This is a genomic window from Thermopolyspora flexuosa (genome assembly GCF_006716785.1).
GTDB lineage: Bacteria > Actinomycetota > Actinomycetes > Streptosporangiales > Streptosporangiaceae > Thermopolyspora > Thermopolyspora flexuosa.
In genome coordinates, this window is record NZ_VFPQ01000001.1 from 2124138 (window position 1) to 2181808 (window position 57671).

The window sequence follows — 57671 nt, forward strand, 5'->3', positions numbered from 1 at the left end:
CGCGCTCGGCGTCGCCGTCGCGGCGCGCGAGGGCGTCGGCGTGTCCGCGGTCGCCGTCATGGCGTTCGGCGCCGGGGAGTCGCCTGGCTCGGTGGCGGCCTTGACGAGCCCGATGCCGACGACGAGGGCCGCCATCCCGATGGCCACGCCGTACAGCCAGAGGTCGCGCCGGGAACGAGGAGGGCTCTGCTCCCGCTGGGGGAGCAGCGTCCGGGGCCGGTCCGGGAGCCGGGTGACGTGGCCGGCGGGGACGAGCGTCGTCTCCGTCCGCCGCTCGGGGACACCCTCGGAGCGCGGCGTGCCGGACGTCCGTGCGGCCGGGGATCCGGGCCGTTCGGGGTCGGCCGCCGCCTAGGCGGCCGCGGCCAGGAACACGAGCAGCGCCTGCACATAGTCCTCGGCCGTCGGTTCGGCATCGTCGTCGCGGTACCGGCCCGAGTTCTCGCCGGACCCTGCGGCAGGCGTGGTCTTCTCGGCCGAGGCGGGAGCTCCCCCCGGTGCGCCGTGCTCGGCGAGGCCGGGAGGGGCAAGGTACTCGGTGGCGAGCCAGGGCCGGGCGGCCTCGGGGTCCGCCGCCAGCACCCGGACGGTGCTCACCCCCTGCATCTCCTGCAGCAGCCTGATCTCCCGGGCGAACCGGGCGCGGAACCGGCCGTCCCGGGCCAGGTCGGGGTGGATCATCTTGACGGCCACCGGGCGGCCGGAACGGTCCACCCCTGCGAACACCGTTCCCACCCCGTCGGAGCCGAGCCTGCCCACCAGCCGGTACGGGCCCACCTCTACGGGGTCGTCAGGGGTCAGGGGCTGCAGTACACGAGGTCCCGGATCGACCGCGTGCGGAGAGTCCTTCGGAGCATCACTTCCGGCTTCGCCGAGCAACGGGACTCCTTCACACGAAGATCGATATCGCGGCGAACATACGCAGATCACGTCACGGGACGGCCTCTGACGGACGGCTTGTCCGTTTCAGGTGGATCGGTGGCCAGGGCGAGGCCATGCCGCTCGTCGCCGTCGTTGCCGGTCGCCGCCTGACCGGCACCGCCCGCCCGCCGGACCCGGGCTCGCGTGGCGGTCGTGCGCAAGCTTGCGGCGGGCTGTCTCCCTACCAGGGTGGCGCCCGCCACCCCGAGCGCCCGCGGATGTCCTCCCGGCCGCCCGGTGCGGGTGCGCGGCACCGAGCGGAGCCCTCCCCGAAGAACGGGGAGAGGCCGGCCGGTGGGGAGTCACCGCACTCGCGTTCCAGGGTGCGGCCCTCGTGCTTCCGCAGGCCGCGTCGGCACTAGCCGAAGCAGTCCTGGTTCTTGAGCATGATGCCGAACTCGATGACCTTGCCCTTCTCGACGCCGAAGGTGTAGAGGGCCTTCTTGTTGCCCGGCACCCTGGCCGTGTACATGCCGTAGAAGTTCTTCTTGACGCCCGGGTAGGCCGCCTTCAGCTGCGCGAAGGTGGAGCCGACCTTGATGCCCTCCGGGGTCCTCATGTTCTTCCGGGCGTAGATGGCGGCCACCCCCAGCCGCGGCGAGATCCAGACGCCCACCTGGTTCTTGGGGCTCCGGAACTTCTTCAGGTCCCAGCCGGAACAGCCACCGCCACCCGGGAACTTCAGCACCAGCGCGCCGGTCGCCCTGGCCTTCTTGGCGCTCATGCCGAGCTTGACGGCACCGTACCCGTACGGCCCCAGCGTCGGCTTCGCCTGGGCCGACGCCACCGTGGCGCCGGAGACCACCAGCGAGGCGGCGAGGACCGAAGTCCCGATCATTTTTTTCACCATGGCCCAATAGCATGGCGTAACCGATCGCAGATGCGATCACGTACCCCCGGGTAATCGGCGCTAGCTGCGCCATTTCGCATGCCGCTCCGCCAAGCCCTGGCGTTCTTTCCCGCGCCCCACAGGGCCGGACTACGGCTGGGGCCTGCTCGTCCTGTACGCCGCCACCGGGCGCCTGGCCTTCGGAAAGGGGCGGCCGGAGGTCATCGCCATGCGCGTGCTTACCGATGAGCCCGACGTCGACGGAGTCCCGGACCCCCTCAAGGACCTCGTCGTCAAGACGCTGGCCAAGAACCCGGAGGAGCGCCCCGACGCGGCCGGCCTCCTCGAATCCCTCAGACGGATCTGGCAGCCGGACGCCGAGGTATCCGCGAGCGTCGAGGAGGAGGTCACCAGGCTTCTCGACCGAACCTGGGTCATGCCCGCGCCGGAGGAGGCGGAGTGGGTCGTCCCGCCGCGGCGGCGTCGCTGGAGGGACTTCGGCGTGGCGGCCGCCGTGACGGTGGTGGCGGCCGGGTTGATCGCCACGACCGCCGTGGTCGTCTCCGGGCGGTCGGCGGACGGCGTGGCGGCACACAGGACGCCGTCCCCGGCCTCACCCTCCGGTGCTGCCACCCAGAGTCCGACGCCCACGGGCGACAGGCCGACCGCGGCACAGGGGGATTCCACGGGTACGGCGTCACCTGCTGGCACGGCGTCCGCGTCCCCGAGGCCCACGCGCACTGGGCGTAGGGTGACGATGGTCAGGGGGTACTCCTTCATCCTTCCGGATGACTGGATGTATTACCCTGACAACACACACAACATCGAGGGCATGTGTCTGCGGCCCAAGGACAAAAGGAACGACGAGTACTGGTACTGCCACCAGTTCGGCATGTCGATTCACCCTTGGGTGGACGGTGGCGATCCCGATTTCAGGCCGGAGGAGGTCGAGCCGGACGGCGTCACCGCCCGCTACGGTCCCGAAGGCGCATGTGGCGAGATCGGTGAGCCCGTGCGGCCGTCACGATTCCTCAAGACCGGTCTCCACCGTATAGGAAATCGCAGAGCCTATTACTGGAAGGCTCGAAGTTACTGCCGAGACGGCACAACGGTCGAGGCCGAAATGCTGATCCTCCCGGTGACCGGACTCACCATTTCCATCGACGAGATGCCGGCCAAGCGGAGAGCGCAGGTGGAGGAAATTCTCAAATCTTTCAGATTCCCCAGCTGAGCGATCTTCAGTGCACGAACGGTTGACCAGCGGCGTCTGAGCGTGGTGCTTTCCGCGCCCGGCCAGGAACATCAATCCGACGAGCCCCGATCGTTCCACGAGACGGCCACGCCGTCTGCCGGGATCAGTCGCTGATCGCCGGGCCGGCAGCGGGCGCAGCGGCGTTGCAGCTCTGCCTGGGTGCATGGGAGGCGAAGCCGTCAACCGGTCGAACTTCACGGTGGCGCTTGCAAGCCGGTGTCTACCCGCAGTGTTGCGGTGCGGTGATGCCCGGGGCATGCCGGGCGTCTCGAGTCTGTGGGAGGGCTTGGCGAGGGCGCCGTTGCGCAACGCCTCCAAGGCCGAGGCCGAGATAACCCCGCCTGACAGAGGGCTAAGGGACACGCTGTTGCCCGCGTGCTCAGGCGGGCAGACGCGGGCAACACACGGGAACGTTCCCGGCTTCGGCCGGGTAGCAGTCGAAACGTCAACGACAGTCGAGTCGGATCGCTCCTATGCGTGACGCTTGATGCTCTTGAGGAAGGCGCGCCACTCGTCTCGGGTGAAGGTGAGGACGGGGCCGTCCGGGTTCTTGCTGTCGCGGACCGCCACGATGCCGGGGAGGTTGGTGGCGACTTCGGCGCAGTCACCCATGTTGCCGTCGCTGTGCGTGCTCTTGCGCCAACTGGTGCCTGGCGGATTGATCATGGTGGGTGTCTCGGTCGGTGAGGGCGTTCCCCATTGGTGGGAGGAAGGCAGAGCACCTGGTGGTAAGGCCGGTCTACTTGCCTAACGGGCTGGGGTCCGCTGGGGAAATCTCGTTGCCTACGCGCGATTCTTGATCTTGTTGAGGAAGGCGCGCCACTCGTCTCGGGTGAAGGTGAGGATGGGGCCGTCCGGGTTCTTGCTGTCGCGGACGGCGACCATGCCGGGGAGGTTGGTGGCGACCTCTACGCACTCTCCGCCATTGCCGCCGCTGTACGTGCTCTTACGCCAATCGGCTCTGTGTTTGCTGATCATGGTGAATGTCTCCGTCGGCGCGGGAAGTCCTGTAGTGGAACGACGGGAAACATCTGGTGACGAGAGCTGATCGTGCTTCCCCAGAGGGCTAGAGTCCGCTGCGGAAGTTTCCAAGCCGGATCGGTAGCTTGAGCCTAAGCGTGACTCTTGATTTTGCTGAGGAAGGCGCGCCACTCGGCTTGGGTGAAGGTGAGGACGGGGCCGTCCGGGTTCTTGCTGTCGCGGACCGCCACGATTCCGGGAATGTTGGTGGCAACCTCCACGCACTCGCCCATGTTTCCGCCGCTGTGCGTGCTCTTACGCCATGCAGCCTTGCTCAGGTCCATTGCTCACACGCCTTCCTGATCATTGCGAGCGACGTTGGTTGTGGGACGGCAAGCACCCGGATGGCGTCGAAGCGACTCGTCAGCTCCTCGACCCCATCCGGGTCGGTGATCACCTCGCCGCGCCAAGCGGATTCGAGATAGACCACGTCTGGTTGGCCTCTGAAGCTCGTAACAACTATAGGTCCGGTAAGGCCGGCGTGCATATGCATGGTGAGTGGGACCAGTTGGATTGACGTGCGTTCTCGGGTTTCCACCAGATCCAGGAGATATTCCAGTTGTGCTCGCATCACGTGAGGCCCTCCAATAGGACGAAGGAGGGTCGCCTCATCGAGAATCACCAAGAGCTCAGGTGGGTCCTCCCGGAACAGGACGTCTTTGCGTCTCATGCGGCTGGCCACCGCTTCTTCCACCTGGTCGGCCGTCCATCGCGGGTTGCTCGTCCGAATCAGAGCGCGTGCATAGTCGGGTGTCTGTACGAGGCCGGGAATGAGGAGCGGCGCCCAGAACCTGATCGTCCTCGCCTGGCGCTCGAGCTCCATATACGGCCGGAACCATGTGGGATGGGCGTCCTCCGCGATGAGGTCCCATAGGGGAGTGAGAGTGTCAGTTCCGAACACCTTGTCGCATACGACGGCAAACTCCCGACTCGGAGGGCGTCTCGCAGTCTCGACGTGTCCGATGTACGAGGCCGAGTAGGAGGTCCTCCTGCCCAGCTCCCGCTGTGTCATCCCTGCCGCAACGCGCAGTCTCCGCAGTTCCGCACCCCAGTAGGCGAGCATGCTGCTGGCGGGGTTGAGCGGACGAGGAGCAGGCATGAGGACTTCCTTTCGACCGCGCTACGCGAGCTGTAGGACGCTACACAGACCGCGCTTTTGACTATCGAATAAGAGTAGTTACCAAAGCATTACGCATCGTAGTCGCCATCCGTCATCCTCGCTGCGGAAACGAGGTGCTCGCAGCGTCGAGGCGTATCACTCGAAGGGTGTGGATGGATGGCCGATCAGACGGAGTGGCAATTCACAAAATTGGTCCGATTTGTCGGAGAGCTGCGGAAGCTCGAGCGGGCCACGCTTGCGAACCTTCCGCTGCGCGCGGAACCAGTCCTGCGCCGGCGCAGCGCGTGCGGACTCGGCGGAATCGTCACCGTCCAGCAACGAAGCCGGCGGATCTACACTTCGGATCAGAGGTCAAGGTGGCTGGTGGCTGCCTGTGACAGAGGCTCGGCCGGGCTCATCGTGGCGGAGAACCGGTGACCGCCCCGGGGATGATCGCCCAAGCCGAGTTCCCCGGTAAGGGCGAGTCGGTCGCCGAGGCTCGCAGATTCGTCCGCCGCACGCTCCTCGCCCGATACGGAGCCGTGATCGAGGACGCCGTACTGCTCACCAGCGAGCTGGTCGGCAACGCGATCTGTCACTCGGACTCGGGCCGCCTCCCCGACGGCACCGTGACGGTCTCGCTGTCCGAACCCGCCGACGGCGTGCTCCGCGTCGAGGTCGGCGATGCCGGATCGCCGGGGAGCGAGCCCCGCGCCCGGCTCGACGTGGATCAGGACAGCGAGGGCGGGCGCGGCCTCTACCTGGTCGAACTGCTCGCCGACAAGTGGGGTTCGCACCTCCGGGGCGGCGGCCGTGTGGTCTGGTTCGAGATCGGCTGTCCGTCCGGTGCCGGGTACGGAACATGATCCTTTGGGTACGGCCCGCCCGGCACCGATGGCCCGGCGGGCTCTACCCATGTCAGCGGCCGTCTGCGGGTCTCGTCCTGCGGTCGCAGGCGGCGCACGCGTAACGGAGATCCGGCGCGCCGAGCCGTCCCTGCTCGTAGCGGATGAGCATGCGCTCGCAGCGCCCGCACCGGTCGCCACGCTGGCCGCTGCCGGGAGCGCCGCCGGGACCCGTGCCCGGCCGGCGTCGCTGGGCACGCCGTACCGCGTCGGCGAACGCCCGGTGCTCGGTACGCAGCACCAGGCCGGGATCCGGACCGCACAGCGAACCCGCCGCCGACCAGACCACGTCGCCGATCACGGCACCCGACTCGAGGATCGGCAGGCAGGGGCGGACGTTGACACCCTTGTTGTGGGCGTACCGGGCCGGATCGGGGAGGTGGCCGTCCGCCTCCGGCTCCACCCAGATCGTCACGGCCTCCGACTCCGGCTTGCCGCCGTGGACCGACAGCAGCGCGGGGACGAGGTCGGCGAGGGAGTAGGTGAGGACACCGGGCAGCCACATCTCGACCGTGTCGGCCCGCTCGATGTCGGCTCGCAGCAGTTCCACCAGGTCCTCGGGCTCGACGCGTTCGGTGACGGTGGAGAGGGCGAGCGCTCGGTCCCAGGGCAGGCGTTCGGCCCGGTCGAGGAGGTGGGCGAAGAACGTCCACACCGGGGTGCGGGCGGCGCCGATCCGGTGGAGCCGGTCGAGGGCGCCGACGATCAGCAGGTGGTCGCGGGCGCGGCTCGCGGCCACGTTGAGCAGGCGGGCGCCCTCGCTGCCCGTGTCGCCCTCGGTGAACCACATGTGCAGCGGTGTCACCCCGCGCCCGGTGTCGACGGTGTCGTACACGACGATGTCCCGCTCGTCACCCTGGAAACGGTGCACCGTGGACGCCGCCCACTGCTCCATGCGCTTCTCCGGCAGCAGTGACTCCAGCAGGCGCGCCTGCGGGGCGAACGGGGTGATCATCGCGAGGTCGTGGGCGTCGGCGACCGCCTCGGCGGTGAGCGCGGCGATCAGCTGCGCGTGCATGAGGTTGTACCGGGAGACCATGCCCTGCCGTCGCGCGGTGCGGGCGCGCATGCCGGAGGTGTCGACGACGACCAGGTTCGAGGCGGCCCACGGGGCGCGGCTCCTGACCGGCCGGTCCGCCACGGCGGGCGCGGTCTGCAGCGGGCTCTCCGGATAGAAGGCGGTGCTGACGATGTCGCCGATCTGGCGCCGCATCCGGTACTGCTCGGTGAGCGCGGCGAGGCGCGCGGGCGGGCGACGCTCGGCGACGGCGGTGGTGACGCCGGCCTTCTCGAACGGGCTGCGATGGAGCCACTCCTGGGCCGCCGGGGTCTGGGCGACGACGACCGGAGGCAACTGGCGGAAGTCGCCCGCGATGATGGTGTGCCCCTGCCCGGCGCCGGCGACCAGCATCGCCAGGGCGGCCGTGGTCATGCTCGCCTCGTCGAGGACGACCACGTCGAACGTGATCCCTTTGAGGACCTCGAGGACGAGCTGGTGGGCGGTGGCGGCCACGACGGTGGCCTTGCGGCAGACGTGCCGACGTACCTCGAGCAGCTTGCGGCCGAGCGCGCCGTCGAGGGCCTGAAGCTCGGCGATCTCGGTCTCGAGGCGGAGCCGCAGCGACTCCTCCCGTTCGGTGAGCCGTCCGTGCCTGCGCTGCTTCAGCTCCTCCAGTACGGCGCGCCGGTCGCGGAGGCGCTCGTTCACCTCCACCCGGTGCCGGGCGAGCGGGGCGCCCTGTTCGGCCGCGATCTCGTCGACGAGGATGCGGCCCTCGGGCCTGTCGATCAGCGCGGGGTCCGAGGGCTGTCCCACGCGTACCAGCGCGCCCGAGCCCAGGTGGGGCGCCCGCTTCAGCACCGCCTTGATCGCCACGTCGAGGGCGGCGTTCGTCGGCGCGGCGAGCAGCACGCGTCGCCCCTGCTCGCACAGCTTCGCCACCAGCGCCGAGATCGTCGTCGTCTTTCCGGTGCCCGGCGGGCCCCAGAGCCAGGTGAGCCCGGGCGCGAGGCCGAGTTCGACGGCGTTCCGCTGCCCGGCGTTGAGACCGGCGGCCTCGTGTTCGGCCAGCCTGACCCGTGCCGCCGGACCGCCGTCCCGGCACGGGGTGACCACGGCGAGGGCGGCCTCCGCGTTGAAGCCGGGACCGCCGTGGGCGAGTTCGCCGAGCCGCTCGCTCTGCGCGGTGAGGAGCCAGGAAAGGTCGAGGCGGAGGGTCGCCTCGGGGACGACGGCGGCGCCGTGGGGCAGGGAAAGGGTGACCACGTTGCCGAAGACCGAGACCACCTCGACGGGGATCTGCACGTCGTCGACGATGAGGAGGGCGGTCGTCCCTTCGGCCACGCCCAGCTCGCCCTCGACCTCGTACCGCACGAGCTTGCGCTGGCTCCCGGCGGTGCTCACCTCCTCGCCGGAGGAGAGCGGCATGTCGCTCTGGGTACGGCGGTTCGCGACCTCCTTGAGCTCGTCGCGGAACGCGCGGGCGGCAGCCGCGGCCACCTCCGCCCAGCCGTCGGGCACCGGCCCGACCGGCGCCACGGGCTCGGACAGCGGGAGACCGTGGCGGACGGCGAGCCGCTGTACCTCGGCGTCGGCCTGCTCCTCGGCGGAACGGTCCACAGGGCTGATGGCCGGCCGTCTCTGCTGGGATGTTCCGCCATTCGCCTGAGGATCTGCGCCGATCGGCGCCGCCCACCCTCGGGGCATCCACATGTCGTCCTCGAGGTCGGCGATGCCGTGGAGGCGGCAGGTCTCCCATACCACGCCCTCGTCGGCGCGGAACCCGGCCTGCTGTAGGGCGGTGAGCAGGGCGTCCCGTGAGATCGGCCCGTTCGCCAGTGCCTTCTGGATGACGTCGACAAGTCGTGGCCTGCGCGATGCCGCCATGGAGAACTCCAGCCGGAACGGTCGCGGAAGCGAGCGGCTCGCGCTCGACCGCTGCCTGACGGGCGGCTGCCTTACAGGGAGTCGGCTGCCACAGCGACGCGAGCGCGGTCACTGGTCCGACTCGCCGCATAAGTCGGTATCCGCACGACCGGTAGGAGGTGCGGATGCAGCTGCGGCGAGCATAGCGAAGAGTGCAAGATGAGACAATTGTGAACTCCTGCCACACAGGTGATGTATGCCGGAATAGGGCGTGAATATGCTCAGTGGTCCGCTAGTGCGCTTTGTGGTCGAGGTGGACGGGATGGGATGTCTCTGCGGTGGTGCCCGATGTTGCCGTCCGCCGACGGCGGAGGGCGTCCGGGGATGTTGATACGGCTAGCGTGTGAATTAACTGCACAAATGATTGACCGCTAGACAGCGTGCACCGAAATAGCGTAAGGTCCCCCGCAGCGCTGACGTTTCGCGTGCCGTGCGCGCGCTCGCGTCAGCGCCCGAAGGGCTGTCCTTGCACCGGTCCACTGTGCCCTCTGACGGCCGACCCAGGCAACGCCGTCCGGGGGCAAGCGGCTGTGACGGATGGGGTGAACTCGTGCCGAGTGCGACATCGGATAAGCCGGATATCGGCAACCTGGTGGTAGTTCGCGGCCAGCGCTGGGTGGTCGGCGACGTCGATCCCGCCGAAGGCAACACCATCGTCACGCTGCAGAGCGTGGAGGACGGCCGGTACGGCGAGTCGCTCACCGTGGTGTGGGAGATCGAGCCGGGCCGCGAGGTGCTCCCCAGCGGCTCGCTGCCCGAGGTCACCCCGAACGGGTTCGACCGGCCGGAACGGCTCGCCGCGTTCCTCGACGCCATCCGCTGGTCGGCGGTCGCCTCGGCGGACGTGCGGACCCTCCAGGCCCCGTTCCGCTCCGGCGTCGCCGTCGAGGACTACCAGCTCGAACCGGTCGCCCGCGCCGTCGACTCGCCGCGCGTCAACCTGCTGCTCGCCGACGACGTCGGCCTCGGCAAGACGATCGAGGCGGGCCTCGTCGCCCTCGAGCTCATGCTGCGCCAGCGCGGCCGCCGCATCATGATCGTCTGCCCGGCCGGGCTGACGATCAAGTGGAAGGACGAGATGGCCGAGAAGTTCGGCCTCGACTTCACCATCATCGACACCGACCGCTGCGCCAAGGTCCGCCGCGCGTACGGCAGCGCCGCCAACCCGTTCGAGATCTACCCGCTGACCATCGTCAGCCTGCCGTGGCTGCGCGGCCAGAAGGCCCAGCGGCTGCTCGCCGAGGTCCTCCCGCCCGACGGCCCGACGTACCCGCGTACCTTCGACCTGCTCATCCTCGACGAGGCCCACCACATCGCCCCGGCCGCGCCCAAGCAGGCGTACGCGGTCGACTCCCAGCAGACCAAGCTGATCCGCCGGCTGGCCCCGCACTTCACCCACCGGCTTTTCCTGTCGGCGACCCCGCACAACGGCTACAACGAGTCGTTCACCGCCCTGCTGGAGATCCTCGACGACCAGCGGTTCGCCCGCGGCGTGCAGCCGTCGCGCAGCGCGGTGAGCGAGACGGTGGTCCGCCGCCTCAAGACCCAGATCCTCGAGAACGGCCGGCCCAAGTTCCCCAAGCGGGTCGCCAAGGAGATCCCGGTCGAGTACCCGCCGGACGAGCGCGAGGTGCACGACCTGCTCAAGCAGTTCGCCGCGCTGCGCCGCAAGCGCCTCACCAAGGCCCGCGGGCGCAAGGCCGCCGACCTCGTCACGCTGCTGCTGAAGAAGCGGCTGTTCTCCAGCCCCGCCGCGTTCGCACGCACCGTCGACGTCTACCTCGGCACGATCGAGCAGAAGGTCGAGAACTTTACCGACAGCGACGACGTCCCCGAGTGGCTGGAGGACTTCGTCGACGACGTCGCCGACTACGACGACGAGGGCATGGCGAACGCCGAGGACGACGCGGTCGTCCAGGCCCACCCGCTGCAGGGCGGCGCCACGCCCGAGGAGGCGGAGCTGCTCAAGCGGATGTGGGAGTGGGCCGAGCGGCGCAAGGTACGGCCCGACGCGAAGGCCGCCGAGCTCATCACGTACCTCAAGGCGGTCTGCCTGCCGGACGGCAAGAACTGGACAAACGAGCGGGTGGTGGTCTTCACCGAGTACAAGGACACCCTCGACTGGCTGGAGACCCTGCTCCGCCAGGAGGGCCTCGGCGGCGACCGCGTGGCCACCATGCACGGCGGCAAGAGCGCCGACGAGCGCGAGCAGGTACGGCTCGCCTTCCAGAAGGCCCCCGACGAGCACCCGGTGCGCATCCTGCTCGCCACCGACGCCGCCGGCGAGGGCATCGACCTGCAGCGGTACTGCCACCGGCTGGTCAACTACGACATCCCGTTCAACCCGAACAAGCTGGAGCAGCGCATCGGCCGCATCGACCGGTACGGCCAGCGGCAGACCCCCGAGGTGCGGCACTTCGTCGGCGTGTTCAAGGGGGAGCACGTCGACACCTACGAGGCCGACCTGGAGTTCCTCGCCCGCGTGGCGCGGAAGGTCGCCCAGCAGGAGAAGGACCTCGGCCCGGTGAACGCGGTCATCTCCGAGCGCGTGCAGCGGCGCATGCTCGGCGAGAACGTGTCGATCGACAACGTCGAGGCCGAGACGCCCGAGGAGAACCTGCCGCTCGAGCACGACGTGCCCGAGCAGGTGCGCCGGCTCCGGGAACGGATCGACAGGACCGTCGACGAGCTCGGCATCACGCCCGCGAACGTCAAGCGGGTGGTCGACACCGCGCTCGAGCTGGCCCGGCAGCAGCCGCTGCGGCCGTACGTGGACGAGCGCCACCACGCCGAGGGCCTGTGGGAGGTCCCGGTGCTCACCGGGTCGTGGGAGCGCGGCACCGAAGGGCTGCTGGAGAAGTTCAACCCCGACAAGAACGAGACACCGCGCCGCAGGCCCATCACCTTCGACCCGGCGGCGACCAAGGACCCCGAGGGCCGGGTCCGGGACGATGTGGTGCTCGCCCACCTCAACCACCCGCTGGTCGCCATGTCCACCGGGCTGCTGCGCGCCGCGGTGTCGAACAAGGAGATCGGCCTCAACCGGGTCACCGCGGTGGTCAGCGACCACCCCAAGCTGGAGACCACGCTCGTCGGCGCGTACTCCCGGTTCGTCCTCGTCGGCGGCGACGGCGTCCTGCTGCACGAGGAGGTCCTGTACGCCGGCGGCTGGCTGCGCGAACGGCACCCCGGCTTCGCCCGCGTCGAGACCCTCGGCACACTCCGCGACATCCTCGGCCACGCTCTCTCCGGGTGCGTCCCCGCCTCGCCGCGCGTGCAGACCTGGCTCGCCGAGGACGCCTGGCCGCGCGCCCGCAAGGGCCTGCTCGACGCCGTCAACGCACGCGCCGCCGAACGGCAGGACTCGCTGATGAGCCTGCTGGAGAAGCGGAAGGAGGCGGAGCGGAAGCGGATCCGCTCCAACATCGAGGAGTTCCGGCGCACCCTGGAGGCCAAGCTCGCCGAGGACACCGAGGACGACGGCGCCCTCATCAAGCGGTCCGAGCTCAAGGACCCGCGCGAGCTCGCCCAGTACCAGCGGGACCGCCAGTCCTGGCAGGACCGCCTCGACCGGCTCGAATCCGATCTCGAGCGTGAGCTCGAGGTGATCGAACGACGCTACAGCGACCCGCGGCCGCACCTGTTCCCGGTGGCGCTCATCTTCGTCGTGCCCCGGCACGAGGCGGCGTACCGATGATCCAGCGGCAGACAGGACGAAGGGTAGGGGCAGTGAAGCACCGCAAGCCGCACGACACCGGCCGCGAGCACCTCGACTGGCTCGCCCTGGTCGACGTCTCCGGCCCGTTCCTCAGCCTTCCTGTGCTGCGCAAGACCTGGCCCGCGCTCGACGGGCTCACCAAGGAGCAGCGCTCCCGGCTGCGCGCCGAGCACGGTGCCTGGCAGCGCGGCGGCGACGTCGGCGACTGGATCAGGTACGTCCTGCGCGACCTGCTCGGCTGGGGCGACGCCCTGCACACCGACGGGCTCGACATCTTCAAGGTGGACGTGCCCGAGCACGACACGACCCTCGTCCCCGGCTTCGTGCTCGTCGAGCCGGGCAAGGCCGTCGCGCCCGAGGCCACCCGGCTCATCGGCCTGGTCTGCGAGGGCGACCCGGTCCGCCGGGTGAAGGGCTCCGAATGGTCCGCCACCCCGGCCGACCGCGTGGCCCACCTGTGCCGCAGCCACAACGTGCCGCTCGGCCTCGCCACCGACGGCCGCCGCTGGGCCCTGGTCTGGGCACCGCGCGGCGGCGTCACCACCACCGCGGTGTTCGACGCCATCACCTGGAACGAGGCCGCCGACCTCACCGTGGTGCGCGCCTTCGTATCGCTGCTGCGCCGCGAACGCTTCTTCGCGGTCACCGACGACCAGACCCTGCCCGCGCTGCTGGAGGCGAGCAAGGACAACCAGGAGCTCATCACCGAACGGCTCGGCGTGCAGGTCCGCCAGGCCGTGGAACTGCTCGTCGCCGCCATCGGCCGCGCCGAGGCCGCCGAGATCGAACGCGACGGCCGCGGGTTGCCCAAGGACGTCAAGCCGGAGGACGTCTACCGGGGCGCGGTCGCCGTGATGATGCGGATCGTGTTCCTGCTGTTCGCCGAGGAGCGCAACCTGCTGCCCGCCGACAACGACCTCTATGTACAGGCGTACTCGGCGAGCCGGCTGTGCGAGGAGCTGGAGGCGCGGGCGAACGCCGGCAGCGAGAACGAACTGGAGAACACCTACGAGGCGTGGCACCGCCTGCTCGCCCTCTTCAACGCCGTGTACTACGGCATCGACCACCCGCGCCTGAAGATGCACGCCCACGGCGGCTCGCTCTTCGACCCGGAGGCGCACCCCTGGCTGCCGCTGTCGATCGACGACCGGACCGTGCTGCACATGCTCCGCGCGGTGCAGTACGTGTGGATGAGCGCGGGCCGGCAGCGCACCAACCGCAGCCTCAACGTCCCCGACTTCGAGAGCCGGGACACGGCGAAGAAGGGCGAGCGCCGCAAGCTCAGCTTCCGCTCCCTCGACGTCGAGCAGATCGGCTACGTGTACGAGGGCCTGCTCGCCTTCGAGGCCAAGCGCGCCGATGACGTCGTGGTCGGCCTGGTCGGCACCGAGGGCCTAGAGGAGGAGGTGTACCTCAGCGAGCTGGAAGAGCTCGCTGGCCCGGACCTCGCAGCCAGGCTGGCAGAGAAGTACGGCGAATCCGGCATCGGCAGCCCCTCCGCCTTGGAGAAGGCCCTCGCGCCGATGGACCCGGCCGAGACCGAGAAGGCCCGCGGCAAGCTGCTCGCTGTCACCAAGGGTGACGCGGACCTCGCCGACCGGCTGCTGCCGTTCTATTGCATTATCCGGGCCGACCTGCGCGGCCTTCCCATGGTCATCCTTCCTGGCGCGCTGTATGTCACCGAGTCGCGGCTGCGGAAGAACACCGGCACTCACTACACGCCGCGGAAGCTTGCCGAAGAGGTCGCCACAGGCGCATTGGAACCGCTCGTCTATAAGATCGGCCCGCTACAGACAGCCGACCGCTCCAAATGGGTGCCGAAATCCTCGAAGGAAATACTAGAACTGAAGGTGGCGGACATCGCCATGGGCTCGGCCGCCTTCCTCGTCGCCGCTGCCCGATACCTAGGTGACCGCCTTATCGAGGCTTGGTCACGCGAGGGCAACGAGGCCGCCACCGTTTCCCTTAGGAACAGGTTGGAACAGACCACTGATTCCGACGCGGACCCCGTGCTAATCGAGGCGAGAAGAAAGGTCATCGAAAACTGTCTTTATGGCGCCGACATCAACCCGATGGCTGTCGAGATGGCCAAGCTCTCCCTTTGGCTCGTCTCGATGGACCCGAACCGGCCCTTCACCTTCCTGGACGACCGTCTGGTCGCTGGCGATTCCCTGCTCGGTATCACCTCGATCGAGCAGCTGGAGTACATGCACCTCGACCCCAGGCGCGGGCGCAAGCTCTACGAGGGCGCGGCGTTGGACTTCACCAAGGACGTCAGATCGCTGCTTGCTCAGGCAGCGACTCGCCGTCGGTCACTTATTGAAATCGGAGGGGACGGCGATTCGCTGACGGTACAGGCCAAGAAGCGAAGTGTACTCGGGCAAATCGAGGTGGACACCGCACAGGCACGACTGTTCGCCGACCTCCTCGTGGGAGCTTCGCTGGCCCATGCGGTCGAGCAGGCCCGGTTGAGGCGTGAGTACCCCGTTCCCGGGCCGCAGCGGCGGGCGAAGGCACGTGGCTTCGATGCTGCTTCGCTTAAGGCGTCCGCATTGGTCAGCGCAGTGGTACGGCGAGAGCCCGGAAGCTTGGTCAAGGAACGCGAGCAGCGCAACGAGTGGCTGGCGACCGATCGTGTTCCAGGTACCTTCGACCGACAGCCGATTCACTGGCCGCTAGTGTTCCCAGAGGTCTTCGACCAGGGCCAAAAACAGCGCGCAAATGGTCCCGGCTTCGATGCAATCATCGGCAATCCACCATTCTTGGGTGGCTCGAAGATAAGCGGGGTCAACGGGTCGGCGTATCGTGATTACCTTGTATCCGCTGTTGCCGAAGGGAAAAAGGGTAATGCTGACCTTGTCGCATATTTCCTGCTTCGTGCCTATTCTATGTTGAATTCCGGAGGGCAGGTCGGGATTATTGCGACTAATACTCTTGCGCAAGGTGATACCCGCGAAGTAGGGCTCGAGCGACTTGTCGCTAAAGGGGCGACAATAAGAAAAGCCATTAAGAGTAGGCCATGGCCTTCTGCGAGCGCCACCCTTGAATATTGTGCGGTCTGGCTCAGTAGACGCAGCCTGGGGGAAGATGCGGAACGAGTCTTGGATGACGTCGTTGTCTCGCAGATCATGCCTGATCTTGATGCTGGATCATGGATCATGAGAGCTCCTAAGCGACTGAGCTCCAGTGCGGGTATTGCTATTTATGGGACATATGTTCTGGGGCTTGGTTTCACGATGGAGCCTGCACAGGCCAGAGCCCTCCTCGAGGAGGATGAGCGGAATCGGGAGGTGCTTTTCCCTTATCTCAATGGGCAAGACTTGAACTCGCGACCCGATTGCTCCGCCAGTCGATGGATCGTAAACTTTTGGGATTGGCCTGAGTCGAAGGCGCAGTCCTACGATTCTTGTTACAATCATGTTTTGCGCTTGGTCAGGCCTGAGCGGATGAAGAATAGTGATCGTCAGGTGCGAGAGCGCTGGTGGCAATATAAGCGCCCGACAATCGATCTATATCGTGCGATCGCTAACTTCAAAAGGGTCATCGTCATCGCTCGAGTTAGCAGCGTCGTGATGCCGGTAATGGTGCCTACCGGGCAGGTTTTTAGTGAAACGGTTGTCGTGTTCGCCACCGATGACACGGCGATGTTGGCCTTGCTGTCGAGCGCACCGCACTACTGGTGGGTCCTGACCCGTTCGTCAACTCTGGAAACGCGCGTTCGCTACACGCCGTCGGACGTGTTTGAGACTCTGCCGTTGCCCGAGCTGACCGATGAGATGCGCGAGCTTGGGAAGCGGCTAGACACTTTTCGACGCGACCTCATGTCGTCTCGGAAAGCCGGTCTAACCACGACCTACAACATGGTCAACGACCCTCGGAACGTCGATGACGACATCGCGGAGCTGCGGCGTATCCACATGGCGATCGATGAGGCTGTCTGCCGTGCGTATGGCTGGGACGACTTGATTCCCGAGCTTGACCACGGCCACTATCCGGTGGGCCGGGAGATGCGGTTCACCGTGGGGCCCTACGCCCAGCGGGAGATGGTGGACCTGCTGCTGGAGCTCAACCATAAGAGGTACGAGGAGGAAGTGGAACAAGGGCTTCACGACAAGCATGGAAAGTGGGTGGTGCACCCAAAAGAGGGGATGCAGCCCGCTGTGTCTGATGAGCAGCAACTGCTGTGGTGAGCGAACACGCCCTGGCATGGCGACGAAAGATGGTGGCGTACGTGTGACCGGCCACGTCGATACGGAGCCGGTCCGGTGCAGTGGGCGTTAGGAGAAGGGAGCAGCTGGCTCGATGATCAACGAGCAGGATGACCTGCTCCCGGAGCTGGGAAATCGGCAGCAGGCGTTGGAACTGACAGTGCAGAAGACGACGACTCCCGAGGACAGGCGGCGGGCGCTCATCCAGAGCCTGGGCCTGCCACAGGATTTCGAGGAGGCCACCTCCTACCAGGTACGGGATGAATTCGAGGAGATCGTCCGTCGTGACCTGCTAGGACCTTGGGGTGGCGATCTGGAGCAGTTCCCGCCTAGGGCGATGGGGCCCCGGGAACGGTACCTGGTCGGCATGCTCGGCCCGAAGCACACCCCGAAGCCGTCCCTCGAGGCGGCTGCGGATATGCCGGACACCGAGTCCGGGGTGTCCGGGGATGGCCATGAGGACGAGCTGGGCGAGGTGATGACGCCACAGAACCTCGGTCGGATCTGGGCCTCCTCGATGGGGCTGGCGTTCGCGGTCAAGGCCGACGTGCACGCGGTCGCCGTCACGGCCTCTTGGGGCCGCTACACCAAGGCCCGTGTGGAGCGGGACGACGGCAAGACGGTGAGCGTCTGGGCTCGCGAGCCGGTCCGCGTGGACAAGGAGATCCGGCTCGATGGCGAGCCCTCGTACCGCGTCTCGCTTACCGGCGGCGACAACGGCGTCCTGCTCGCAGTGGCCGTACGTCCGCAGCAGGACGGCCGGCGGGTGGTCGAGCTCACGCTGATCAACGCGCAGCCCGAGCCGGAGACCAACCCGGACACCGCCTGGCTGTTCCAGTCCGAGCTCGTCGTTCGCGCTCTCGACGGCAATAGCGCGATCTTCCTGCCGATCGACGACCCGCTCGACGACACCGAGTGGGAGGGCGTCGATCTCGAGGAGAAGCACCTACGGCTGCTGTACCGCAACGAGCGCCGCTACGCCAACGGCCGCAACGTCGCCGTCCACGCCTCGGTGCGCGAGGGCGAGCGCCTCGCCCACGAACTGCGCACCACCTGGATCCCCGTCTACGAGGTGCCCGCCACCGTGGCCGCGAGCGAAGGGCTCGCCGGCGTCGAGCTGTCCATGGACGTCCTCGCCGAGGCCACCCCGGAGCGGCTGAAGGCCGGGCTCGCCCCGCTCGCCGACGGGTACGCGGCCTGGCTCGACCGGCAGCGTGACCGCATCCCCGAGCTGCCCGTCCCGCTGCGCGACACCGCGGAGAAGGCCGTGCACGCCGCCCGCGAGGTGGCCGAACGCATCCGTGCGGGCATCACCCTGCTCACCGACCCGGCCCAGCCCCGCCACGAGGAGGCCCTGCGGGCGTTCCGGTTCGCCAACCGGGCGATGGCCCTGCAACGGAAGCACACCACCGCGGCGCGGCTGCGCGAGGAGTACGGCTGGGACTACCGCCTGGCCATCGACAAGGTGGAGAAGCAGGGCCCGAAGGCCGCGTCGTGGCGGCCGTTCCAGCTCGCGTTCGTGCTGCTCAACCTTCCGGCGCTCACCCACCCGGGACACCCGGAGCGCGCCCCGGATCGTTCCGGCCTGGTGGACCTGCTGTTCTTCCCCACCGGTGGCGGCAAGACCGAGGCGTACCTCGGCCTCACCGCGTACACCCTCGCCATCCGCCGCCTCCAGGGCGTGATCGGCGACGGCGCCGACAGGCGCGACGGTCGGGCCGGTGTCGCCGTGCTCATGCGCTACACGCTGCGGCTGCTCACCGCCCAGCAGTTCCAGCGGGCCGCCGCGCTCATCTGCGCCGCCGAGGTGCTGCGCCGCGAGGACCCGGAGACCTGGGGGCGCGAGCCGTTCCGCATCGGCCTGTGGGTCGGCGGCGGCATGTCGCCCAACTGGTTCGAGGAGGCCTACGAGCAGATCAAGGAGGCCCGGGAGGCGGGCGACGGCAAGCGCACCAACGTGCTGCAGACGCTGAGCTGCCCGTGGTGCGGCGAACGCCTGCAGGGCCACCAGAATCTCCACCCCGACGAGGACCTCCGCCGGGTCTTCCTCTACTGCCCGCGCGGCGAGGGGGACGACCCCTGCCCGTTCTCGAAGCGCGGCGAGGAGGCGACGCTGCGCCCGTGGCTGGAGAGGATCGCCGCCGAGGCGGCCCCGTCCGCCCGCAGCGACGCGGAGCGCGCCGAGCTGATCGCGTCCCGGACGCGGGCGCTGCTCGCGGTGAGCCGCGAAGGGCTGCCGATCCTCACCGTCGACGAGGAGATCTACCGGTACGCGCCCGGCCTGGTGATCGCCACCGTGGACAAGCTGGCCCAGCTCCCCTGGAAGGGGTTCGCCGGCATCCTGTTCGGCCGGGTCACCCGGCGCTGCCCCCGCCACGGCTACCGGCACGACGATCTCGACGAGCACACCGGCTGCGCCGAACGGCACCATGCCAAGGGCGACCTCGAGGCGGTGAAGTACAGCGAGCCCGTGGTCCGGCTCCGCCCGCCGGACCTCATCATCCAGGACGAGCTCCACCTCATCTCCGGCGCGCTCGGCACCACGGTCGGCCTCTTCGAGGCGGCGGTCGCCGAGCTGTGCACCTGGCGGCTTCCCGACGGCACCGAGACCGGACCGAAGATCGTCGCGTCGACGGCGACGACCAAGCAGGCCGCACAGCAGGTGCTCGGCGTGTTCGGTAAAAACCTCGCGGTCTTCCCGCCGCAGGTGATCGACGTCGGCGACACGTTCTTCTCCCGGCAGGTCCCGGTCTCCCCGGAACACCCCGGCCGCCGCTACCTGGGGCTGTGCGCGCACGGCGTGCGGCTCAAGTCGGCCGAGATCCGGCTCGCCGAGATCCTGCTGCTCGCCGGGCAGACGCTGTTCGACAAGTACGGCGAGCCCGCCGACCCGTACATGACGGTGGTCGGCTACTTCAACGCGACCCGCGAGCTCGCCGGCATGCGCCGGTACGTCGACGACGACGTGACCACCCGGGTGCGCAGCCACGGCACCCGCAAGGGCCTGTCGAACCGGATCACCTCCGACTCAGGCATGCTGAACGTGCAGGAGCTCACCTCGCGGATCTCCTCCGGCGACATCAGCGACGTGCTGCGGCGGCTTGAGCATGGATTCGACCCCGACCTCGACACCACGCCGCGCCGTAAGCAGATCGCCGCCGAGTGGGCCGACGTCTACAAGGTGAAGGACGCCAGTAAGCGCCGCAAGGCGCATCCGCTCGCCGAGCGATGGCGCGCCCGCCTCCAGGACAACGCGGTACCCGTCGACGTCGCGCTCGCCACCTCGATGCTCCAGGTCGGCGTCGACGTGCCCCGCTTCGGCCTGATGATGGTCGTCGGCCAGCCGAAGAACACCGCCGAGTACATCCAGGCGTCGTCGCGGGTCGGCCGCGACCCCAGGCGGCCCGGCCTGGTGGTCACCCTCTACAACTGGTCCCGGCCCCGCGACCTGGCGCACTACGAGGACTTCGAGCACTACCACGCCACCTTCTACCGGCAGGTCGAGGCGCTGTCGGTCACCCCGTTCACCCGGCGGGCGCTCGACCGCGGCGCGACCGCCACGTACGTGGCGGCGGTGCGCAACGCGTACGAGGAGTTCTCCCGCAACGTCGACGCCCACGACGTGCCGCTCGACGACGACCGGGTGAAGCGGATCGAGGATCGGTTCCTCGACCGGGCCCAGGCGATCGGCGAGGAGCGGGCCAGGGGCTACCTGGAGGAGCGCCTCAAGGTCATCCGGGATCTGTGGAGCGAGAAGAGGACCGGTTCCACCCGGCTCGGCTACCGCGACGGCACCTTCAAGAAGCAGCCCCTGGTGGGCCTGCTCCACCCGGCCGGCGACGGCAAGTGGGGCGACCTCACCGTCGGCCAGTCGATGCGCGAGACCGAGAACGAGATCAACCTGCTGCTCCCCGGCGGCGGCCAGATCTTCACCCCGCTGTACGGCGCGCCGTCGTGGACGATGTCCCCGTTGGACGCCACGTCCGCCTCGCCGGACGTCCCCGAGGGTGACGAGCTGGGCGAGTCCGCGCTGAACAGGAGGCGCTAACGATGGCGAGCGAGAAATACCGCACCCGCGTCGGCTCGGTACGGCCCAGCCACCTCATGTTCACCAGCGGGGTGGGGGCGCTCGTCGACCTGCCGAACTTCTCCGTGCTCGTCAAGGGCCTGGACGAGTGGCGGTACGACGGGGCGCACGGCTGGGAGCCGCTCGTCGAGCCGCGCCTGCTCGCCGCCGTGCAGTCCCTCCCGTACCGCAAGGGGGAGCCGGAGTACCTCGACTTCCGGCAGGTGAAGGAGCTGCGGCCCGCGCCGTGGCTCGCCGGGCTCGACCAGAACCCGGCCGGGCCGGCGTCCCGGGTCGGCGTGCCCACCCTGCCGTTCCCGAGCTGGATGCGCTGCACCGCCTGCAACCTGCTCGCCCCGATCGACTCGAAGGTCTTCGGCTTCGAGAACGACAAGCCGCGCAAGCCGCACGAGGCCCGGTTCTTCCACGAGAACTGCGGCCGCAAGCGCAAGGGGCGCAAGCCGCTCGCCGTCGCCGCCCGCTTCGTGCTCGCCTGCACGGCCGGGCACCTCGACGACTTCCCGTACGTCGAGTTCGTGCACCGCGGCCAGCCGTGCCCCAAGGTGAGCCACCCCACGCTGGAGATGAACGACCGCGGTGGCAACCTCGGCGCGAACGTCGCGATCAAGTGCATGAACTGCGAGGCCCAGCGCAACATCCGCGAGTGGATGGGGGACCGGAACCTGGTGCGGCTGCCCCGCTGCCGGGGGCGGCACCCCCACCTGTCGTGGTTCGCCGAGGGCGGCTGCGACCGGCAGCTGTACGTGCTCGTCGTCGGCGCCTCGAACCAGTGGTTCCCGCAGACGCTGTCCGCGCTCGCCGTACCGCAGAGCGGGGCGCGGGCGGTGGAGGCGACGGTCGAGAAACACTGGAAGGCGCTGGAGCCCTTGCCGAAGTCGATGTACCCGTGGGCGCGGGAGAACGTCGGCGCCTTCCGTGAGCTCGCCAAGTGGAGCGACGACGAGATCTGGGAGGCGGTCGAGCGGCTCAAGGCGCGGCGCGAGGGCGGCACGGACGCCTCCTCCGGCGGCTACCCCGACCTGCGGACCCCCGAATGGGAGGCGTTCACCGGCCATCCGCTGCCCGAGGAGAACGACGACTTCGCCGTCCGCCGGCTCACCGAGATCCCGGCCGCGCTGCGCGGCATCTACGCCGACGTGGTGCAGGCCGAGCGGCTGCGCGAGGTGCGCACGCTGATCGGGTTCACCCGGCTGGACGCGCCCGACCCCGACGACCCGGATCTGGTCACCCGGGCGCCGGTCACCCGGGGCAGCCCGCAGTGGCTGCCCGCCACCGAGGTGCGCGGCGAGGGCATCTTCCTGCGGCTGCCGGAGGACCTGCTTCGCGAATGGGAGGACCGGGTCGCCGAGTCGGTCGCGGTGCGCGAGCACCGCGAGGCGTACATCCGGTTCCGCAAGCACCGCTTCTCCACCCGCATCCAAGGCCCGTTCGACCCCGAACGCGGCTGGCCCGGGCCGAGGTACTACGCCCTGCACACCCTGTCGCACCTGCTGATCCGCACCATCGCGCTGGAGTGCGGGTACAGCTCGGCGAGCCTGACGGAGCGCATCTACGCGGGCACCCCGGACGATCCGCGCAGCGGCATCCTCATCTACACGGCGGTCCCCGACGCCGAGGGCACCCTGGGCGGGCTCGTCTCGCTCGCCGAGCCCGACCGGCTCGTCGAGATCACCCGCAGGGCGCTGCGGGACGCCCGGCACTGCTCCTCCGACCCGCTGTGCGCGGAACGGCTGCCGCAGGCGCCGGAGGACTTCCTCCACGGGGCCGCCTGCCACGTGTGCCTGTTCGTCTCGGAGACCACGTGCGAGCGCGGCAACCGGTACCTCGACCGGCGGTTCATCGTGCCGATCGGAGACGAGCCGAAGCTCGCGCTCTTCCCCGAGCTGCCGTGAGACGACGCCGGGACGTGGAGGAGGCGGTCGCCGCCGCGGTCGCGCCCCTCGACCCGGGGGACCTGCTGGTGCTCGCCGACCGCATCGAGCAGGGCTGGCCGCGTGAGGGGATCCTCGCCGCGGTGCCGCGGCCCGGGTTCGGCCGGGCCGCGGCGGCCGTGCTCGACGCCGTGCCCGCCGGTACGGTGTCGTCGGCCGAGCTCGCCGCCTACCTGCGCGGGATCGCCGCGGGGCGGGCCCAGGCCGCCGACCCGGTGCGGGTGGAGATGGTGTGGAGCGGGCCGCGGACCCTGGAGGTGCCCGTTCGGGCCACCGCGAGCGCGCTCGTCGAGCTCGTCGGCGAGGCGTCCCGGGAGCTGACGCTGATGACGTACGCGGCCGTGCCGTACCGGCCGCTGCTCGACGCGCTCGCGGCGGCGGTCGGCCGGGGCGTCACCGTGCGGGTGGTGGTCGAGACGCTGCAGGGGGCCGGGTCTGCGCTCGCCGGGGCCGAGCCCGCGGCCGCGTTCGCCGAGGTCACCGGCATCGAGCTGTGGCACTGGCCGGCCGGGCGGCGGGCCGGGAGCGGCAACGGGGCGGACGGGGACGGCGGGGCGCGGATGCACGCCAAGCTCGCCGTCGCCGACGCGCGGGCGCTGTGGGTGTCGAGCGCCAACCTCACCCCGGCGGGGGTCTCCCGGAACATCGAGGCCGGAGTGATCGTACGCGGCGGCACCGCGCCGCTCCGGGCCGCCGAGCACATCGACCGGCTGCGCGCCACCGGAGTGCTGCAGCGGCTGCGCTAGCCGTGCGGAGGGATCAGGCGGAGGACACGTGATGACAGGGGAGGCCAGGGTCGCCGCGGCCGACATCGCCCGGCTCGCCGGCGTGGGGCGGACCGCGGTCAGCAACTGGCGCCGCCGGTTCCCGGACTTCCCGCGGCCGGTCGGCGGCACGCCGTCCAACCCGCTGTTCTCCATGGCCGAGGTCGAGGCGTGGCTGCGCGGCCAGGGGAAACCGGTCCACCTGCCCGAGGACGAGCGGGTGTGGCACCGGATCCGGAACGCCGCGGGCGACGCCGACCCGCTCGGCCTCGTCGCGGCCCTCGCCGCCGCGCTCGTCGCGGTCGGCCACCGCAGGCTTCAGCAGGCAGGTGACGCCGAGCTCCGCGACGCACTGCCACCGGACCTCGCCGACACCCCGCTGCCCCTGCTGCGCGCCGTCGGCGAGCTCGCGGCCGATCGCGGCGATGCCGCCACCGTCGAGTTCCTCTGCCGCAGGTACGCGGAGGCCCAACCGCGCCGCCCGCAGAGCGTCGAGCCCGAGGTCGCCCCGGTGATGGCCGAGCTGCTCGGGCCGTGCCGTACCGTGCTGGACCCGCTGTGCGGATTCGGCCCGCTGCTGCTCGCCGCCGCGCCCCGCGCCGAACGGCTGCTCGGCCAGGAACGCGACCCGGCGCTCGCCCGCCTGGCCGCCGCCCGCCTCGCCGCCGCCAGGGCGGGCGAGCACGACGTACGGCCCGGCGACGCGCTCACCCGGGACGCGTTCCGCGGGGCCGAGGCGGACGGCGTGCTCTGCATCCCGCCGTTCGGCGAACGCGCCTGGGGGCACGACGAGCTCACCAACGACCCGCGCTGGCTGCACGGCCTGCCGCCGCGCGGCGAGCCCGAGCTCGCCTGGGTACAGCACTGCCTCGCCCACCTGCGGCCCGGCGGGCACGCCGTCGTCCTCATGCCCGCGGCGGCCGCGTCCCGCCGCTCCGGGCGGCGCATCCGGTCCCGGCTGCTGCGCACCGGCACCCTGCGCGGCGTGATCGCGCTGCCGCCCGGCGCCGCCCCGCACTCGGCGGCGGCACCCCACCTGTGGGTGCTGCGCCGTCCCGGGGCCGACGACGAGGTGCCGCCACGGGTACTGCTCGCCGCCTGCGCCCTCGACCAGGTCGTGCCCACCTGGCGGTCGTTCCTGCACGAGGAGGCGCCGACCGGCGCGGCCCGGGCCGTACCGGTGGTCGAGCTGCTCGACGACGAGGTCGATCTCACCCCGGCGCGGCACCTGCCCGCACCGCCCCCGCCCCCGGCCCCGGTGGCGGACCTGGAGCGGGCCCGCGCCGAGCTCGCCGCCCTCGGCGCCGGCATCGCCGAGCTGCTACCCACCGTAAGCGCCCGGACCCGCGAGCTGACCATGACCACCCTCGGCGAGCTCGCCCGCGCCGGGGCCGTCCGGCTGGAGCAGACCCCGATGCGGATGCGGGCCGACGCGGGCGACCGGCCGGTGCTCACCGCCAAAGACGTCGTGGTGGGCCGCGGCCCCACCGGCACCGGTACGGCCGAGCCTGGTGCCGTGGTCGCCCGTGCCGGGGACATCGTGATCCCGGTGATCGCCCGGGGCGTCACCGCACGGGTGGTGGAGGAGGAGGTGCTGCTCGGCCCGCACCTGTACCTCGTGCGCGCCGACCCAAGGGCCTTCGACCCGTACTTCCTCGCCGGGTTCCTGCGCCTGACCGCGCCGCCCGGCTCGGCCCTGTCCTCCCGCGGCCAGCGGGTCGACCTGCGGCGGGCCCGGGTACCGCGGCTGCCCATCGCCGACCAGCGCCGGTACGGCGAGGCGTTCCGGCGGCTGGAGGAGTTCGAGGCGGCGCTGGCCCGGCTGTCGGCCGACGGCCACGGTCTGGCGGAACGAATCCGTGACGGAATCGTTCTTGGCGAACTGCAACCGGGGCCATGATCATAGAGGGTTCTGTAAAGAGCGCCTGTTGTCTGGGGGAGAGTGGGTCACTGCCGTGACGAGGCGGACAACGATTGCCGGTCGGTATGAACTGGATCCCACGTCGCGGCGGCGGGGCGGCATGGGCGAGGTGTGGTTCGGCTACGACAAACGCCTGGACCGTCCCATCGCCATCAAGTTCATCCGGATCGACCGGTTGTCCGACGGCCGGGCCGACGACGAACTGACCCGCCGCTTCGTCCGGGAATCACGGATCACCGCCCGGATGAACCATCCGGGCGTCCCCGTCGTCTACGACTGCGGCACGCACGAGGACAAGCTGTATCTCGTCATGCAGCAGATCGAGGGGTGCTCGGTCTCCGATCTCATCGCCGAGGTGGAGCCCCTCCCGGTGCCCTGGGCGGCCGCCATCGCCGCGCAGGTGTGCAGCGTGCTCGCCGCCGCGCACGCCAACTCGCTCGTGCACCGCGACCTCAAGCCGTCCAACCTCATGATCTGCCCCGACGGCTCGGTGAAGGTGCTCGACTTCGGCGTGGCCGCCGCGCTCACGCCCGACGCGACCAAGATCACCGCGACCGGCACGGCGATCGGCACCCCCGAGTACATGGCGCCCGAGCAGGCGCTCAGCGGCACCACCAGCCCGCAGAGCGACCTGTACTCGCTCGGTGTCGTGCTCGACGAGATGCTCACCGGCCGCAACCAGTTCTCCGCCCCGACCCCGCTCGCGTCCATGCGCCGGCACCTCGACGCGCCACCGACCCCGCCGCGCAAGCGCCGCCCGGACGTGCCCGAGGAGCTGGAACGGCTCGTGCTGTGGCTGCTGGAGAAGACCCCGGACCGGCGTCCGCCCGACGCCGCCACCGTCTACGACCATCTCGTCGGCTTCTGCCGCGAGCTGCCGCCGCTGCCCGGCTTCGTCGACCAGTCCCGGCGCAGCCCGGCACGCATGTACACCTCTGTGCTGCCGCCGCTCGCCGCGTCGGGGAGGTCCGCTGTCGAGACGCCGCCGCCTCCGCGGCCGGTGCCGCCGCGGAGCCGTACCGCCGAGCCCACCACCCCCACCCCCTCGATCGGCCGTACCGACATCGAGCTGGCGATGCAGGAGGCCAAGGATCTCAAGGGGGAGGCCCGGTTCAGCCAGGCGGCGGAGGTGCTGGCCCGGGTCGTCGAGCCCGCCACCCGGGCCTTCGGCGCGCACGACGCCGGCGTGATCGACCTGCGGATCGAGTACGCCGACGTGCTCTTCCTCGGCGGCGACTACCGCCGGGCCGCCCCCGAGTTCCGGCGGCTCGCCGAGGACCTCGCCGAGCGCGAAGGGCCCGACGACAGCCTCGTGCTGCGGTTCCGCCTCATGGAGGCCAACTGCCACGCCGCGGCCGGCGAGACCTCCCTCGCCCTCACCCAGCTCACCGGCCTGCTGGAGGACGAGAAGCGGTACGGCGTCGACGAGGACCGCATCCTCGAGCTGCGGCGGCAGATCGGGCTGCTGCAGCTCGGCTCCGGCGACCGCGCCGGCGCCGCCCGCACCTTCCGCGAGCTGCTGCCCGACCTGGAACGGCGGAGCGGCCCGGACAACCCCAACCTGCACCGGGTGAAGGAGATCCTCGACGGGCTGGAGGGTGAGGGCTGACGTGGCCAGGCTCGGAATCCACCGGGAGTTCCTGCGCGAGTTCGCCAGGCTGGAACGCTCCGTGCAGGACCGTGTGATCGACGTCTTCACCAAGTTCGAGCACCACACCCACGCCGGGCTCCACCTGGAGAAGCTCAACAACCCGCGTGATCCCCGGTTCCGCACGATCCGGATCGACAAGTTCTGGCGCGGCGTCGTGCTCGCCCCCGACAGCGGTGACTTCTACACGCTGCTGCGGGTCCTGCCGCACGACGACGCGTACGACTGGGCCCAGCGGCACCGCGTCACGGTGAACCCCGTCACCGGGCGCATCGAGCTCCGGGACGTGGTGGCGATCGACGAGGCCCTGCCACGGCTCGTCGAGACCGCTGATAAGGCGCCCCGGCGGCTGTTCGACGACATCAGCGACGCCGACCTGAAGCGGCTCGGCATCGACGAGCAGACCCTTGCCCTCGCCCGCGTCCTCACCGACGTCGCCCAGCTCGAGGCCGCGCAGGCGTTCCTGCCGCAGAACCAGTGGGATGCGCTGTACGGCCTCGCCGCCGGACTCACTCCGGAGGAGGTGTGGGCGGAGCTCGGGGTGGCCGAGGCGACCGAGCCGTACGACACCGAGGACATCGCCGCGGCCGTGGCCCGCACTCCCGAGCGGGTCGTGCTTGTGGACGGGCCGGAGGAGCTCATGGAGATCTTCCGGCACCCGTTCGCGCTGTGGCGTATATACCTGCATCCGACCCAGCACCGGATCGCGCACGCCACCTACTCCGGGGCGGCGCGGGTCACCGGCGGGCCCGGGACGGGCAAGACGGTCGTCGCCCTGCACCGTGCCCACCAGCTCGCCGTCCGCGGCGCCGGGCCGGTGCTGGTGACCACGTTCACCTCGACGCTGTCCGCCTCCCTCGAGGCCGGGCTCAAGCTGCTGGCCGACTCCGCCGAGGTGCTCGACCGCATCCAGGTGCGGCACGTCGACCAGCTCTCGTACCAGATCTTCGCCGAACGGCACGGCCGGCCCGCCATCCTGCGGGACGCCGAGGAGAAGGCGATCTGGCGGCGCATCATCCGGCACCTCGGCCTGCCGTTCACCGAGACCTTCCTCGCCGAGGAGTGGCGGCACGTCATCCTCGCCCAGCAGATCGGCAGCGCCGCCGAGTACCTGGAGGCGAAGCGCGCGGGCCGCGGCCGCCGCCTCGGCACCCGGCAGAAGGCCCAGCTCTGGCAGGCCGTGTGGGAGTTCCAGGAGGAACTCAAGCGGCGGCGGCTGTGGACCCACGAGACCATCTGCGTCGAGGCCACCCGGCTGCTGAACGAGCGCGCGGACAAGCCGTACCGGCACATCGTGGTCGACGAGGCCCAGGACCTCCACCCGGTGCAGTGGCGGCTGCTGCGCGCCGCGGTCGCGGAAGGGCCCGACGACCTGTTCATCGCCGGCGACACCCACCAGCGCATCTACAACAACCGCGTCTCGCTGCGCGACGTCGGCGTACGGGTCGCCGGGCGGTCCACCCGGCTCACCATCAACTACCGGACCACCGCCGAGATCCTCGCCTGGAGCCTCGGCATGCTGCAGGGCGAGCCGATCGACGACATGGACGGCGGCCTCGACACGGTCGCCGGGTACCGGTCCGAGGTGCACGGGCCGCCGCCGCGGCTAGTCGGCTTCGCCGTGCAGAAGGACGAGCTCGACGCGCTGTGCCGCAAGGTGCGCGAGTGGCTCGACGCGGGCGTCGCCCCCGAGGAGATCGGCGTCGCGGCCCGGTCGAACATGCTCGCCGACGCGGCCGTGGCCGCGCTCAAGGCCGCCGGGATCCCGGCCGGGTCGCTGGCGCGGTCCTCCGACGCCGACCGGGTGGTCCGGGCCGGGACCATGCACCGGATGAAGGGCCTGGAGTTCCGATGCGTGGCCGTCGTCGGGGTCGGCGAGCACCAGGTGCCCGCTCCGAACGCGGTCACCCCGGCCGAGGAGGACGAGCTCACCCACACCCAAGATCTGCAGCGGGAACGGTGCCTGCTGTTCGTGGCGTGCACCCGCGCCCGCGAGGAGCTGTACGTGTCCTGGCACGGACGGCCGAGCCCGTTCATTTCCGGCGTTCTCGGCTGACCGCCGGTGAAATGCCGGGTGCCGTGCGTAGATTAAGCGGTCGGAGCGTGACCGCCATTCCCCGGGGAGCACAAGGTGTCGACTCTTTCGGTTCTCCTCAACCAAATCGATAACGGAACGGTCCTGCTTCCCGAGTTCCAGCGCGGATACGTGTGGAACCGGGACCAGGTTCGCGGGCTGATGCGCTCGCTGTACCGGGACTATCCGGTGGGCGGGCTGCTGCTGTGGGAGACGGTGCCCACCGATACCTCGGTCCGCGGCGGTTCCGCGGACGGCGGCGTCCGCCTGTTGCTGCTCGACGGCCAGCAGCGCATCACCTCGCTGTACGGGGTGATCCGCGGGCGCCCGCCCGCGTTCTTCGAGGGGGACAAATCGGCGTTCACCGGTCTGCGGTTCAACGTCGAGGACGAGTCCTTCGAGTTCTACACCCCCACCAAGATGCGGGACGACGTCCGCTGGGTCGACGTGACCCGGCTGTTCACCGAGGGACTGCCGCCCTTCATCAAGGAATTCAGCGAACACTTTCCGGACAAGCTCCCGGTCTATCTGGACCGTCTCAACCGGCTGCGCAACATCCTCAACCGGGAATTCCACGAGGAGAAGATCGCAGGCCCGGACAAGGACGTCGACGTCGTCGTCGACATCTTCAACCGGGTGAACTCCGGCGGCACCGCGCTGTCGAAGGGTGACCTCGCGCTGGCGAAGATCTGCGCCCAGTGGCCGCCCGCCCGCCAGACGATGCGCGACCACCTGGCCCGGTGGAAGGAGGCCGGGTTCAACTTCTCGCTCGACTGGCTGCTGCGCAACATCACGGCGGTGGCCACCGGCCGCGCCGTGTTCACCGCCCTCGATTCCGTCTCGGCCGAGGCCTTCGAGACCGCGCTGAACCAGGCGGTCGGCTACATCGATTACACGCTCGACACGGTGTCCGCGCGCCTGGGCCTCGACCACGACCAGGTCCTCATGGGCCGCTACGCGTTCCCGGTCATCTCCCGCCTGCTCCACCTCACCCCCGGCGGGCGGTTCACCGACGCCGCGCAGCGGGACCGCGTGCTCTTCTGGTACGTGCACTCGGCGCTGTGGGGCCGCTTCGCCGGTTCGACCGAGACCCAGCTCGCCAAGGACTACGAGACCGCGGAGCGGGCGGGCATCGACGGGCTCATCGCCGCCCTGCAGCGGTGGCGCGGCGGCAACCTGGAGATCAATCCGCACGACTTCGAGGGCTCCACCCGGGGCTCGCGGTTCTACCCGCTGCTCTACATGCTCACCCGGGTCACCGGCGCCCGCGATCTCGGGACCGGCCTGCGGCTCGGTGTCACCCGGTCGGGCGGCCAGGCCCCGCTCGAGATGCGCCACATCTTCCCCAAGCAGCTGCTGTACCGGGCCGGCTTCGACCGGGGCCAGGTCAACGCGGTGGCGAACTTCTGCTTCCTCACCCAGGACGGCGACCGGGACAACTTCGCCCTGTTCGAGGACATCGGCCAGAAGGTCGGCCGGCGGCCGCTCCAGGAGTACCTCGCCGAGGCCGAGAGGATGCATCCCGGCGTCCTCGCCTCGCAGTGGATCCCCGACGACCCCGACCTGTGGCGGCCCGAGCGGTACCTCGACTTCCTCGCCGCCCGGCGCGAGCTGCTTGCCAAGGCCGCCCAGGAGTTCCTCACCGGGCTGCGCGACGGCGTCGCCGCGGCCGAGGCGCCCTCGCTCGAGCGCGTCGTGGTCATCGCGGACGAGCAGGACGACGTGCGCGCCGCCCAGATCAAGGCGATGGTGGAGGAGCTGACCCGCCTCGGCTACGCCGAGCCCCAGCTCGACAGCGAGATCGCCGACCCGGTCACCGGCCGGGCGCTCGCGGTCGCCGAGGCGTTCTGGCCCCACGGGCTCCAGCCCGGCCAGGGCAAGCCGGTGGTACTCGAGCTCGACCCGGAGGCGGCCGACCTGCCCAGGCTCGAGGAGCTCGGGTACGAGGTCTTCACCTCGGTCGACGCCCTGCTCGGCTACGCGGAGCGACGCAACAGGAGCGCCGCCGGGGAGACGCCGGCCGAGACGAGGGCGGCCGCCGAGGAGCCGGAGGAGCCCGTCACCGCGGCGGGGTCGTCCGAGGCCGAGTTCGAGAAGGCGATGTGGGAGATCTACACGCGGGCCAAGGACGAGGTGAACTACCACGCCACCTACTTCCGCAGCATGCTTTCCGAGTACGGCGCCGTCGCCACCGCGCGCAAGCTGCTCTCCGCCCCGGCGGTCTCCGACGGCTTCGCCGCCCTGTGGGAACGCGGCCGCCTCGACCTCACCGTCGAGGCCCTGGTCATCCAGGAACGGTTCGCCGACCTGTTCAGCCCGAAGGAGATCGACGTGGCCCGGTACCGGTTGGAGCAGTTCGGGTACGTGTGATCCGAATCTGCCGGTAAGACGCGCAATTTGTTCCGGGCGCCCGTGTGCATTCCGGTCGGAACGGTTACGGATTTTCGGTCAGAGCCCTTGCTTGCGACGTCACGGTCCCTGGCGGGCGTTGGATCGAGGTTGCCTCGCCCGCCAGGGGCTCCTTTTGTGCGGGGAGAACGAAATCCACCGTTGTCGACGGTCGGGCCACCTGAATTGGCTAAGGTTGATCGTGTGGTGCACGAATCATGCCCGGGTCGGAGGCCTTGTACGCCCTGGCAAAGAGGATCGTGGGATCACCGGGGCCACCTGTCGTCACGACTGTTGTTAATTGATTTTGCGTGTATTACGTGCGGTTAGGAGTACTTGAGGTGTCAACGGCCGGTGCAGTGACCGCATGAGACTTCGTCGGCATCTGGCGCTTCTGTTACAGGTTCTGCTGGTCCTGGTGGCGAGCCTGCTGGGCATCGTCACCAACTACGCCACCGAAGCCGAGGACGCACCGGCCTGGCTCAACGTGCTGCAGCAGGTCGCGGCACCCGGCATCGGCGTGCTCATTGTCCTGCTGGTCGTCGGGCACGTGGCGGCCTACCGGCTGGAAAGCCCGCCCCCGCCTCGGCGCTCATGGGACGCGGCACGGCCCCCGTATCCCGGGCTCGACGCCTACACCGAGGACGAGGCCGCGGTGTTCTTCGGCCGCGAGGCACAGATAGCCGATCTGCTGCGTCGGCTGAGCACGTCCACCTCCCGGCCCGCGGACCGGTTCGTCTCCCTGGTCGGCTCCTCCGGGAGCGGCAAGTCCTCGCTCGTACAGGCCGGCGTGGTGCCGCGGCTGCGTGCCCGCCGCTGGGTGATCCTGCCGGCGATGACGCCGGGCACAAACCCGTTAGGCGCCCTGGCCCGGGTTTTGTCGCAGGCGGGCGCCGGCCCGGACGAGGCGGCGATCTCCCGGCGGCTACGCAAATCACCCGACATGCTGCCGGCGCTGCTCAACGAGATCCGTGCCAAGACGGGGCAACGGTTCCGGCGCATGCTGCTCGTCGTCGACCAGTTCGAGGAGCTCGTCACCTTGGCCGGTGAACGCGACCGGGCCATGTTCCTGGACATCCTTGCGCAAGCCGTCGCCCACGATGCCCGGCTGTCGGTGATCGGCACGATCCGCATCGAGTTCCTCAAGGACCTGCTGGAGACGGCACACGCAGAGCTGTTCCAGAACCCGCTGGCGATCGGCGCGGTGGGCCGTGCCGAGATGCTTCAGATCATCCAGAGGCCAGGCGAACTCGTGAACATGACGTTCGCCCCAGGGCTGCCCGAGATCATCGTGGACGAGGTCGGCAGTAGCGACGCCCTGCCGCTGCTGGCCTACCTGCTGCAGGAGGCGTACTTCGCCGTTGGTCCCGGGGGTGAGGTCACCCAGGAGCGATACCGGGCGCTTGGGGGAGTGGCGGGTGCATTGTCCCGTCAGGCCGATCAGGTCCTGGCCGAACTGCGCGAGGAAGAGGAGCCGGGTGCGATCTTCGCGGTGCTGCTCAAGTTCGTCACCATCGAAGGACAGGAGGCCGCCCGGCGCCGGGTCCCGCTAGCCGAGCTGACCGAGCGGGAACGCCGCGTGGTGGACGCGTTCGTCGACGCCAGACTGCTGGTCACCGGCAGCGAGAACGGCAGGCCGTACGCCCAGGTCGCGCACGAGGCGCTGTTCCGGCTGTGGCCCCCACTGCGTCAGGAGGTCGAGACCCGGATCGAGCAGTTGCGGCGCCGTGCGGAGCTGGAGCGGTGGGCGGCCGACTGGCAACAGTCCGGACGCAGCGAGGACTACCTGCTCACCGGGGAGCGCCTGGCTCTCGCACAGCGGTGGCTGGCCGCCCTGGAAGAGGCCGGACAGGCGTCCGAGCCGGTGCGGGAACTCGTCGATGCCTCGCTGCGCCGTGATCTGGCATTCGTGCGCCGGGTCTCGGACGGCATCGGCCGTTACGTGCTGGCGAACGCCGAGCGGTACCCGGAACTCTCGATCCTGCTGTCGCTGGCGGCACTCGGCGAATGCGCCGAAACCCCGGCGGCGCAACGTGCGCTGATGAGCGCCCTGGCATTCAGCCACCTGCGTCTGGTTCTGGCCGGGCACACCGACGCCGTCCGCGACCTCGCCTGGTCGCCGGACGGCAACCGCATCGGGACCGCGTCCCGGGACGGTACGGCGCGCATCTTCGACGCCGAGACCGGACATTGCGAGCGGGTGCTGGCCGGGCACGAGGGCATGGTCGAGATGCTCGCCTGGTCGCCCGACTCCACCCATGTCGCCACCGCGTCCCGCGACCAGACGGTCCGGCTGTGGGACGTCGCCAGCGGTCGGCAGGTCGGCGTCCTGACCGGTGCCCGGGACATCGTGTGCGCGGTCGCCTGGTCACACGACGGCCGGTACGTGGCGGCGGGTTCGCGCGACAGGGTCGTCCGCATCTGGGACGTCGCGAGCGGTGAGATCACTCACGAGCTGCGCGGACACCGTGGCAATATCTACGGGATCGCCTGGTCGGCCGATGGGAGGCTCGCCACCGCCTCCCACGACCGCACGGTGATCGTGTGGGACGTCACCACGGGCGCACCGTCGCTGACGCTGGAGGGCCACACCGACTTCGTGGAGGGCGTCGCCTGGTCACCGGACGGGACCCGCATCGCCACATCCTCCGGGGACCTCACCATCCGTGTCTGGGACTCGGCGACCGGACGGCAGCGCCTGCTCATCCGCGGCCACACCGATCCGGTGTGGAACGTCGCCTGGTCACCCGACGGGCGGCGCATCGCCTCGGCGTCCGCGGATCGCACGGCCCGCGTCTTCGACGCCGACGACGCCACACCGCTCGCGGTCCTGCGGGGCCACGACGAGACAGTATGGGGCGTCACCTGGTCGCCGGACGGTTCCCGGATCGCCACCGGGTCGGCGGACGGCACGGGGCGTATCTGGGACGTCCAGCCCAGGGGTGCCGAGAAGGTGCTGTTCGGCGGTCTCAGCCGGCCGATGAACCAGGCCGCCTGGTCACCGGACGGCCTCCTCGTGGCCACGGTCGACGATGACGGGGTACTGCGGTTTTGGGATGCCGACACGGGAGCCCCGGCATTTCCGCTCGGCCGTGCCCTCGACACCCGTCACGCCGACCGCATCTATGCGGTCGCCTGGTCGCCGGACGGGTCGCAGGTCGTGACCGGTTCCCGGGACGGGACCGCGAGAATCTGGGGAACCTCCGGTGTGGTGGTTCTCGACCATGAAGGGTCGGTCGTCGAGGCCGTCGCCTGGTCGCCGGACGGGTCGCGGGTCGCCACGGGTGGTCACGACCGTACGATCCGTATCTGGGATGTGAGCACCGCCGGCCTGGCCGGGGTGCTGACCGGCCATCAGGACTGGGTGGGCGGCGTCGCGTGGTCGCCGAGCGGCCGCATGATCGGATCCGTGTCGGACGACCGGACCTGTCGGATCTGGGAGGTGAGCACGGGCGAGCAGCTCACGGTGTTGCGCGGGCACGAGAACTGGGTCGACGCCGTCTCATGGTCGCCCGACGAGCGGTATGTCGTCACCGGCGCGGCCGACTGGACGGCCCGTATCTGGGATGTCGCCACCGGGCGGCCTGTCGGGGTGCTGCGCGGTCACGAGGGCCGGGTGCGGGCCGTCGCATGGTCACCAGACGGCTCCCGGATCGCCACCGGCGGGGAGGACCGGACCGTACGGATCTGGGACGCGGCCACCCGTGAAGAGATCGTGGTAAGCGGCGTGCATCAGAACAGGGTGATGTCGGTCGGCTGGTCATCCGACGGACGGCTCCTGCTCAGCTCCTCCTTCGACGGCACCGCTCGCATCTGGCCGGTGACACCGGACTTCGGCCGGTTGCAGGCGATCGCTCGCACTCGCGTCTTCCGGTCACTCACCGAAGACGAGCGTCGCCGCCATCTGCTTCCGGTGAAGTCCTGATCAGATGACGGTTTCGACCTCTCGGACCTCGGTCTCCACAAGGTAGTCGTCCGGGTCGAGGTTCATGCTCTCCCGCTCGGGAGAGGACCAGTACTGCCTGTTGCGCTCGGCGAAGCCCTCCGGCCCGTCATAGGAGATCACCCAGATGAACCGGTTGCGCTCGCGGTCGAGCCAGGCGCCCTGGATCTCGAAGCCGAACTTCAGCCGCAGGGGAACGATGAGTTCCCGCCACTTCGCGGCCCACTCATCCAGCAGCCCGTCACGCACCGTGTAAATCCGAAGCTGAGTCGTCCGGGGCATCCTCTCCTCGCCTCCGGGCACGCACTGCACTGCGGCCCATCGAGATCACTTAGGAGACGAGGATAATCGCCGCCGCGCAGAACCGGGACGAAAACCGGCGGCGTTGAGCCGTACTGCGTTGTGATCCAGGGTGCGCCGAATGACGATGTATGCGGGTGCGTCAGGTGCCGCCGTCCGTTCTCATTCAGGGTTCTCGCGGTCCTCAGCCGGCGGAGTTGTGCCGTTTTTCTGGGGCGAAGACAATGCGTTGTTCGCCAGCTGTTTGAGCAGCGGACCGATGGTTCCGCGGGCATCTATCGTGTCGCCGCTTAGGAGTACTTTTGCACCCCATTGCGCCAGATCGCCCTTCCCGTTCTTGGCGAGCGCCTCGAGACTTCTGGCGGCGTTCGCATTCCAGTTCCTGTCGATCTTCCAGTAGTGCAGCAGCTCAATGCAGAGACGCTCGCCCATGCAGGGGTGGGGTTCGGCCGTGTTCTCCAGTCTCGTGATCGCCTGTCCTACTCTCCGCAGGGCGTCGTCGGTCGTCGCCCGCATCTCGATGGTGACTCTGGTCACGTCATCGACGACACTCCGGAGATCGTCCAGGAACCTCTTACGCTCTTCGTGTAGTTTGCGTCTTTCCTCCCTCAGCTCCGCCAAGATGCGGGGCGGCCAAACCTTCGCGAACATGCCCAGGCGCCGCGAAGGAGGGCCGCCGTTTGACGTCCCGGTTTCAGCCATTCGTCCCTCGCCTTATACGAATGCCCTCACCTATGGACATTAGACGGACCGAAACCCGGTGACCAGGCAGTGTTTTCTGACCTCATTGACAGGGCGAAGATCGCGCGCCGTTATCCGGCGGAGGAGATGTGAAAACGGAGAGGCTGAGGAGATTGCAGTGGCGATTCGACCGCTGGGCCCTAGTCGCGAATAGGGTCGGGAGTCTCCACCGCGAGTCGCCGCGAGGCGATGACGGCCGCCTCACGGGTAGGGGAGGCCCGTTCGCGGGCCGGTGTGGACGGCGGGTGCGGACACCAGGGACCGGGGGTGAGGGTGGTGTTCTTCCAGCAGTTCTACCTGGAGTCGCTGGGGCACGCGTCGTACCTGGTGGGGGACGAGCGGACCGGCAAGGCGCTGGTGTTCGATCCGCGGCGGGACGTCGACGTCTATCTTGCGGCGGCGCGGGCGGCTGGGGTGCGGATCGCGTACGCGGCCGACTCGCACGGGCACAACGACTATCTCTCGGGGCTGATCGAGCTGCGGGGGCGGGCCGGGGCCGAGCTGTGGGGGTCGGCCGTGGCCGAGCTCGGGTATCCGCACCGGGCGCTGCGGGACGGGGAGGTCGTCGAGGTCGGCGACGTGGGAGTGGAGGTGTGGCACACCCCTGGGCATACGCCCGAGCACATCAGCCTGGTGCTGTACGACCGGGCGGTGTCGGCCGACGTGCCGGTGGCGGTGCTGTCCGGTGGGTCGCTGCTCGTGGGGGATGTGGCGCGGCCGGATCTGCTGGGCGGGGCGGACCAGGTGCGGGAGGCGGCGCGGGCGCTGCGGGAGACGGTGGACAGGCTGCTCACGCTGCCGGATCACGTGCTGGTGTATCCGACGCACGTGGCCGGGTCGTTGTGCGGGGGCCGGATCGGAAGGCGGCTGTCCACGACGGTCGGGTACGAGAGGCTCACCAATCCGGCGATCGGCCGGCCGGTCGCGCTGGGCGAGCTGCCCGCGGTGCCGCCGTACTGGCGGCGGATGCGGCCGCGGAACCTCGCAGGGGTCGCGCCGCTCGGGGTGATCCCGGAGCCGCCCGCGCTGGAGGTGGCCGAATTCGACCGGCGGCGGCTGGCGGGGGCACATGTGCTCGACACGCGGGCGCCGGAGGCGTTCGGGGGTGGGCACATTCCCGGGGCTCTCAACGTGGGGCTCGGGCCGGCCTTCGCGACCTGGGCGGGGACGGTGCTGCCGGAGGCGGCCCGGGTGCTGCTCGTGCTCGACCGGGCCGGCGACCTGTGGGAGGCGGTCTGGCAGCTGTTGCGCATCGGGTACCCGCCGCCGCAGGGGTGGCTGGCGGGCGGCATGGCGGCCTGGCGCATCTCCGGGCGGCCGGTCGCGTTCCTGCCGCAGATCACCGTCGAGGAGCTGTACGGCCGATTCGACCGGGGCGAGGCCGATCTGCTCGACGTGCGCCAGCCCGCCGAGTGGTCGGGTGGTCATGTGCCCGGCGCGGTGCACGTCACCGGGGCCGAGCTGGCGGAGCGCATGGACGAGGTGCCCGGCTCCCGGCCGCTAGCCGTGATCTGCAGCAGCGGCTACCGGTCATCGGTCGCGGCGAGCCTGCTCGCCCACCGCGGCCGTACCGGGGTGCACAACGTCACCGGAGGCATGGCCGCGTGGACGGCCGCGGGGCTTCCCGTGGTGACGCCCGGGGCGAGGTGACCGGGCCGGCAGGCCGTACGGCACAGCCGCGGATCCACGCAAAGAGGGGGTCGGTGACCGGAGCGGATCCAGGGGGCATTAGGTTTGCCTTACCTAATCTGGGTCCGTTTTTGGGGGTTCCGTGCGCTCCAAGCCTCTCATGAGTCGTTTGTTTGCTTTGCTGTTCATGCCTGCCCTGCTGGTCCTCGCCGCGTGCGGCGGCCAGGGCGCCGACTCGGCGGAGACCGCCGCGGACGGGCGGCAGGCCGCGGAGAAGGTCACCGTCGCCCACGCCCAGGGCAACACCGACGTGCCCAAGAACCCGCAGAAGGTGGTCGTGTTCGACGTGGGCGTGCTCGCCACCCTCGACGAGCTCGGCGTCAAGGTCGCCGGGGTGCCCGCGGTGGAGAACCTCCCGGACCACCTCGCCAAGTACGCCGGTGACGAGTACACCAAGGTCGGCTCGCTGTTCGAGCCGGACTACGAGAAGGTCAACGCGCTCGAGCCCGACCTGATCATCGTCGCCGCCCGCTCCGCCGCCGCGTACGGCGAGCTGGCGAAGATCGCTCCCACCGTCGACCTCAGCGTCGACTTCTCCGACTTCCTCGGCAGCTTCCGGCGGCGCATCGAGGCGCTCGGCACCATCTTCGGCAAGGAGGCCGAGGTCAAGCAGCGGCTCGACGCGATCGACGCCGCCGTGCAGGAGGCCAAGGCGAAGGCCGACGACCGCACCGGGCTGATCGTGCTCACCACCGGCGGCAAGATGAGCGCCTACGGACCCGGCTCCCGGTTCGGGCTCATCCACGACGTGATCGGCGTCAAGGCCGCCGACCCGAACATCAAGGCCGACACCCACGGCGAGGCGATCACGGCCGAGTTCATCGCCAAGGCCGACCCCGACATCCTCTACGTCATCGACCGCGACTCGGCGATCGGCGAGAACGGCGAGGCCGCCCAGAAGGTGCTCGACAACGCCCTCGTCAACGGCACCAAGGCCGCGAAGAACGACAAGATCGTCTACCTGGAGCCCTTCACCTGGTACGTCGCCCCGAACGCGCTCAGCTCGGTGGAGAACATGGTGAAGGCCGTCGGCGACAGCCTGTCGTGATGACCCGCCGGCGATCCGCCGGTCGGCTGCGCGCGTGGCATCTGGCGGCCGGGGTGGCGCTGCTCACCGCCCTGGCCGCCGCCTCGCTGCTGGTCGGCGTCGGCGACGTGACCCCGGCCGGGCTGCTCGGCGGGCGGGACGAGGACCTGCACCTGCTCGTCGAGTCCCGGCTGCCGCGGCTGCTCGCCGTACTGCTCGCCGGGACCGCGATGAGCGTGGCCGGCCTGGTCATGATGCACATCACGGGCAACCGCTTCGTGTCCCCGTCGACCGCGGGCACCACCGAGTCGGCCACGCTCGGCGTGCTCGTGGCGACGCTGTTCGCCGGGGGAGAGGCCGTGATCGTCAAGATGGCGCTCGCGGTCGCCTGCGCGCTGCTCGGCACGTTCGTCTTCATGACGATCCTGCGGCGGCTCACCTTCCGCGACATGATCCTCGTGCCGCTCGTCGGCATCATGTTCGGCGGGGTGATCGGCGCGGCCACCACGTTCGTCGCCTACCGGTACGACCTGCTGCAGACCCTCGGCGCGTGGACCTCGGGCGACTTCTCCGCGGTGCTGCGCGGCCGGTACGAGCTGCTGTGGCTGGCGGGCGGGGTGACGCTGCTCGGGTACCTGTACGCCGACCGGTTCACGGTCGCGGGCATGGGCCGCAGCTTCGCGATCAACCTCGGGGTGCGGTACGACCGCGTGGTGAACGCCGGGCTCGTGCTCGCCTCGGTGATCACCGCCGTGGTCGTGGTCACCGTGGGCGAGATCCCGTTCGTCAGCCTGATCGTGCCGAACCTCGTCACGCTCGCGCTCGGCGACAACCTGCGGTACGCCCTCCCGGCGACCGCGCTCGCCGGGGCGTTCTTCGTGCTGCTGTGCGACGTGGCCGGACGGCTGATCCGCTTCCCGTACGAGATTCCGGTGTCCACCGTGCTCGGCGTGGTCGGCAGCGCGATCTTCCTGGTGCTGCTGCTGCGCGGTGGCAGGCGGATGGGGGTGCGATGAGCGCGACGACCACCACGTCCGGCACGCCGGTCGCGGCCGGTACCGCCGTGCCGACCGCCACGGCGTTCGCGGCGGCGCGGCGCCGGGAGCGCCGCATGCTCGCCGTACTCGCCCTCCTCGCGCTCGCCGCGGTCGCCGCGTTCGCGTTCATCGGCATCAAGGGCAACTGGGAGTTCGCGCTCGCCATCCGGTTCCGGAAGATCGCCACGATGGCCGTGGTCGGGGTGGCGATCGCCTGGTCGAGCGTGCTGTTCCAGACGGTGACCGGCAACCGCATCCTCACCCCATCGATCATGGGCTTCGACCAGCTCTTCGTGCTGATCCAGACCGTGATCGTGTTCCTGTTCGGGGCGCTGGCGCTCGCCACCGCCGACCCGCGGCTGCTGTTCTCCGGCCAGGTCGCGGCGATGGTCGGCTTCTCCACGCTGCTGCACCGGTGGCTGTTCGGCCGCCGCGGGCGCGACCTCTATGTCATGGTGCTCGCCGGGGTGATCTTCGGCACGCTGTTCGGCAGCCTCGCCAACCTCGCCGCCCGGCTGATCAACCCCAACGACTTCGTCGTGCTGCAGGACAGCCTGTTCGCCAGCCTCAACCAGGTCGACCCCGGTCTGCTCGGCTTCTCCGCGCTGCTCATCGGCGCGATGGCCGCCTGGACGCTGCGGCTGCGGCACCGGCTCGACGTCGTGGCGCTCGGCCGGGACCACGCGACCAACCTCGGCGTCGACCACGCCGCGGTGGTGAACCGGGCGCTGGTGATCGTCGCGGTGCTGGTGTCGGTGGCGACCGCGCTCGTGGGGCCGATCACCTTCCTCGGCCTGCTCGTGGCGAACCTCGCCCGGCAGCTTGTCGGCACCTTCCGGCACGGCGTCCTGCTGCCCGCCGCCGCGCTCATCGCGGTGATCACGCTGGTGGGCGGCCAGCTCATCCTCGAGCGGGTCTTCACCATGGACACCGCGCTCACCGTGATCGTCAACTTCGTCGGCGGCGTCTACTTCATCGCCCTGCTCATCCGGGAGTCCCGACGGTGATCGAAATCAGGAACGTCACCAAAAGGTACGGCGAGCACGCCGTCGTCGACCGGGTGTCGCTCACCATCCCCCGGGGCGGCGTGACCTCGATCATCGGCGCGAACGGCGCCGGCAAGTCCACCCTGCTGTCGATCATCAGCCGGCTGCTGCCCGCCGACGAGGGCACGGTCACCGTCGACGGCATGGACGTCGCCACCACCCCCACCGAGCGCCTCGCCCGCCGCCTGGCCATCCTCCGCCAGGACAACCACATGCCGGTCCGGCTCACCGTGCGCGAGCTCGTCGCGTTCGGCCGGTTCCCGCACACCGGGGGCAGGCTCACCGCCGAGGACCACCGGCTCGTGGACGAGGCGCTGCGGTACTTCGAGCTCACCGACCTCGCCGACCGGCACCTCGACCAGCTCTCCGGCGGGCAGCGGCAGCGCGCGTTCGTCGCCATGACCCTCTGCCAGGACACCGACTACGTGCTGCTCGACGAGCCGCTCAACAACCTCGACATGCGCCACTCGGTGCAGATGATGCGCCGCCTGCGCCGCATGGCCGAGGACTACGGCAAGACCGTCGTGATCGTGGTGCACGACATCAACTTCGCCTCCTGCCACTCCGACGTGATCGTGGCGATGAAGCACGGCCGGGTGATCGCCCAAGGGCCCACCGCCGAGATGATGACCCCCGAGATCCTCGGCGAGGTCTACGACCTCGACATCGACGTGCACGAGCTGTCCGGCCGCCGCATCGGCGTCTACTTCGCCTGACCGCCCGCCCGGCGCCCTGCCCGGCCACCCGCCGCTACAGGCCGGGCAGGGTGTCGGGCACGTCGTACACCGGCCAGCCGTCGTCCCCGCGCCGCACGTTCGGATGCGGCCGGTACGGCTGCCGCCGCCCCGCGTCGAGCAGGTGGACCACGGTCGCCCCGCGCATCGCGAGCGCGTCGGCGATGAGCATGCGGTGGCAGTGCCACCACACGGTCTCGGCGCACATCACCGCGATCCGCTCGCCGCGGGCGGCCCGCCGTACCAGCTCGTCGACCGCGGCGCGGAACTCCGCGGTGTCCATGTGGTCGGCGTAGCCGGAGAACGCGGCGTGGCGCAGCGCGGTGTGCCGGGAGCCGGGCCGCCGCGACCGGCGCCCGCCCAGGGCCTCGCCCTGCCACTCGTAGCCGATGCCCGCCTCGGCGAGCGCGGCGGCGAGCGCCGCGCGCCCGAACTGCGGGTGCCGCCGCGACCCGGGGAACCGCCGCACGTCGGCCAGCGTCGTCACCCCGGCGTCCCGCAGCACCGCGAGGAACGCCTCGGCCGTCCGCGCGCCGTGCCCGACCGTGAACACCTCCATCCCTCCCGACGCTACCGCCGGCGCGCCCCGCGGCGGGGGACCGGGGGAGCGCGTCGCGGACCGCCGGGGTGGAACAGGTTCTCGTGCGCCGTCCGGTGGCGGCTCCCGCCGGGCGCGCGGCGGCCGCCGGCCCGGCCGGAGGCGGGTGAGTATCGGCAAGGATTGCCGACAACCTTGCCGGGATTTATCCCTGACGCGATCGTTGACAACTGTTGCGTCGATTTATACCTTCATCGTCACGGAATGCGCCGTGTTGTCGGGGAGGGGCGGCCGTTCGGCCGTCCGGGCACGGCGATCGCGCGGGCGGGCACCGCCGTACGCCGCGGCGTACGGCCGGGTTCGCCTGCGCCGGGAACGGTGTCCGACCTGCACCGATGCCGGTGGCGGGGCGGCGCCGTCCGACGACCGGGTCCCCAGCGGGACGTGGCGGAATTGCACCAGATTTTTTGAGAGAAGCCCCGTGAAAAAGATCCGCGCCATTCTTGCCGCCGCCTCACTGATTCTCCTCACCGCCTGCGGAGGCGGAGGCGATTCATCGACCGGATCCGGTGGTGCCCAGGGGGCGGGCGGCACCGCCAAGGTGAAGGTCAACGTCATCCCCATCATCGACGTCGCCCCCATCTACCTGGGCAAGGAACAGGGTTTCTTCGCCGAGCAGGGCCTGGAAGTGGAACTCGTCACCGCCCAGGGCGGTGCGGCGATCGTCCCGGCCGTGGTGAGCGGTCAGGTGGAGTTCGGGTTCAGCAACCTCACCTCGCTCATCATCGCCCGCTCCCAGCAGGTGCCGGTCAAGGTGGTGGTCGCCGGCGCCGGTTCCACGGGCGAGCAGGGCAAGGACTTCGGCGGCATCGTCGTCAAGGCCGGCAGCCCGATCAAGTCCGCCAAGGACCTGGAGGGCAAGCGGGTCGCGGTGAACACGCTCAACAACATCAACGACACCACGGTCCGCGCCTCGGTCCGCGCCGCCGGCGGCGACCCGAAGAAGATCAACTTCGTCGAGCTGCCGTTCCCGGACATGCTCCCCGCGCTCGACAAGGGCACGATCGACGCCGCGCAGGTGGTCGAGCCGTTCCTCGCCACCGCGGTGAAGAACGGCGACCGCGTGATCGCGTCGAACTACGTCGACACCGCGCCCAAGCTCACCGTCGCCGCGTACTTCACCTCGGAGCAGCTCGCCCAGTCCAACCCCGACCTGGTGCAGCGCTTCGCCGCCGCGATGAAGAAGTCGCAGCAGTACGCCGAGGAGAACCCGGACGCGGTGCGCAAGATCCTGCCCACCTACACCAAGATCGACGCCTCGCTCACCGAGTCGCTCACCCTGCCGAGCTTCCCCACCGAGATCGACCCCAACTCGGTGGAGACGCTCACCCGGCTCGCGGTGGACGACGGGCTGATCACCACGGCCCCGGACGGCAAGGAGCTGCTGCCGTGACCGCGGCGGTGACGGCGAGCGGGCCCCGGACCGGCAGGCGCCGTCACCGCCCTGCGCCCGCCTGGCTTCTCGGGCTGATCGGGCTGGCCGGGCTCGTGGCGGTGGTGGAACTCGTGCCCCGGGCCGGGCTGGTCGACGAGCGGTACCTGCCGCCGTGCAGCGCGATGCTCGCGGCGCTCGCCGAGCAGGCGGGCACCGCCGAGTTCTGGACGGCGCTGCTCGAGACGCTGCGCGGCTGGGCGATCGGCCTCGCGATCGCCCTGGTCGCGGGGGTGGTGCTCGGCATCGTGATCGGCAGCGCGCCGCTGCTGCGCGCGGCGACCGCCTCCACGATCGAGTTCCTGCGGCCGATCCCCTCGGTGGCGCTGATCCCGCTCGCCGTGCTGCTGTTCGGCACCGACATGCGCTCGACCCTGCTGCTGGTCGTCTACGCCTCCTTCTGGCAGGTGCTCGTGCAGGTGCTGTACGGCGTGCGGGACGTGGACCCGGTCGCCGACCAGACCGCGCGGATGTACCGGTTCCGGCCGCTCACCCGGGTGCGGAAGGTCATCTGGCCGACCGCCCTGCCGTACGTGATGACCGGGTTCCGGCTCGGCGCCTCGGTCGCGCTGATCCTGGAGATCACCGGCGAGCTGATCATCGGGTCGCCGGGGCTCGGCAGGCAGATCGCGGTGGCGCAGAGCTCGGGCGCGGTCGCGCCGATGTACGCCCTGGTGATCGTGGTCGGCCTGATCGGCGTGGCGGTCAACGTGGTCGCCCGCACGGCCGAGCGCCGGGTGCTGCGCTGGCACCCGTCCGTCCGTACGGAGGTGGCGTAGCCGATGAAGCCGATCAACCTCGCCAAGCGGGCCGTGGTGGCGCTGGCGCTCCCGGTCGTGCTCGTCGCGATCTGGTGGGTGGCGACGGCGAACAGCACGAGCATCTTCTGGCCGCCGCTCAGCCGGATCGTCGGCGTGTTCGGCGAGACGTGGTTCACCGGCCGGTTCACCGCCGACGTGCTGCCCAGCCTGGCGCGGCTGTTCGTCGGCTACCTGGCCGCGCTGGCGCTCGGGGTGGCGATGGGCGTCGCGATCGGGTCGTTCCGCGTGCTGCGCGGCCTGGTCGAGCCGGTGCTGGAGTTCTTCCGCGCGATCCCGCCGCCGGTGCTCGTGCCGATCCTCATGCTGTTCGCCGGCATCGGCAACGAGATGAAGGTGCTGGTGATCGTCTCCGGCTGCCTGTGGCCCGTGCTGCTCAACACCGTCGAGGGCGTGCGGGGCCTGGACGAGGTGCTGCGCGACACCGCCCGCTGCTACCGGCTCGGGCCGCGGGCCCGGCTGCTGCGGCTGATCCTGCCGGGGGCGAGCCCGCAGATCGCCGCCGGGGCGCGCCAGGCGCTGTCCATCGGGATCATCCTCATGGTGATCAGCGAGATGTTCGCCGCGAGCAACGGCGTCGGGTTCACCATCATCCAGTTCCAGCGCAGCTTCGCCATCCCGCAGATGTGGACCGGGATCATCGTGCTCGGCCTGATCGGCATCGCGCTGTCCGTGATCTTCCGGATGGTCGAGCGCCGCCTGCTGAGCTGGTACATCGGAGTGCGCGAGGCGCACCGGACAGAGGGCTGACATGACGACATCACCTGTGGGGGAGGCCGCCGCGACGTCGACCGCGCTGCTCGAGGTCCGCGGCCTGAAGAAGGTCTACGAGGGGCGCGGCCGGCGCATCGAGGCGGTCCGCGACCTGACGTTCGACGTCGCCGCCGGGGAGCTGGTCTGCATCGTCGGCCCGTCCGGCGCGGGCAAGACCACGCTGCTGCGCTGCGTGGCGGGCCTGCTCGACGCCACCGAGGGCGAGGTGGTGCTCGAGGGCAGGCGGGTGACCGAGCCGCCGCCGGGCATGGCCGTGGTGTTCCAGGAGTACGGCCGCAGCCTGTTCCCGTGGCTGACGGTGTGGCAGAACGTCGAGCTGCCGCTGAAGGAGAAGGGACTGCCCAAGGAGAAGCGGCGGCGGCTGGTGGAGGAGTCGCTGGAGGCGGTGGGGCTGCTCGACGCCCACCGCGCCCACCCGTGGCAGCTGTCCGGCGGCATGCAGCAGCGGGTGGCGATCGCCCGCGCGATCGCCTACGAGCCGCACGTGCTGCTGATGGACGAGCCGTTCGCCGCGGTCGACGCGCAGACCCGCGCCGACCTGGAGGACCTGGTCCGGTCGCTGTGGCGGCGGCTCGGCATCACCGTGCTGTTCGTCACCCACGACATCGACGAGTCGGTCTACCTCGGCCAGCGGGTGATCGTGCTGTCCGGCCCGCCCACGGTCGTGCTCGAGCAGGTGACCATCGACCTGCCGGACGAGCGGGACCAGCTCACCACCCGGTCGCTGCCGCGGTTCGCCGAGCTGCGCTCGCACGTCTACGAGCTCATCCAGCAGGCCAAGCGCGGCCACCGGCCGGCAGGCCGCTGACCCCGCCGACCTCGCCGAGCCGGCCCTGCGGCCGCATCGCCATGAGGATGCCCGCGGCGGCGAGGCAGGTGAGCGTGGCCGAGCCGCCGTAGGACAGCAGCGGGAGCGGCACGCCGACGACCGGGGCGAGGCCGAGCACCATGCCCACGTTGATCGCCGACTGGGCGGCGAACCAGCACACGATGCCCCCGGCCACCAGCCGCTCGTACGGCGAGCCGGCCCGCATGGCGATCTGCAGCCCGCGCCACATGATCGCCCACAGCAGCACGAGCAGCAGCGCGGCGCCGAGGAAGCCGAGCTCCTCGCCGGCGACCGTGAAGATGAAGTCGGTGTGCTGCTCGGGGACGAAGTGCCCGCCGGTCTGGTCGCCGCGGAACAGGCCGCGGCCGGTCAGGCCGCCGGAGCCGACCGTCTCCAGCGCCTGCAGCGCGTTGTAGCCGCTGCCCTGCGGGTCGGCCTGCGGGTCGGCGAAGCTGAGCAGCCGCTCCACCTGGTGCGGCTTGAGCAGCCGGAGCCACCAGGCGAGCACGCCCGCCCCGGCCGCGCCGACGGCGAGCAGCGTGATCCACCGCCACGGGACGCCGGCGAGCACGAGCATGCCCGCGGTGATCGCGCCGAGGATGAGCGCGGTGCCGAGGTCGGGCTGGAGCATCACCAGCCCGACCGGCACGGCCGCGATGCCGAGCGCGGCCGGGAGCCGGGCGGCCGGGGAGCGGCCCGGGGCGTCGGCGGGCGAGCCGAACAGGGCGGCGAGGGCGAGCACGAGCGCGAGCTTCGCCGGCTCGGACGGCTGGAACTGCAGCCCGGCGAGGCCGAGCCAGGACCGCGACCCGTTCACCGTGACGCCGAGCGGGGTGAGCACCAAGGCGACGCCGAGGCAGGCGACGACGTAGACCGGCACGCTCCAGGCGCGCAGCGACCAGCGGGAGACGCAGGCGAGCGCGACCATGAGCACCAGCCCCGCCACGCCGTACCCGATCTGGCGGGAGAGGTAGGCGCCGGTGTCCCCGACTTGCCCGCGGGTCGACGACCACACGAGCACCACCCCGGCCACGTAGAGCACGATCGCCGGGAGGGCGATGCGCCAGTCGAGGGCGCGCAGCACGCGGCGGATCACCGCTTCTTCACCTCGTCTTCTTCACCTCGTCCTTCACCCCGTGGATCGCCGACCAGATCTCCCGCGCGGCCGGGGCCGCGGTCTCACCGCCGGTGCCGCCCTGCGCGACCATCACCACGACCGTGTACTTCTTGTCGAACGAGGCGAACCAGGAGGTGTCGCGCTTGCCGACCACCTCGGCGGTGCCGGTCTTGCCGGAGATCGGGTGCTTATCCAGCGGGTAGCCGGCGAACGCGCCCGCGGCGGTGCCGGACCGGGTCACGTCGGCCAGGCCCTGCCGGATGACCTGGAGCGTGCGGCGGTCGACCGGCAGCCTCCCCGCCACCGGCGGCTTGATCCGGCGCACCGTCGTGCCGTCCGCGGCCACCACCTTCTTGCCGATCCGCGGGCTGTACAGCGTGCCGCCGTTGGCGATCGCCGCGTACGCCCGGGCGAGCTGCAGCGGGGTGACCAGCACCTCGCCCTGCCCGATGGAGAAGTTCGCCGCGTACCCGGGCAGGTCCCAGTCGCCCTTGGGCAGGTAGCCGGCGGCCTCCCCGGGCAGGTCGACGCCGGTCGGGCGGCCGAAGCCGAACGCGCGCGCGGTGCGCACCATCGGGTGCACGCCGTTCTTCTTCCGCGCGGTCTCCAGCCACATCTCGTGAGCGAACCGGTAGAAGATCGTGTCGCAGGAGACCTCGAGCGCCCGGCGCAGCGTGATCATCCCGTAGCCGATGCCGCCGAAGTTGCGGAACGGGCGGTCACCGACCCGGTAGGAGCCGGGGCAGCCGTAGACGCCGTTGACCGGGCGGCCCGCGGAGACCGCCGCCGCGACCGAGGTGACCTTCCAGGTGGAGGCGGGCGCCCACTGGCCGGCGACCGCCCGGGACAGCAGCGGGCTGCCCTGCTTCGGGTCGGTCAGCCGCGCGTAGTCCTTCGGGCTGATGCCGCCCACCCACACCGTCGGGTCGTAGGTGGGGAGGGCGGCGAGCGCGGTGATCCGGCCGGTGCGCGACTCCATCACCACGGCGGCGGCCTGGTCGGCGGGCAGGCCCCGCTTGCGCGCCCGCTCGACCGCGCGCTTGAGCGCCCGCTCGGTCGCCTTCTGGATCCGGGAGTCGATGCTGGTGACCAGCGTCGCCCCGGGCGTGGCCGGGCGCTCGCTCAGCACCCGCACCACGCGCCCGGCGCTGTCCACGACGAGCCGCCGCTCCCCGGGGACGCCGCGCAGGTCGGAGTCGTACACCGCCTCCAGCCCGTCGCGGCCCACCGGGGACCGGGAGGTGGGGGAGCGGTCGTCGGGCGCGACGTAGCCGAGCACGTGCGCGGCGAGCTCGCCGTTCGGGTAGTCGCGCACCGGCCGCAGGTCGGCGACGACCCCCGGGTAGCGGTCCGGCCGCTCGGTGATCTGGAACGCGATCCGCTCGTCGACCGCGTCCTTCACCGGGATCGGCTCGTACGGCGAGCCCGCCCAGCAGTCCTTGCGCGCCGGGCCGTCGCACGGCCGGATGCGGCGCTCGATCTCCTCGCGCTCCATGCCGAGCAGCCGGGCCAGCCGGTCGAGCACCTCGCGGCCGCCGTCGGGCAGCCGGGTGAGGATCGTCCGGTCGATCGAGACCGTGGTCGCGGTGCGGTTGCGCACCAGCGGGCGGCCGCGGCTATCGACGATGCGCCCGCGCACCGCGGGCACGACCACGTGGCGCTCGTGATCCGCCGTGGCTGCGCGGGCGTAGCGTTCCCCGTCGACCACCTGCACCTGCCAGAGGCGCCCGACCAGCACGAAGAACATACAGGTCACGAGCACGTGCACCAGGATGATCCGGGAACGCATCGACGGTCCTCCGAGCCGTCAGGCCCCGGCGCCTCCACCGGGCGACGCCGAGCCGCACGAGGTTGTACCGGACGAGAACGAGCCAGGCGAGCAGGGCGGCGGCGAGCGTGTACGGCACCGCGTACGGCAGCTCGGCCGCCTCGGTGGCCGCGCGCGGGTCGCGCAGCAGCAGGTCGAGGCCGACGAGCGCGAGCGCGCCGAAGACCACGCCGGCGGCGGCCGCGACCGGCACGGGCACCCGCCGGAGCAGGCCGCACAGGTAGCCGGTGACGGCGAGCACGAGCGCGGACCGCCCGGTGACCGCGTCGGCCGGCGGCACCAGGTCGGCGACGAGGCCCGCGGCGAACCCGGTGAGCACCCCGGGCACCGGGCCCCGGGCGGCCGCCACGAGCGCCACCGCCGCGAGCACCAGGTCGGGCACGGCGGCGCCGGGGAGCGGCAGCCGGTTGGCCACGGTCACCTGCAGCAACGGCACCACGAGCGCCGCGATCGCGGGGCTACCGCGCATCGCCGTCACCCCCTCGCGAGGCGGACACGACGCCGACCACGTCGAGCGTGCCGAACCGGACGGCGGGCCGTACCAGGGCGGTGGTGACGAGCGGGTCGGCGTCGCGCTCCACCCGGACGATGGTGCCGACGGGCACGCCGGGCAGGTACGGCCCGCCCTTGGCCGAGCCGAGCGTCACCACGCGCTGGCCGACGCGGGGCCTCGCGTCGGCGGCGAGCAGGCGCAGCCGCAGCAGGCCGTCGCGCATGCCCTGCCCGGTGACGGTGCCGATCTCCCTGGTCCCGGCGACGCGCACCCCGACGCTGGAGGCGGGGTCGACGGCGAGCCGCACCGTGGAGACAGAGTGCCCGGCCTCGACCACCCGGCCGACCAGGCCGTCGGCGCTGATCACCATGTGGTCGGCGCGCACCCCGTCCCGGGTGCCGACGTCGATCGCGACGCTGTCGCCGTGCGTGCCGTACCCGACCACCTGGGCGGTGACCACGGGCGAGCCGCGGCGCGGCGCCGCCGCGGCGACCCGCTCGGCCTGGCGCTCCCGGTCGGCGGCGGCCTGCTCGGCCCAGCCGGCCGCGGCCAGCCGCAGCTCGCGCCGCCCGGCCTCGTCGTCGCCGGCGGCGAGGCGCTGCACCGGCCCGGCCACGGAGGCGCCCCACTCCCGGAGCGCGGCGGCGTCCCAGCGCACGTCGTAGGTGACGAGGGCGGCCGCGGCGGCCGCCACCGTGAGGAAGACGAGACGATGACGGCGGTTCCGGCGCATCCGGGCGGCCCCCCTAGTGGCGCGGTTCCGGAACGAGGACCCCCTGGAGGCGGTCGAAGTCCTCCACGCATCTGCCGGTGCCGAGCACCACCGACAGCAGCGGGTTGTCGGCGATCTTGATGGGCATGCCGGTGGCCTGGGCGAGCCGCCGGTCGAGGCCGTCGAGCAGTGCGCCGCCGCCGGTGAGCATGATCCCGGCGCCGATCAGGTCGCCCGCGAGCTCGGGCGGGCACTGGTCGAGGGTGGCCTGCACCGCGTCGACGATCGCGCTGACCGGCTCGTTGATCGCCTCGTACACCTCCTGGTCGGTGATCTCGACCGTGCGCGGGAGCCCGGTGACCAGGTCACGGCCGCGCACCGGGAAGGTGCGGCCCTCGGTCGGCGGGCACGCCGTACCGATCGCCATCTTGACCTCTTCGGCGGTGCGGGTGCCGAGCGCGAGCGAGTGCTCCTTCTTGACGTGGGAGATGATGGCCTGGTCGAGCTCGTCGCCGGCGACCCGGATGGAGCGCGAGGTCACGATGCCCCCGAGGGAGATCACCGCGACCTCGGTGGTGCCGCCGCCGATGTCGACCACCATGCTTCCGCACGGCTCGTTGACCGGCAGCCCGGCGCCGATCGCCGCGGCCATCGGCTCCTCCATGATGTAGACGCGACGCGCACCGGCCTGGTACCCGGCCTCCTTGACGGCGCGTTGCTCCACATCGGTGATGCCGCTGGGCACGGCGATGACGAGCCGGGGCTGGGAGAGGGCATGGCGGCGGTGCACCTTCTTGATGAAGTAGCGCAGCATCTGCTCGGCGACGTCGAGCTCGGTGATGACACCGTCGGCGAGCGGGCGGATCGCGACGATGTGACCGGGCGTTCTCCCGATCATCTGTTTGGCCTCCGCCCCCACCGCGACGATCTTCCCCGTTCTGGTGTTGACCGCGACCACGGACGGCTCGTCGAGGACGATGCCGCGGTCACGGACGTACACGAGGGTGTTCGCCGTGCCGAGGTCGACCGCCATGTCGCGGCCGAGGAACCCAAAGAAGGACCGCATGAACCCAGCTCCCCCGGTGAATCAGCGCTGTGTGGGACGAAACGCGGTGGCCGCCTGACCGGTTCAGCGTTAGCACTCAACCGGTCCGAGTGCTAATACCTAACTAACATCAACAACTGTCCGTGGGCAAACCTCCAGCCGATCTAATGTCCTGACAAAGGTCCGGTTCTACTTCGTAGACGCGGCCCAAAGGGATGTGGTTGGCCTGCGCGGACCCGCCGGTGACGTGATGTCGGCGACACCGCGGGCGGCGCGGATGCGCGCGGGGTCGCCTGGACCTGACGGGATAACGGGGGAGCGGTACGGCGTGCCCGCCGGGCCTGGCCGGGTGCGGGACGCGGCGCGGGGCGGCGCGGCGGCCGCCCCGCCGGGCGTGCGGCTCCGGGCGGGCCGGAGACCGGGGGAGCGGGCGGGGTCACGGCGCCGGGGTGCGGCGGCCGGCTCCCGGCGCGGCCGTCAGTGGCCGCGGGCGATCCACTCGTCGAGGTGCGGGGCCTCGGTGCCGATCGTGGTCGACTCGCCGTGGCCGGTGCGCACCACGGTCTCCGGCGGCAGGGTGAGCAGCCGGTTGCGGATCGACTCGATGATCGTGGGGAAGTCGGAGAAGGACCGGCCGGTCGCGCCCGGGCCGCCGGAGAACAGGGTGTCGCCGGTGAACACCGTGCCGAGGTCCGGTGCGTACAGGCACACCGCGCCGGGCGCGTGGCCGGGGGTGTGCAGCACGGTCAGCGCGACGCCGCCGACCTCGATCACCTGCCCGTCGGACAGCTCCCGATCGGGCGCGCGCTCGGCGTGGGTGAGCCGCCACAGCGGCATGTCGTCCGGGTGCAGCAGGATCGGGGCGCCGGTGAGCTCGGCGAGCGCCGGGGCCGCGTTCACATGGTCGTTGTGCGCGTGCGTGCACACGATCGCGCGCAACGTCCGGTCGCCCACCGTCTTGGCGATGGCGGCGGCGTCGTGCGCGGCGTCGATGACGATCGCCTCGCTGTCGTCGCCGACGATCCAGACGTTGTTGTCCACGTCCCAGGTGCCACCGTCCAGCGTGAACGTGCCGGAGGTGACCACGTGATCGATACGGGCGGCCATCAGAGGATCACTGCCTTTCGTGCGACGGAGCCGCGGCGCGCCCGCCCGGCGTCCCCGACGAGGATCTGCGCGGTGCCGCAGGCCCGCGGCCGGTGACGGTCCGCCGGCGGGCGGCCGGTCGGGGCAGGGCGGTCGTCGCCGCGCATGCGGCCACGGTACCAAGAACGCCGATCACCGCACGCACACCCCCGGTGGCCGCGCCGCCACGGTCCGCCATCCCGCGCGCCGTGCCGTACCGCGGGCCGGGGCAGGCCGATCCCGGCCGGGGAAATCCGCGGGTCACGGCCATGAACGCGGCCCCGGTGGGCAGGGGTGACTTCCCGGTTATCGCTCCGAGCCGGTTCGGGCGGGCCGCCGCGGGGCCGGGCGCGCAGGAGCCCGTCGCCCACGCGGCCGCCCGAACCGCCACACGCTCGCCGTACTCGGCGTACCGCGCCGGTTCGCGGTACGGCGGGCCGGGCTCGCGACCGAGGGAGGGGACATGGGCGGCATCGCCGAACGGTACGACATCCCCGAGCACCACTTCTGGCTGCGCGGGCCGCACCCGGAGCGGCCGGTCGCGTACGACCCGGCCACCGGGATCTGGAACGTGTACGGGCACCCCGAGGCCGTCGAGATCCTCGGCGACCCCGAGACGTTCTCCTCCCGAACGATGCGCCTCATGCCCCGCACCTCGCCCGAGGAGGACGAGTTCTCGCCCGAGGGCTTCCTCACCCAGCTCGACCCGCCCGAGCACGGCAGGCTGCGCAAACTGGTGAGCAGCGCGTTCACCCGGAAGGTCGTCGCCGACCTGGAGCCGAGGATCGCCGCCCTCACCCGCGGGCTGCTCGACGCGGCACGCGAGCGCGGCCGCCTGGAACTCGTCGCCGACCTCGCCTACCCTCTCCCGGTCACCGTCATCGCCGAGCTGCTCGGCGTGCCCGCCGCCGACCGCGAGCTGTTCCGCCGCTGGGCCGACGCGCTGCTGTGGCGGGACACCGAGATCTCGCTCACCAAGCCCGCCGAGCAGCGCCGCGCCGAGCTGCGGGCCACGCTCGGGCCGTGGCGGGAGATGACCGCCTACCTCGCCGCGCACGCCGCCGAGCGCCGCCGCCGGCCGCGGGCCGACCTGCTCACCCGGCTGGTGGAGGCCGAGGTGGACGGCGAGCGCCTGCCCGACGCGCACGTGGTCGACTTCGCGATCCTCCTCCTGCTCGCCGGGCACGTCACCACCACGATGCTGCTCGGCAACACCGTGCTGTGCCTCGACGCGTATCCCGAGCAGCAGGAGAAGGTGCGGGCCGACCGCGCCCTCGTCCCTGCCGCGATCGAGGAGTCGCTCCGCCTGCTCACCCCGTTCGCCGTGCTCGGCCGGGCCACCACCCGCCCGGCCGAGGTCGGCGGCACGACGATCCCGGCGGACGCGCTGGTCCTGGTGTGGCTCGCCGCGGCGAACCGGGATCCCCGGCGGTTCCCGGACCCGGAGGTCTTCGACCCCGCCCGCGACCCGAACCCGCATCTCGCCTTCGGCCGCGGCGTGCACTTCTGCCTCGGGGCGCCGCTCGCCCGCCTCGAGGGCCGGGTGGCCCTGAACATCCTGCTCGACCGGGTCGGGCCGCTGCGCGCCGACCCGGACGACCCGGTGCGGTTCCTCCCGGTCCGGACCATGACCGGGGTACGGCGCCTCGCGCTGCTGACCTGACCGGCTAGGCCGGCCGTACCGGCAACGTGTCGAGGACCGCGGCGGCGATGCCCCCGGCGGTCGGCCCGTACCGGGAGGCGAGGTGGCGGAACACGGTCTCGGCGCGGATCGCCGGCCAGTCGGGCGGCAGGTGCTCGGCGGGCAGCAGGGGGTCGCGGCGCAGCACCTGGAGCCAGTCGCCGAACAGGAAGAGCTGCCGGGCGAGGTCGTCGACGGCGTCGGAGAGCGGGTCGGGCCGGTCCCAGCGGTCGAGGAAGGCGCGGTAGCGCTCGGCGATCTGCGCGGTGTCGAACGCCTTGCGCACGATGTCGGCGGACTCGGTGGGCTTGAGCGCACGGGCCTGCAGCACGGTGACCTCGTCGTCGAGGCCGAGATCCTCGAGCATCGCGACGACGTCCTTGGTGCCGGCGGCGACCCACAGGCCGCTCTGCAGCGGGCCGAACCCGGCCCAGGTGAGCTGGGAGCGCAGGTCGTGCCGGAGGCTGCGCTCGCTGGCGGGGAGGGAGAACCCGACGAGCGTCCAGGTGCCGTCCCAGTCGCGGTTGACCGCGCCGGTCTCCCAGATGCGCCGGGAGCCGTCCTCCAGGACCGCCGTCGAGCGGGCGGTGAGCCCGAAGTACGTCCGGCGCTTGTGGCGGTGCCGGGCGAGCAGATCGCGTTTGACCATGCGGGTCAGGGTGGAGCGCACGGCCTCCTCGGAGACGCCCAGGCGGGCGAAGACCTCGATGACGCTGCCGGAGTAGACGGCGATGTCCCGGCCGAGGACGTAGAGCCCGAGGAAGCTGAGGAGCAGGGACTGCGGCCGCATGCCCGGCTGACGCGGCTGCCCCTGATCTGGGTCTTTCACCCTACGAGGGTAGGGCTCGCGGCGATATTGTGCGAAATCGTGACCTGGGTCATAATCGTGCCCTACATCGCCCCTGTGGGTGCTCGGCACCCCGACGCGTGTGGAGGCAGATCGACCGGAGACGGCGGCAAATCCCCTTCACGACATCCGGCGGACGCGATCGGGGCGTGCCCGCCGGACGGCCGTAGCGCCCATACCGGGCGACCCAGAACCCCCATGCACTGCAGATGAGGAACGCCATGTCGAACTCATCCGTCGACCCGACGCCGGTTCCGTCCACCCCGCAATCCGACCCCGTCCAGCTCCGCCGCGCGGTGACGTCGAGCTTCATCGGCAGCGTCATCGAGTACTACGACTTCCTGCTGTACGCCACCGCGTCAGCGGCGGTGTTCAGCACGGTCTTCTTCAGCAACCTCACCCCGCTGGTGGCGACCGTCGCCAGCCTCGGCACGTTCGCCACCGGCTACCTCGCCCGGCCCGTCGGCGGGATCATCTTCGGCCACTTCGGTGACCGGCTGGGCCGCAAGCGCATGCTGATCCTCACCATGGGCCTGATGGGTGTGGCGAGCACCCTCATCGGCCTGCTGCCCACCTACGAGCAGGCCGGCGTGTTCGCGCCGATCGCGCTCGTGGTGCTCCGGCTCATCCAGGGCATCGCCGTCGGCGGCGAGTGGGGCGGCGCGGTGCTCATCTCGGCCGAGCACGCCAAGGGGCGGCGCGGGCTGTGGGCGAGCTTCACCAACGCCGGCGCGCCGTGCGGCATGGTGCTCTCCACCGCCGCGCTCACCGGCACGGCCGCGCTCGTCGGCGAGGAGGCCTTCCTCGCCTGGGGCTGGCGGGTGCCCTTCCTCATCAGCATCGTGCTGCTCGGCGTCGGCCTGTTCATCCGGCTGCGCGTCGCCGAGACCCCGGTGTTCACCGCCGCGCAGGCCGCCGCCCCCAAGACCCGGCGGGCGCCCCTCATGGAGGTGCTGCGCAACCACCCCAAGGCGCTGCTGCTCGGCATCGGCGTGGGCCTCTCCGCGTTCGTCGCCCAGGGCACGCTCACCACGTACCTCATCGCGTACGGCGTGCAGGTCGGCTTCCCGCGGCAGACCGTGCTCAACGGGCTCACCCTGTCGTCCGCGCTCGCCGTGGTCGCCATCCTCGCCTGGTCGGCGTTCTCCGACCGGGTCGGGCGCCGGCCGGTGGTGGTCGCCGGCGCGGTGGCCATGGCGGTCTTCGCGTTCGCCCTGTTCCCGATGGTGGACAGCCAGAGCGCGCTGCTGCTCACCATCGCGCTCGTGCTCGGCCAGTCGGTGATCCACCCGATGATGTACGGCCCGCTCGCCGCGCTGTACAGCGAGCTGTTCGGGACCCGCGCCCGGTACACCGGTGCCTCGCTCGGCTACCAGATCGCGGGCCTCGGCGCCGGCCTCGCCCCGGTGATCTTCGCCCAGGTGCAGGCGATGACCGGGGGCACCAGCACGCTCGCGATCTCCGCGGTGATCGCCGCCTTCTGCCTGCTCACCGTGGTGTGCATGCTCGCGCTGGCGGAGACCAGCCGCCGCGACCTCGCCGACGTGTCGGCCGCGCCGCAGCCGACCGGGACCGCGGCGTCCTGAGCCCCGGCCACGGTGGTGGGGCGCCCGCCGGGGGCCGCCCCACCACCGTGCCGGTGCCCCTCGTTTCCCCGGCCGCTTCGCCCGGCCGCGTGGTGCGGGCCGGGCCCGCAGGGCCGCCACAAGAGAAACCACCAGAGAAACACCAGAGAAAGAGGAAAGGCACCGGGTGCGTGACCGCGGTGGCCCGGCCACCCGCAGCCGAGGAGGAACCGTGCCCCGCTGCGAGCCGCCACCACTCGGTCCGCAGCCGCCTTGGCGGCGGTGCGCACCCCTACCCTCCGGGTACGAGTACAGGGACGCCCGCGGGCACCCCGGCCTCGCGCGGCGCACACCGTCGCGGCCGGTACGTCACCACCGCTTTCGGCGATGACCGGCCGGGGACCGGCGGGCGCTCGGGGACGAAGCCCGCCGTCGTACGGCCCTGCTCCGGCAGGCGAGGACCGGTGCCGGACGCCTACGCCGACACCTCGCTCGGCACGATCTCCGCCTTGAGCGGCGCGAGGGCGTCGGCGATCGACGCGATCACGTCCTCCGCCACCTTGTGCTTGCGCAGGCTCTCCACGAGGTGACCCACCACG

Annotated in this window: 42 protein-coding genes (2 of these 42 cut by a window edge); 23 read left to right on the plus strand and 19 right to left on the minus strand. The window is 70.9% G+C overall.

The genetic code is table 11. The features are described from left to right. The 3 genes from FHX40_RS09005 to FHX40_RS09015 form a co-directional block, all read right to left on the minus strand. On the minus strand, positions 1-147 hold the beginning of the coding sequence (locus FHX40_RS09005) for a hypothetical protein (protein WP_142259185.1). It extends 987 nt beyond the left edge of the window; only the first 147 of its 1134 coding nucleotides appear in the window; it begins with the start codon at positions 145-147; its stop codon lies off the left edge, out of view. 204 nt (positions 148-351) lie between these two features. Then, positions 352-726: a protein kinase family protein gene (locus tag FHX40_RS09010; protein WP_142259186.1), complete on the minus strand. Its 375-nt coding sequence runs from the start codon at positions 724-726 to the stop codon at positions 352-354. 553 nt (positions 727-1279) lie between these two features. Beyond that, positions 1280-1759, minus strand: coding sequence for a hypothetical protein (locus FHX40_RS09015; RefSeq protein ID WP_170198779.1), 480 nt, complete (start codon positions 1757-1759; stop codon positions 1280-1282). Between the two features lie 220 nt (positions 1760-1979). On the opposite strand from FHX40_RS09015, the gene FHX40_RS09020 reads away from it, so the two are divergent. Continuing rightward, positions 1980-2981, plus strand: coding sequence for a serine/threonine-protein kinase (locus FHX40_RS09020; protein ID WP_142259187.1), 1002 nt, complete (start codon positions 1980-1982; stop codon positions 2979-2981). A 492-nt stretch (positions 2982-3473) separates the two neighbouring features. Here FHX40_RS09020 and FHX40_RS09025 read toward each other — a convergent pair whose 3' ends face one another. The 4 genes from FHX40_RS09025 to FHX40_RS09040 form a co-directional block, all read right to left on the minus strand. Further along, entirely contained in the window at positions 3474-3668 is a 195-nt protein-coding gene (locus tag FHX40_RS09025; protein WP_142259188.1) for a DUF397 domain-containing protein, read from the minus strand. Between the two features lie 117 nt (positions 3669-3785). After that, positions 3786-3980, minus strand: coding sequence for a DUF397 domain-containing protein (locus FHX40_RS09030; RefSeq protein WP_142259189.1), 195 nt, complete (start codon positions 3978-3980; stop codon positions 3786-3788). A 134-nt stretch (positions 3981-4114) separates the two neighbouring features. Continuing rightward, a complete protein-coding gene (locus tag FHX40_RS09035; RefSeq protein WP_142259190.1) occupies positions 4115-4306 on the minus strand; it encodes a DUF397 domain-containing protein in 192 nt (63 codons plus the stop codon). Further along, positions 4297-5085 carry a helix-turn-helix domain-containing protein gene (locus FHX40_RS09040; protein WP_170198780.1) on the minus strand — a complete coding sequence of 263 codons (789 nt, stop codon included), beginning with the start codon at positions 5083-5085 and terminating at the stop codon, positions 4297-4299. Before FHX40_RS09040 ends, FHX40_RS09035 begins: the two co-directional genes overlap by 10 nt. 470 nt (positions 5086-5555) lie before the next feature. Here FHX40_RS09040 and FHX40_RS09045 point away from each other — a divergent pair, with 470 nt between their 5' ends. Continuing rightward, positions 5556-5987: an ATP-binding protein gene (locus tag FHX40_RS09045; RefSeq protein ID WP_142259192.1), complete on the plus strand. Its 432-nt coding sequence runs from the start codon at positions 5556-5558 to the stop codon at positions 5985-5987. Between the two features lie 52 nt (positions 5988-6039). Here FHX40_RS09045 and FHX40_RS09050 read toward each other — a convergent pair whose 3' ends face one another. After that, positions 6040-8913: a DEAD/DEAH box helicase gene (locus tag FHX40_RS09050; protein WP_142259193.1), complete on the minus strand. Its 2874-nt coding sequence runs from the start codon at positions 8911-8913 to the stop codon at positions 6040-6042. A gap of 589 nt (positions 8914-9502) precedes the next feature. On the opposite strand from FHX40_RS09050, the gene drmD reads away from it, so the two are divergent. From drmD to FHX40_RS09100, 10 genes are all read left to right on the plus strand, one after another. Then, positions 9503-12649 (plus strand): DISARM system SNF2-like helicase DrmD, encoded by a 3147-nt coding sequence (gene drmD, locus FHX40_RS09055; RefSeq protein ID WP_142259194.1) that lies wholly within the window; start codon positions 9503-9505, stop codon positions 12647-12649. A gap of 32 nt (positions 12650-12681) precedes the next feature. Then, the gene (locus FHX40_RS09060) at positions 12682-16860 is read left to right on the plus strand and encodes an Eco57I restriction-modification methylase domain-containing protein (RefSeq protein WP_229789127.1); all 4179 of its coding nucleotides are present in this window, start codon (positions 12682-12684) and stop codon (positions 16858-16860) included. A 112-nt stretch (positions 16861-16972) separates the two neighbouring features. Then, the gene (locus tag FHX40_RS09065) at positions 16973-20926 is read left to right on the plus strand and encodes a helicase-related protein (protein WP_142259195.1); all 3954 of its coding nucleotides are present in this window, start codon (positions 16973-16975) and stop codon (positions 20924-20926) included. Between the two features lie 2 nt (positions 20927-20928). Continuing rightward, on the plus strand, positions 20929-22857 hold the full coding sequence (drmB, locus tag FHX40_RS09070; protein ID WP_142259196.1) for a DUF1998 domain-containing protein: 1929 nt from the start codon (positions 20929-20931) through the stop codon (positions 22855-22857). Continuing rightward, a complete protein-coding gene (gene drmC / locus FHX40_RS09075) occupies positions 22854-23642 on the plus strand; it encodes a DISARM system phospholipase D-like protein DrmC (protein WP_142259197.1) in 789 nt (262 codons plus the stop codon). The genes drmB and drmC overlap by 4 nt, the downstream gene beginning before the upstream one ends. A gap of 31 nt (positions 23643-23673) precedes the next feature. After that, the gene (locus FHX40_RS09080; RefSeq protein WP_142259198.1) at positions 23674-25560 is read left to right on the plus strand and encodes an N-6 DNA methylase; all 1887 of its coding nucleotides are present in this window, start codon (positions 23674-23676) and stop codon (positions 25558-25560) included. Between the two features lie 121 nt (positions 25561-25681). Continuing rightward, complete coding sequence (locus FHX40_RS09085; protein WP_142259199.1) at positions 25682-27190, plus strand: serine/threonine-protein kinase; 1509 nt, start codon at positions 25682-25684, stop codon at positions 27188-27190. Position 27191: 1 nt separating this feature from the next. Then, complete coding sequence (locus tag FHX40_RS09090; RefSeq protein ID WP_142259200.1) at positions 27192-29285, plus strand: UvrD-helicase domain-containing protein; 2094 nt, start codon at positions 27192-27194, stop codon at positions 29283-29285. Between the two features lie 75 nt (positions 29286-29360). Beyond that, complete coding sequence (locus tag FHX40_RS09095; protein WP_142259201.1) at positions 29361-31673, plus strand: GmrSD restriction endonuclease domain-containing protein; 2313 nt, start codon at positions 29361-29363, stop codon at positions 31671-31673. 385 nt (positions 31674-32058) lie between these two features. Then, entirely contained in the window at positions 32059-35616 is a 3558-nt protein-coding gene (locus FHX40_RS09100; protein WP_142259202.1) for a WD40 repeat domain-containing protein, read from the plus strand. Here the strand turns inward: FHX40_RS09100 and FHX40_RS09105 are convergent, their stop codons facing one another. Beyond that, positions 35617-35883 carry an NIPSNAP family containing protein gene (locus FHX40_RS09105; RefSeq protein ID WP_229789126.1) on the minus strand — a complete coding sequence of 89 codons (267 nt, stop codon included), beginning with the start codon at positions 35881-35883 and terminating at the stop codon, positions 35617-35619. It abuts the gene before it with no gap. Between the two features lie 213 nt (positions 35884-36096). After that, entirely contained in the window at positions 36097-36636 is a 540-nt protein-coding gene (locus tag FHX40_RS09110; protein WP_142259204.1) for a hypothetical protein, read from the minus strand. A 306-nt stretch (positions 36637-36942) separates the two neighbouring features. On the opposite strand from FHX40_RS09110, the gene FHX40_RS09115 reads away from it, so the two are divergent. The 5 genes from FHX40_RS09115 to FHX40_RS09135 all read left to right on the plus strand — a co-directional run bounded on the left by FHX40_RS09115 (position 36943) and on the right by FHX40_RS09135 (position 42190). After that, positions 36943-38325, plus strand: a complete 1383-nt coding sequence (locus tag FHX40_RS09115; protein ID WP_211350217.1) for an MBL fold metallo-hydrolase — start codon at positions 36943-36945, stop codon at positions 38323-38325. A 166-nt stretch (positions 38326-38491) separates the two neighbouring features. After that, positions 38492-39412, plus strand: coding sequence for a siderophore ABC transporter substrate-binding protein (locus FHX40_RS09120; protein WP_142259205.1), 921 nt, complete (start codon positions 38492-38494; stop codon positions 39410-39412). Further along, positions 39412-40407, plus strand: a complete 996-nt coding sequence (locus FHX40_RS09125; protein WP_142259206.1) for an ABC transporter permease — start codon at positions 39412-39414, stop codon at positions 40405-40407. Before FHX40_RS09120 ends, FHX40_RS09125 begins: the two co-directional genes overlap by 1 nt. Continuing rightward, positions 40404-41435 (plus strand): iron chelate uptake ABC transporter family permease subunit, encoded by a 1032-nt coding sequence (locus tag FHX40_RS09130; protein ID WP_229789125.1) that lies wholly within the window; start codon positions 40404-40406, stop codon positions 41433-41435. Before FHX40_RS09125 ends, FHX40_RS09130 begins: the two co-directional genes overlap by 4 nt. Next, entirely contained in the window at positions 41432-42190 is a 759-nt protein-coding gene (locus FHX40_RS09135) for an iron ABC transporter ATP-binding protein (RefSeq protein ID WP_142259207.1), read from the plus strand. The genes FHX40_RS09130 and FHX40_RS09135 overlap by 4 nt, the downstream gene beginning before the upstream one ends. Before the next feature lie 34 nt (positions 42191-42224). Here the strand turns inward: FHX40_RS09135 and FHX40_RS09140 are convergent, their stop codons facing one another. Further along, entirely contained in the window at positions 42225-42767 is a 543-nt protein-coding gene (locus FHX40_RS09140; RefSeq protein ID WP_229789124.1) for a DUF488 domain-containing protein, read from the minus strand. Between the two features lie 580 nt (positions 42768-43347). On the opposite strand from FHX40_RS09140, the gene FHX40_RS09145 reads away from it, so the two are divergent. The 4 genes from FHX40_RS09145 to FHX40_RS09160 are packed head-to-tail and all read left to right on the plus strand — an operon-like array spanning position 43348 to position 46638. Further along, positions 43348-44199 carry an ABC transporter substrate-binding protein gene (locus tag FHX40_RS09145; protein ID WP_229789123.1) on the plus strand — a complete coding sequence of 284 codons (852 nt, stop codon included), beginning with the start codon at positions 43348-43350 and terminating at the stop codon, positions 44197-44199. Further along, positions 44196-45017 carry an ABC transporter permease gene (locus FHX40_RS09150; protein ID WP_142259209.1) on the plus strand — a complete coding sequence of 274 codons (822 nt, stop codon included), beginning with the start codon at positions 44196-44198 and terminating at the stop codon, positions 45015-45017. Before FHX40_RS09145 ends, FHX40_RS09150 begins: the two co-directional genes overlap by 4 nt. A 3-nt stretch (positions 45018-45020) precedes the next feature. After that, a complete protein-coding gene (locus FHX40_RS09155) occupies positions 45021-45806 on the plus strand; it encodes an ABC transporter permease (RefSeq protein ID WP_142259210.1) in 786 nt (261 codons plus the stop codon). 1 nt (position 45807) lies between these two features. After that, the gene (locus FHX40_RS09160; RefSeq protein ID WP_142259211.1) at positions 45808-46638 is read left to right on the plus strand and encodes an ABC transporter ATP-binding protein; all 831 of its coding nucleotides are present in this window, start codon (positions 45808-45810) and stop codon (positions 46636-46638) included. Here the strand turns inward: FHX40_RS09160 and rodA are convergent. The 6 genes from rodA to FHX40_RS09185 all read right to left on the minus strand — a co-directional run bounded on the left by rodA (position 46595) and on the right by FHX40_RS09185 (position 52961). Continuing rightward, positions 46595-47755 carry a rod shape-determining protein RodA gene (gene rodA / locus FHX40_RS09165; protein WP_142259212.1) on the minus strand — a complete coding sequence of 387 codons (1161 nt, stop codon included), beginning with the start codon at positions 47753-47755 and terminating at the stop codon, positions 46595-46597. The genes FHX40_RS09160 and rodA overlap by 44 nt on opposite strands. A 7-nt stretch (positions 47756-47762) precedes the next feature. Beyond that, positions 47763-49511: a penicillin-binding protein 2 gene (mrdA, locus tag FHX40_RS09170; protein ID WP_229789147.1), complete on the minus strand. Its 1749-nt coding sequence runs from the start codon at positions 49509-49511 to the stop codon at positions 47763-47765. Continuing rightward, positions 49393-50073: a rod shape-determining protein MreD gene (locus FHX40_RS25755; protein ID WP_229789122.1), complete on the minus strand. Its 681-nt coding sequence runs from the start codon at positions 50071-50073 to the stop codon at positions 49393-49395. The genes mrdA and FHX40_RS25755 overlap by 119 nt, the downstream gene beginning before the upstream one ends. Then, positions 50063-50830, minus strand: coding sequence for a rod shape-determining protein MreC (mreC, locus tag FHX40_RS09175; RefSeq protein ID WP_142259214.1), 768 nt, complete (start codon positions 50828-50830; stop codon positions 50063-50065). Before mreC ends, FHX40_RS25755 begins: the two co-directional genes overlap by 11 nt. 13 nt (positions 50831-50843) lie before the next feature. Continuing rightward, positions 50844-51875 carry a rod shape-determining protein gene (gene mreB, locus FHX40_RS09180; RefSeq protein WP_142259215.1) on the minus strand — a complete coding sequence of 344 codons (1032 nt, stop codon included), beginning with the start codon at positions 51873-51875 and terminating at the stop codon, positions 50844-50846. 456 nt (positions 51876-52331) lie between these two features. After that, positions 52332-52961 carry an MBL fold metallo-hydrolase gene (locus FHX40_RS09185; protein ID WP_142259216.1) on the minus strand — a complete coding sequence of 210 codons (630 nt, stop codon included), beginning with the start codon at positions 52959-52961 and terminating at the stop codon, positions 52332-52334. Between the two features lie 481 nt (positions 52962-53442). Here FHX40_RS09185 and FHX40_RS09190 point away from each other — a divergent pair, with 481 nt between their 5' ends. Continuing rightward, positions 53443-54642 (plus strand): cytochrome P450, encoded by a 1200-nt coding sequence (locus tag FHX40_RS09190; protein WP_142259217.1) that lies wholly within the window; start codon positions 53443-53445, stop codon positions 54640-54642. Positions 54643-54646: 4 nt separating this feature from the next. On the opposite strand, the gene FHX40_RS09195 is transcribed toward FHX40_RS09190, so the two are convergent. Beyond that, positions 54647-55489 carry a PaaX family transcriptional regulator gene (locus tag FHX40_RS09195; RefSeq protein ID WP_229789121.1) on the minus strand — a complete coding sequence of 281 codons (843 nt, stop codon included), beginning with the start codon at positions 55487-55489 and terminating at the stop codon, positions 54647-54649. Positions 55490-55728: 239 nt separating this feature from the next. On the opposite strand from FHX40_RS09195, the gene FHX40_RS09200 reads away from it, so the two are divergent. Then, a complete protein-coding gene (locus tag FHX40_RS09200) occupies positions 55729-57093 on the plus strand; it encodes an MFS transporter (protein ID WP_142259218.1) in 1365 nt (454 codons plus the stop codon). 454 nt (positions 57094-57547) lie between these two features. Here FHX40_RS09200 and FHX40_RS09205 read toward each other — a convergent pair whose 3' ends face one another. Further along, positions 57548-57671, minus strand: the final stretch of a protein-coding gene (locus FHX40_RS09205) for a group I truncated hemoglobin (protein WP_142259219.1). Its footprint extends 245 nt past the window's final position; only the last 124 of its 369 coding nucleotides appear in the window; its start codon lies off the right edge, out of view; it ends in the stop codon at positions 57548-57550.

Excerpts from the sequence above, each read along its gene's own strand:
- FHX40_RS09040 (WP_170198780.1), bottom strand. The coding sequence starts at position 5,085 with ATGCTCGCCTACTGGGGTGCGGAACTGCGGAGACTGCGCGTTGCGGCA.
- FHX40_RS09085 (WP_142259199.1), top strand. The coding sequence starts at position 25,682 with ATGGGCGAGGTGTGGTTCGGCTACGACAAACGCCTGGACCGTCCCATC.
- FHX40_RS09110 (WP_142259204.1), bottom strand. The coding sequence starts at position 36,636 with ATGGCTGAAACCGGGACGTCAAACGGCGGCCCTCCTTCGCGGCGCCTG.
- FHX40_RS09015 (WP_170198779.1), bottom strand. The coding sequence starts at position 1,759 with ATGATCGGGACTTCGGTCCTCGCCGCCTCGCTGGTGGTCTCCGGCGCC.
- FHX40_RS09200 (WP_142259218.1), top strand. The coding sequence starts at position 55,729 with ATGTCGAACTCATCCGTCGACCCGACGCCGGTTCCGTCCACCCCGCAA.
- mreB (WP_142259215.1), bottom strand. The coding sequence starts at position 51,875 with ATGCGGTCCTTCTTTGGGTTCCTCGGCCGCGACATGGCGGTCGACCTC.
- FHX40_RS25755 (WP_229789122.1), bottom strand. The coding sequence starts at position 50,073 with ATGCGCGGTAGCCCCGCGATCGCGGCGCTCGTGGTGCCGTTGCTGCAG.
- drmB (WP_142259196.1), top strand. The coding sequence starts at position 20,929 with ATGGCGAGCGAGAAATACCGCACCCGCGTCGGCTCGGTACGGCCCAGC.
- FHX40_RS09065 (WP_142259195.1), top strand. The coding sequence starts at position 16,973 with ATGATCAACGAGCAGGATGACCTGCTCCCGGAGCTGGGAAATCGGCAG.
- FHX40_RS09050 (WP_142259193.1), bottom strand. The coding sequence starts at position 8,913 with ATGGCGGCATCGCGCAGGCCACGACTTGTCGACGTCATCCAGAAGGCA.
- FHX40_RS09100 (WP_142259202.1), top strand. The coding sequence starts at position 32,059 with ATGAGACTTCGTCGGCATCTGGCGCTTCTGTTACAGGTTCTGCTGGTC.
- FHX40_RS09140 (WP_229789124.1), bottom strand. The coding sequence starts at position 42,767 with ATGGAGGTGTTCACGGTCGGGCACGGCGCGCGGACGGCCGAGGCGTTC.
- FHX40_RS09020 (WP_142259187.1), top strand. The coding sequence starts at position 1,980 with ATGCGCGTGCTTACCGATGAGCCCGACGTCGACGGAGTCCCGGACCCC.
- FHX40_RS09130 (WP_229789125.1), top strand. The coding sequence starts at position 40,404 with ATGAGCGCGACGACCACCACGTCCGGCACGCCGGTCGCGGCCGGTACC.
- FHX40_RS09025 (WP_142259188.1), bottom strand. The coding sequence starts at position 3,668 with ATGATCAATCCGCCAGGCACCAGTTGGCGCAAGAGCACGCACAGCGAC.
- FHX40_RS09190 (WP_142259217.1), top strand. The coding sequence starts at position 53,443 with ATGGGCGGCATCGCCGAACGGTACGACATCCCCGAGCACCACTTCTGG.
- FHX40_RS09185 (WP_142259216.1), bottom strand. The coding sequence starts at position 52,961 with ATGGCCGCCCGTATCGATCACGTGGTCACCTCCGGCACGTTCACGCTG.
- FHX40_RS09155 (WP_142259210.1), top strand. The coding sequence starts at position 45,021 with ATGAAGCCGATCAACCTCGCCAAGCGGGCCGTGGTGGCGCTGGCGCTC.
- FHX40_RS09030 (WP_142259189.1), bottom strand. The coding sequence starts at position 3,980 with ATGATCAGCAAACACAGAGCCGATTGGCGTAAGAGCACGTACAGCGGC.
- FHX40_RS09080 (WP_142259198.1), top strand. The coding sequence starts at position 23,674 with ATGACAGGGGAGGCCAGGGTCGCCGCGGCCGACATCGCCCGGCTCGCC.
- FHX40_RS09120 (WP_142259205.1), top strand. The coding sequence starts at position 38,492 with ATGCCTGCCCTGCTGGTCCTCGCCGCGTGCGGCGGCCAGGGCGCCGAC.
- FHX40_RS09125 (WP_142259206.1), top strand. The coding sequence starts at position 39,412 with ATGACCCGCCGGCGATCCGCCGGTCGGCTGCGCGCGTGGCATCTGGCG.
- mreC (WP_142259214.1), bottom strand. The coding sequence starts at position 50,830 with ATGCGCCGGAACCGCCGTCATCGTCTCGTCTTCCTCACGGTGGCGGCC.
- FHX40_RS09035 (WP_142259190.1), bottom strand. The coding sequence starts at position 4,306 with ATGGACCTGAGCAAGGCTGCATGGCGTAAGAGCACGCACAGCGGCGGA.
- FHX40_RS09160 (WP_142259211.1), top strand. The coding sequence starts at position 45,808 with ATGACGACATCACCTGTGGGGGAGGCCGCCGCGACGTCGACCGCGCTG.